This window comes from Cricetibacter osteomyelitidis, assembly GCF_004340985.1.
GTDB lineage: Bacteria > Pseudomonadota > Gammaproteobacteria > Enterobacterales > Pasteurellaceae > Cricetibacter > Cricetibacter osteomyelitidis.
Genome location: NZ_SLYB01000001.1, coordinates 1 through 57,671, shown reverse-complemented (window position 1 = coordinate 57,671; position 57,671 = coordinate 1). Strand labels below are relative to the sequence as shown.

The 57,671-nt window shown below is 41.5% G+C and carries 43 protein-coding genes and 1 pseudogene (1 of these 44 running past the window's edge); 25 read left to right on the top strand and 19 right to left on the bottom strand.

Going from position 1 to position 57,671, the window contains the following annotated elements:
* The 3 genes and pseudogenes from prlC to EDC44_RS00210 all read left to right on the top strand — a co-directional run.
* Positions 1–1,927, top strand: the 3' portion of a protein-coding gene (gene prlC, locus EDC44_RS00220) for an oligopeptidase A (protein WP_131974177.1). It extends 113 nt beyond the left edge of the window; only the last 1,927 of its 2,040 coding nucleotides appear in the window; its start codon lies off the left edge, out of view; it ends in the stop codon at positions 1,925–1,927.
* A gap of 349 nt (positions 1,928–2,276) precedes the next feature.
* Positions 2,277–2,705 (top strand): annotated as a pseudogene (locus EDC44_RS00215) (hemerythrin domain-containing protein); the annotation flags it as partial.
* Positions 2,706–2,791: 86 nt separating this feature from the next.
* Complete coding sequence (locus EDC44_RS00210) at positions 2,792–3,562, top strand: Nif3-like dinuclear metal center hexameric protein (protein ID WP_131974173.1); 771 nt, start codon at positions 2,792–2,794, stop codon at positions 3,560–3,562.
* A gap of 52 nt (positions 3,563–3,614) precedes the next feature.
* On the opposite strand, the gene EDC44_RS00205 is transcribed toward EDC44_RS00210, so the two are convergent.
* Entirely contained in the window at positions 3,615–4,235 is a 621-nt protein-coding gene (locus tag EDC44_RS00205) for a tellurite resistance TerB family protein (protein ID WP_131974171.1), read from the bottom strand.
* 88 nt (positions 4,236–4,323) lie between these two features.
* Positions 4,324–5,319 (bottom strand): 16S rRNA (guanine(1207)-N(2))-methyltransferase RsmC, encoded by a 996-nt coding sequence (gene rsmC, locus EDC44_RS00200; protein WP_131974169.1) that lies wholly within the window; start codon positions 5,317–5,319, stop codon positions 4,324–4,326.
* A 252-nt stretch (positions 5,320–5,571) separates the two neighbouring features.
* Between rsmC and EDC44_RS00195 the strand changes: the two genes are divergently transcribed.
* Positions 5,572–5,997, top strand: a complete 426-nt coding sequence (locus EDC44_RS00195) for a DNA polymerase III subunit psi (protein ID WP_131974167.1) — start codon at positions 5,572–5,574, stop codon at positions 5,995–5,997.
* A 2-nt stretch (positions 5,998–5,999) separates the two neighbouring features.
* The gene (gene rimI, locus EDC44_RS00190) at positions 6,000–6,464 is read left to right on the top strand and encodes a ribosomal protein S18-alanine N-acetyltransferase (protein ID WP_131974165.1); all 465 of its coding nucleotides are present in this window, start codon (positions 6,000–6,002) and stop codon (positions 6,462–6,464) included.
* 25 nt (positions 6,465–6,489) lie between these two features.
* Here the strand turns inward: rimI and birA are convergent, their stop codons facing one another.
* Positions 6,490–7,254, bottom strand: a complete 765-nt coding sequence (birA, locus tag EDC44_RS00185; RefSeq protein WP_165870203.1) for a bifunctional biotin--[acetyl-CoA-carboxylase] ligase/biotin operon repressor BirA — start codon at positions 7,252–7,254, stop codon at positions 6,490–6,492.
* Between the two features lie 131 nt (positions 7,255–7,385).
* Between birA and guaB the strand changes: the two genes are divergently transcribed.
* The 5 genes from guaB (at position 7,386) to EDC44_RS00160 (ending at position 13,115) form a co-directional block, all read left to right on the top strand.
* Positions 7,386–8,852 carry an IMP dehydrogenase gene (gene guaB / locus EDC44_RS00180; RefSeq protein ID WP_131974161.1) on the top strand — a complete coding sequence of 489 codons (1,467 nt, stop codon included), beginning with the start codon at positions 7,386–7,388 and terminating at the stop codon, positions 8,850–8,852.
* 61 nt (positions 8,853–8,913) lie between these two features.
* Positions 8,914–9,573: an HAD family hydrolase gene (locus tag EDC44_RS00175; protein ID WP_131974159.1), complete on the top strand. Its 660-nt coding sequence runs from the start codon at positions 8,914–8,916 to the stop codon at positions 9,571–9,573.
* A gap of 172 nt (positions 9,574–9,745) precedes the next feature.
* Entirely contained in the window at positions 9,746–10,450 is a 705-nt protein-coding gene (gene pepE / locus EDC44_RS00170) for a dipeptidase PepE (RefSeq protein WP_131974157.1), read from the top strand.
* An 11-nt stretch (positions 10,451–10,461) separates the two neighbouring features.
* The gene (dcuC, locus tag EDC44_RS00165) at positions 10,462–11,754 is read left to right on the top strand and encodes a C4-dicarboxylate transporter DcuC (RefSeq protein ID WP_131974155.1); all 1,293 of its coding nucleotides are present in this window, start codon (positions 10,462–10,464) and stop codon (positions 11,752–11,754) included.
* 92 nt (positions 11,755–11,846) lie between these two features.
* A complete protein-coding gene (locus tag EDC44_RS00160) occupies positions 11,847–13,115 on the top strand; it encodes a M20 family metallo-hydrolase (protein ID WP_131974518.1) in 1,269 nt (422 codons plus the stop codon).
* Between the two features lie 93 nt (positions 13,116–13,208).
* Here the strand turns inward: EDC44_RS00160 and EDC44_RS00155 are convergent, their stop codons facing one another.
* A complete protein-coding gene (locus EDC44_RS00155) occupies positions 13,209–14,447 on the bottom strand; it encodes a Zn-dependent hydrolase (RefSeq protein ID WP_131974516.1) in 1,239 nt (412 codons plus the stop codon).
* A gap of 393 nt (positions 14,448–14,840) precedes the next feature.
* Between EDC44_RS00155 and EDC44_RS00150 the strand changes: the two genes are divergently transcribed.
* On the top strand, positions 14,841–17,447 hold the full coding sequence (locus EDC44_RS00150) for a TonB-dependent receptor domain-containing protein (protein ID WP_131974153.1): 2,607 nt from the start codon (positions 14,841–14,843) through the stop codon (positions 17,445–17,447).
* Positions 17,448–17,573: 126 nt separating this feature from the next.
* On the opposite strand, the gene putP is transcribed toward EDC44_RS00150, so the two are convergent.
* Positions 17,574–19,091 (bottom strand): sodium/proline symporter PutP, encoded by a 1,518-nt coding sequence (gene putP / locus EDC44_RS00145; RefSeq protein WP_131974151.1) that lies wholly within the window; start codon positions 19,089–19,091, stop codon positions 17,574–17,576.
* Positions 19,092–19,228: 137 nt separating this feature from the next.
* Here putP and rng point away from each other — a divergent pair, with 137 nt between their 5' ends.
* From rng to rpsO, 5 genes are all read left to right on the top strand, one after another.
* Positions 19,229–20,704, top strand: a complete 1,476-nt coding sequence (gene rng, locus EDC44_RS00140) for a ribonuclease G (protein ID WP_131974149.1) — start codon at positions 19,229–19,231, stop codon at positions 20,702–20,704.
* A 144-nt stretch (positions 20,705–20,848) separates the two neighbouring features.
* Complete coding sequence (gene tldD / locus EDC44_RS00135) at positions 20,849–22,297, top strand: metalloprotease TldD (protein ID WP_131974147.1); 1,449 nt, start codon at positions 20,849–20,851, stop codon at positions 22,295–22,297.
* A 173-nt stretch (positions 22,298–22,470) separates the two neighbouring features.
* The gene (locus tag EDC44_RS00130) at positions 22,471–23,667 is read left to right on the top strand and encodes an aspartate aminotransferase family protein (RefSeq protein WP_131974145.1); all 1,197 of its coding nucleotides are present in this window, start codon (positions 22,471–22,473) and stop codon (positions 23,665–23,667) included.
* Positions 23,668–23,799: 132 nt separating this feature from the next.
* A complete protein-coding gene (locus EDC44_RS00125) occupies positions 23,800–25,221 on the top strand; it encodes a sucrose-specific PTS transporter subunit IIBC (RefSeq protein WP_131974143.1) in 1,422 nt (473 codons plus the stop codon).
* Between the two features lie 189 nt (positions 25,222–25,410).
* Complete coding sequence (rpsO, locus tag EDC44_RS00120; RefSeq protein ID WP_131974141.1) at positions 25,411–25,680, top strand: 30S ribosomal protein S15; 270 nt, start codon at positions 25,411–25,413, stop codon at positions 25,678–25,680.
* Between the two features lie 85 nt (positions 25,681–25,765).
* On the opposite strand, the gene sstT is transcribed toward rpsO, so the two are convergent.
* From sstT to EDC44_RS00080, 8 genes are all read right to left on the bottom strand, one after another.
* The gene (gene sstT, locus EDC44_RS00115) at positions 25,766–27,022 is read right to left on the bottom strand and encodes a serine/threonine transporter SstT (RefSeq protein WP_131974139.1); all 1,257 of its coding nucleotides are present in this window, start codon (positions 27,020–27,022) and stop codon (positions 25,766–25,768) included.
* Positions 27,023–27,298: 276 nt separating this feature from the next.
* Positions 27,299–29,125 (bottom strand): excinuclease ABC subunit UvrC, encoded by a 1,827-nt coding sequence (gene uvrC, locus EDC44_RS00110; protein ID WP_131974514.1) that lies wholly within the window; start codon positions 29,123–29,125, stop codon positions 27,299–27,301.
* A 2-nt stretch (positions 29,126–29,127) separates the two neighbouring features.
* Positions 29,128–29,787, bottom strand: a complete 660-nt coding sequence (locus tag EDC44_RS00105) for a YidB family protein (RefSeq protein ID WP_131974137.1) — start codon at positions 29,785–29,787, stop codon at positions 29,128–29,130.
* A gap of 24 nt (positions 29,788–29,811) precedes the next feature.
* A complete protein-coding gene (gene kdsB, locus EDC44_RS00100; RefSeq protein ID WP_131974135.1) occupies positions 29,812–30,570 on the bottom strand; it encodes a 3-deoxy-manno-octulosonate cytidylyltransferase in 759 nt (252 codons plus the stop codon).
* 1 nt (position 30,571) lies between these two features.
* A complete protein-coding gene (locus tag EDC44_RS00095) occupies positions 30,572–30,748 on the bottom strand; it encodes a Trm112 family protein (RefSeq protein ID WP_131974512.1) in 177 nt (58 codons plus the stop codon).
* A 20-nt stretch (positions 30,749–30,768) separates the two neighbouring features.
* Complete coding sequence (lpxK, locus tag EDC44_RS00090) at positions 30,769–31,749, bottom strand: tetraacyldisaccharide 4'-kinase (RefSeq protein ID WP_131974134.1); 981 nt, start codon at positions 31,747–31,749, stop codon at positions 30,769–30,771.
* An 18-nt stretch (positions 31,750–31,767) separates the two neighbouring features.
* A complete protein-coding gene (msbA, locus tag EDC44_RS00085; protein WP_165870207.1) occupies positions 31,768–33,522 on the bottom strand; it encodes a lipid A ABC transporter ATP-binding protein/permease MsbA in 1,755 nt (584 codons plus the stop codon).
* A 96-nt stretch (positions 33,523–33,618) separates the two neighbouring features.
* A complete protein-coding gene (locus EDC44_RS00080) occupies positions 33,619–35,907 on the bottom strand; it encodes a DNA internalization-related competence protein ComEC/Rec2 (RefSeq protein ID WP_131974131.1) in 2,289 nt (762 codons plus the stop codon).
* Between the two features lie 293 nt (positions 35,908–36,200).
* On the opposite strand from EDC44_RS00080, the gene dksA reads away from it, so the two are divergent.
* The 4 genes from dksA to gyrA all read left to right on the top strand — a co-directional run bounded on the left by dksA (position 36,201) and on the right by gyrA (position 41,493).
* Complete coding sequence (gene dksA, locus EDC44_RS00075; protein ID WP_131974129.1) at positions 36,201–36,650, top strand: RNA polymerase-binding protein DksA; 450 nt, start codon at positions 36,201–36,203, stop codon at positions 36,648–36,650.
* A 65-nt stretch (positions 36,651–36,715) separates the two neighbouring features.
* The gene (gene pcnB, locus EDC44_RS00070) at positions 36,716–38,221 is read left to right on the top strand and encodes a polynucleotide adenylyltransferase PcnB (protein WP_424275888.1); all 1,506 of its coding nucleotides are present in this window, start codon (positions 36,716–36,718) and stop codon (positions 38,219–38,221) included.
* Positions 38,221–38,700, top strand: a complete 480-nt coding sequence (gene folK, locus EDC44_RS00065; protein WP_131974127.1) for a 2-amino-4-hydroxy-6-hydroxymethyldihydropteridine diphosphokinase — start codon at positions 38,221–38,223, stop codon at positions 38,698–38,700. Before pcnB ends, folK begins: the two co-directional genes overlap by 1 nt.
* A gap of 117 nt (positions 38,701–38,817) precedes the next feature.
* On the top strand, positions 38,818–41,493 hold the full coding sequence (gyrA, locus tag EDC44_RS00060; protein ID WP_131974125.1) for a DNA topoisomerase (ATP-hydrolyzing) subunit A: 2,676 nt from the start codon (positions 38,818–38,820) through the stop codon (positions 41,491–41,493).
* Positions 41,494–41,555: 62 nt separating this feature from the next.
* Here gyrA and EDC44_RS00055 read toward each other — a convergent pair whose 3' ends face one another.
* Positions 41,556–43,430: a UDP-glucose:protein N-beta-glucosyltransferase gene (locus tag EDC44_RS00055; RefSeq protein WP_131974123.1), complete on the bottom strand. Its 1,875-nt coding sequence runs from the start codon at positions 43,428–43,430 to the stop codon at positions 41,556–41,558.
* Between the two features lie 239 nt (positions 43,431–43,669).
* On the opposite strand from EDC44_RS00055, the gene EDC44_RS00050 reads away from it, so the two are divergent.
* Positions 43,670–44,134, top strand: a complete 465-nt coding sequence (locus tag EDC44_RS00050; RefSeq protein WP_131974121.1) for a LexA family protein — start codon at positions 43,670–43,672, stop codon at positions 44,132–44,134.
* Between the two features lie 45 nt (positions 44,135–44,179).
* Here EDC44_RS00050 and dnaE read toward each other — a convergent pair whose 3' ends face one another.
* From dnaE to hldE, 4 genes are all read right to left on the bottom strand, one after another.
* Positions 44,180–47,659, bottom strand: a complete 3,480-nt coding sequence (dnaE, locus tag EDC44_RS00045; RefSeq protein WP_131974119.1) for a DNA polymerase III subunit alpha — start codon at positions 47,657–47,659, stop codon at positions 44,180–44,182.
* A 179-nt stretch (positions 47,660–47,838) separates the two neighbouring features.
* Entirely contained in the window at positions 47,839–50,790 is a 2,952-nt protein-coding gene (rne, locus tag EDC44_RS00040) for a ribonuclease E (RefSeq protein WP_131974117.1), read from the bottom strand.
* Positions 50,791–51,264: 474 nt separating this feature from the next.
* Positions 51,265–51,633, bottom strand: a complete 369-nt coding sequence (locus tag EDC44_RS00035) for a hypothetical protein (RefSeq protein ID WP_131974115.1) — start codon at positions 51,631–51,633, stop codon at positions 51,265–51,267.
* 78 nt (positions 51,634–51,711) lie between these two features.
* A complete protein-coding gene (hldE, locus tag EDC44_RS00030) occupies positions 51,712–53,139 on the bottom strand; it encodes a bifunctional D-glycero-beta-D-manno-heptose-7-phosphate kinase/D-glycero-beta-D-manno-heptose 1-phosphate adenylyltransferase HldE (protein ID WP_131974113.1) in 1,428 nt (475 codons plus the stop codon).
* Between the two features lie 127 nt (positions 53,140–53,266).
* On the opposite strand from hldE, the gene EDC44_RS00025 reads away from it, so the two are divergent.
* Positions 53,267–54,202, top strand: coding sequence for a Kdo(2)-lipid IV(A) acyltransferase (locus EDC44_RS00025; protein WP_131974111.1), 936 nt, complete (start codon positions 53,267–53,269; stop codon positions 54,200–54,202).
* A gap of 61 nt (positions 54,203–54,263) precedes the next feature.
* Here EDC44_RS00025 and EDC44_RS00020 read toward each other — a convergent pair whose 3' ends face one another.
* Positions 54,264–55,055 carry a hypothetical protein gene (locus tag EDC44_RS00020; RefSeq protein ID WP_131974109.1) on the bottom strand — a complete coding sequence of 264 codons (792 nt, stop codon included), beginning with the start codon at positions 55,053–55,055 and terminating at the stop codon, positions 54,264–54,266.
* Positions 55,056–55,137: 82 nt separating this feature from the next.
* Here EDC44_RS00020 and gloA point away from each other — a divergent pair, with 82 nt between their 5' ends.
* The 3 genes from gloA to EDC44_RS00005 all read left to right on the top strand — a co-directional run bounded on the left by gloA (position 55,138) and on the right by EDC44_RS00005 (position 57,505).
* Complete coding sequence (gene gloA / locus EDC44_RS00015; protein WP_131974107.1) at positions 55,138–55,545, top strand: lactoylglutathione lyase; 408 nt, start codon at positions 55,138–55,140, stop codon at positions 55,543–55,545.
* 52 nt (positions 55,546–55,597) lie between these two features.
* Positions 55,598–56,263 carry a ribonuclease T gene (rnt, locus tag EDC44_RS00010; protein ID WP_131974105.1) on the top strand — a complete coding sequence of 222 codons (666 nt, stop codon included), beginning with the start codon at positions 55,598–55,600 and terminating at the stop codon, positions 56,261–56,263.
* A gap of 81 nt (positions 56,264–56,344) precedes the next feature.
* Entirely contained in the window at positions 56,345–57,505 is a 1,161-nt protein-coding gene (locus EDC44_RS00005; RefSeq protein WP_131974103.1) for a chorismate mutase, read from the top strand.
* Positions 57,506–57,671: the final 166 nt, after the last annotated feature.

The window sequence follows — 57,671 nt, the reverse complement described above, 5'->3', positions numbered from 1 at the left end:
AAATCTGTTAAAACAACCGCACTTTACTTGGGAAAATTTATGCCAACCATTGTCGGAAGTAAATGATCGTTTAAGCCGTGCCTGGTCGCCGATAGGACATTTAAATTCCGTGAAAAACAGTACGGAATTGCGGGATGCCTATCAAGCCTGTTTGCCGTTATTATCTGAATACGGCACTTGGGCGGGGCAACATCAAGGATTATACAATGCTTATTTGCAGCTGAAAAACAGCCCGGAATTTGAAACCTTAAGTATCGCACAGAAAAAAGCCATTGATAACAGCCTACGTGATTTCCAATTATCCGGTATTTCATTGCCCGCAGAACAGCAAAAACGCTATGGCGAAATTGTAGCCCGTTTATCTGAACTCAACTCACAATTCAGCAATAACGTGTTGGATGCCACAATGGGTTGGGAAAAAATCATTGAAAATGAAAGCGAATTAAAGGGTCTACCGGAATCTGCTTTAGCAGCGGCAAGACAATCGGCGGAAAGCAAAGGCTCGAAAGGCTACCGCTTTACGCTGGAATTTCCAAGCTATTTGCCGGTGATGACTTATTGCGAAAACCGCGAATTACGGGCGGAAATGTACCAAGCCTTTGCAACCCGAGCTTCCGATCAAGGCCCGAACGCAGGCAAATGGGATAATTCGGCGATTATGGAAGAAATTCTGGCATTACGAGTGGAATTGGCAGAATTGCTAGGCTTTAAAACCTACACCGAACTTTCTTTAGCCACCAAAATGGCGGAAAACCCACAGCAAGTTTTAGATTTCCTTGAGAATCTTGCCGTTCGCAGCAAACCGCAAGGGGAAAAAGAATTAGCGGAATTAGAAGCATTTTGCAAAACACACGAAAATGTCACCGCACTTGAGCCTTGGGATATAACCTTTTACAGTGAAAAACAAAAACAGGCATTGTACGCCATCAATGACGAAGAGCTTCGCCCGTATTTCCCCGAAGATCGTGTTATTTCCGGTTTGTTTGAACTGATTAAACGCATTTTCAATATTCGTGCGGTAGAACGCTTTGATGCGGATACTTATCACCCTGATGTGCGTTTCTTTGATTTAATTGATGAAACCGACGAAATCCGCGGAAGTTTCTATTTAGACTTATATGCCCGCGAACACAAACGCGGCGGGGCATGGATGGATGATTGCGTAGGTCGCAAACGTAAAATCGATGGTACATTGCAAAAACCGGTAGCTTATTTAACCTGTAATTTCAATAAACCGGTAGGCGACAAACCGGCATTATTTACTCACGATGAAGTAACTACGCTATTTCACGAATTTGGCCACGGCATTCACCATATGCTGACCCGAATTGATGTGGGCGATGTGTCCGGTATCAATGGCGTGCCTTGGGATGCGGTGGAATTGCCGAGTCAATTCTTAGAAAACTGGTGTTGGGAAGAAGAAGCCTTAGCGTTTATTTCCGGTCATTACGAAACCGGTGAACCGCTGCCGAAAGAAAAACTCAGCCAATTATTGAAAGCGAAAAATTTCCAAGCGGCGATGTTCGTGCTTCGCCAACTGGAATTCGGCTTATTTGATTTCCGCCTGCACCACAATTATCAATCAGGCAAAAGCAATCAGATTTTAGACACTTTAAATGCCGTGAAAAAACAGATTGCCGTAATTAAAGGCGTAGAATGGGCAAGAACACCGCACAGCTTCAGCCATATTTTCGCCGGCGGTTATGCCGCGGGCTATTACAGCTATTTATGGGCAGAAGTGCTATCGGCAGATGCATTTTCTCGTTTTGAAGAAGAAGGCATTTTCAATCAGGTCACAGGCAAATCCTTCTTAGACGAAATCCTGACCCGTGGCGGTTCGGAAGAACCGATGGTGTTATTTGAACGTTTCCGCGGCCGTAAACCAACTTTAGATGCCTTATTAAGACACAAAGGCATTACCAATTAAGCGAAACTGCGGTAGGTTTTACCGCAGTTTTTTATTTCTTAGCTGCACCACCTATTGAGATTTTTGCTTTCGGACATAATAAAGCGGGATACCGTATTGTGACCGATCACACCACACCGTAACATCGTATTGTGCCGAGAGCTACAAAGGTTCAGAAGACATAGTTACCTATCTTTAGGTATTTTTAGAGATTTATTCAAAAATTCCTTTATAAAACCCTGAAAATACCCTACTATTTTACTCAAATAATAACTCTACTCTACAAACTTATTTAGGAGATACTTTTATGGTATTTTTAAGCGATAATGAGCTGAATAGCCTGCCTTATAACCAAATTATCGAAAGTTATATTTTACCGCGTTTTCATCAACGCCACCGCGAACAATTAGCGGAACTCATCGTGCTAGCGGAAAAAGTGGAACGCGTACACGCTGATCGCCCTGATGCACCAATCGGATTACACGCGGAATTACAAAACATACTAGCGGATTTAACCAGCCATATGATGAAAGAAGAACAGATTTTGTTCCCAATGATCAATGCCGGTCAATATCAAATGGCTGCAATGCCGATTCGGGTGATGAATATGGAACACGAAGAGCATGCCGATCATATTGAAGTATTAAAATCTCTCACCAACAATATGACACCGCCGGCTGATGCTTGCGGTTCTTGGCAGGCACTCTACAACGGTGTAGCTGAATTTATAAATGATTTAAACAATCATATTCATACGGAAGACGATATTTTATTCCAACGCGTATTAAAAGAAACTTAATATCTGTTTCAACTGAAGCCTGTTTGTGTAAACGGGCTTTTTTATTTATAATTTCCGGCAAAATTCACTCAAAACAGACCGCATTTATGAACAATTTACAACTCGAACAAACCATTAACGACAAACTCAACAGTCACGCCATTCAAGATTATGCCCCGAACGGCTTACAAGTGGAAGGCAAAGCGGAAATCCGTAAAATCATTACCGGTGTCACCGCCACACAAGCCTTAATTGACTATGCTGTCAGCCGACAGGCCGATGCGGTTTTGGTACACCATGGTTATTTTTGGAAAAGCGAAAACCCTTGCATTCGCGGTATGAAAGGCAAACGCATTAAAACCCTGTTAGTAAATGATATCAATCTATACGGCTACCATTTGCCTTTAGACATCCATCCGAAATTAGGCAATAACGCTGAATTATCCCGTTTGTTGGGTATCGAAAATTTGCAAGGTTTGGAAGCCGGAACGAACAGTATTCCTGTTTACGGCACATTAATCGCTCCTATCAACGTGCAAGAGCTGGCACAACGTATTGCAACACAATTAAATCGCCAACCGTTGGTATGCGATGCGTCAGAATTTAACCCAAACGCACCGCACTTAATCCGAAAAATCGGTATTTGCACCGGTGGCGGTCAGGGATATATTGATTTAGCCGCAGCTCAAGGTTGTGATGCCTTTATCAGCGGCGAAGTGTCCGAACAAACCATTCACTCCGCCCGCGAGCAAGGCATTCATTTCTTTGCCGCCGGTCATCACGCCACCGAACGTTACGGTATTAAAGCCTTAGGCGAATGGCTGGCAAAAGAATACGGATTAGATGTAGAGTTTAAAGATATTGATAATCCTGCATAATCCGAACATAAAAAATGGCAGAAATCTCTGCCATTTTTTCATTAAGTTTAAATCAGAAGCCCGCTTGTTTTTCAAGTTGCTCTACTAACTGCTCATTTAATTTCAACGCATCGGCTAATTGAGCTAAGAACACGATTTCTTTACGGGATAATTCCGCACCGCATACCAAACGTACCGCTAAATAAACTTGAACCGCCAAAGCTTGATCGCCTGCAACTTGTTGTGCTATCGATGCCGGTTTTTGTGTTTCTTGCACCAACCATTGTTGCAATTCAGAATCGTTACCCGCTTCATTTAAAATAGCTTGTTTTTCTTGCTCATCCAATTCACCGTCGGATAATGCTGCCGCGATCATTGCACGTAAAATTACTGTACCGCTTTCCACAGTTTGTGCTGCCGAAGCAAATTGTTCTTGCGGCAATTCTTGTTTCTGAGCAACACTTGCTTGGTTTTGTTGATATTTTTGATAAGCTTGATAAGCAAGGTTACCCAATACTGCAATAGAACCCATTTTCGCTAAGCTGGAACCGCCGTTACGACCCAAGATCATTGATAAAACTCCAATTACCACTGCACCGCCGCCAGCTTTAGTGATTTTACCGGCAGTATCGTTTTTGCCCATAGTATCTTTTACTGAGTCTAAAACCTGATTTAAAATGCTACTGAAATCCATATTAGTTTCCTTTGTTGCTAAACTTTAATAAAAATAATGAGTTGAAAAATTGCAGAAAATTAGACCGCACTTTGCCTACCAAGTTCAGTTAATTTCGTACCGAATACACCTTAAATTTTCCGGTTTTCGCAATCACATCATGATAGCCGAAATACTTATCCAATAAATCCGGATAAGGCAGAAAAGCATTGGCAACAATACGCAGTTCACCGCCGCTGTTAAGGTGCCATTTGGCTTGTTCGATCAATTCTCGCACCGCACGATAAGCAGTATCAATACCATCGTGGAAAGGCGGATTGGAAATAATCAAATCAAATTTACCTTGAATATGAGAGAACACATCACTGGCTTGCACATCGGCTTCCAGCTGATTTTCTCTCAGCGTACGTTTTGCCGATTCAATGGCCATTGCGTGAATGTCGCTCATTAAAACCGTTGCTTTCGGATTTTTTTGTTTGATAAATGCCCCAATCACGCCCGCACCACAGCCTAAATCCAACACATTGCCGCGGCGAATACGCTGATCAATGGTCGAAAGCAATAAATCCGTTCCCACATCCAATTCCTGACTACTGAACACACCCGGCAGACTATGGATTTTCAAGCCGCCTAATTTGGGGTTTTCATAGGTCTTCCAATAGGTTGATAATTCAAAGTGCGGTTGTTTTTGCAACGAAAAATGATACAAACCGCAACGACGGGCAGAATCGATCTTGGCAATCTCGCCGTAAGGTGCCAGCATTTTTTCCACCGAACGTACACCGCAGCGGTTCTCACCGATAATCAATACGGATTGTTGCAATGGTGCATTAGCTAATAACTGCATTAATTGAAATTGCACTTCTTGTTTGTGTTTCGTCCAATAAAAAACAATTAAATCCGCTTGTTTATCACAAACAACAGAAAAATCCACCGCACTTTTGCTTTTGGCATAATCAAAATAACAAGACCATATCGCAACAGAATGGGCGATTGATTGTAATTGAGCAGGAAAATCATCGTTGATCCCACCGGCTAATAAAACAGATTTATGGTTAAAAAAATCCAGATGACGTTGTAATACTTCGCTTTCCAGTGAAATCACGCTGTAGTCCTATATTGATGATATGGATAAAAGAAAACCTGTGATGTACACAGGTTTTATAGTCGGTTCCATTCTATCCTTATCTCCAAAAAAAATCAAATAAACGGTTATAACAGCAGAACCTGTGCAATTAGCGTTATTTTTATGGACATTGATTAAATTTATCAACAGCAAACCAAAGAGTTAGTAAAATAACATTTAACAAATAAAGCGATATTGTTTAAAATATCACTTCATTTTTGGGAAAAAATAATGACGAAACGCGATTTACTGCTACAACAAATGGGCATCACCCAATGGCAACTGCATCGGCCGGAAGCATTGAAAGGTGTGGTACAAGTATTTTTATCGGAAAATACCGCCTTGGTGATTATTGCAGATCAGCCTGTTGATAAAAGTGCGGTGCTATTTAAAGATATTTTCACTGCATTAAATCTCTCTGAAAGCAATGGTTTATGTTTGGATTTTGAACAAGTTCAGCATTTGAATATCAATAAATCGGTGATTTGCTGGTTTTTAACGGATAATTCGGAAAAAATCGACCGCACTTTATCCCAATTAAAAAACACATCAACGGTGTGGAAATCCCCTGCTGTTGCCAATTTTTGCCACAATACACAAGCCAAACGCCGGCTTTGGCAACAAATGCAGCATTATCTCTCTCAACAAACCAATTAACTATGTCGAATACTTCTCAACCGACTGTCAGCCCAGTGGAAGCCCAAGATTTTGAACGATTATTTGAAATCGAACAAGCGGCACATTTAGTACCTTGGTCAATGGGAACCTTAAAAAACAACCAAGGCGAACGCTATTTGAATTTGAAATTAACACAGCCACCGCAGCACCGTATCGTTGGTTTTGCCATCTGCCAGTTTGTACTGGATGAAGCGACATTGTTTAATATCGCCATCGATCCCGCTTTTCAGGGCAAAGGATTCGGCATATCATTACTAAATGCCTTAATCAGCAAATTAAAAACCAAAGGAATCCAAACCTTATGGCTCGAAGTTCGTCAATCAAATCTCACCGCAATGAAACTCTATGAAAAACTAGGCTTTAACGAAGTGGATATCCGCAAGAATTACTATCCGTTGCCGGATGGCAAACGGGAAAATGCGGTAGTGATGGCGCTATATCTATAATTTTCATGATTTTACTTTCAAAATTCTACCTTTTCCGTAACGACACTTCCCCACCATTAAATTTCAACAATCCACCGGAAGTTTCAATTAACACATAGCCTTTTTCGTCTATTCCCCGCTCAATGCCTGAAACGGTTTGTTGTGCCGAGATGATATTAACCGGTTGATTTAAATAATAATCTGACATAAACCATTGTTGACGTAGATTTTCTGAGATGCCCTGCTGTTCAAATTCGATTAAATAACGGTGTAAATTTTTGGTGATATTCACAATAAGTTGATTGCGATTTAAATTCGGCAACACTTCTTTAAGTTCCGCCCAGGCTTGATCAATAGGGGGATTTTCACCAAGGGATAAATTAATGCCGATACCAATCACTGCATTGAGTAAACCGTTTTTATGGTTACTGATTTCCACTAAGATGCCCGCTAACTTACGCCCGTTTAATAAAATATCATTCGGCCATTTCACTGCAACGCCCGTTGCTCCCGCTTGTTTTAAGCTGTCGGTAATCGCCAAACCTATCACGGAGCTCATTCCTTCAATGGATTTTCCGGGATCGAATGTCCAATATAAACTCATAATAATTTGTCCGCCGAAAGGTGATTTCCATGCTCGTCCACGCCGTCCGCGCCCTGCGGTTTGTTCTTCCGCCAAACACAGTGAACCTTTCGGTAAATCTGCTAAATGAGTCAATAAATATTCATTGGTTGAATCAATGCTGTTAAACACAATTACCGGATTAGGCAAAAGTGCGATAGATAAAAATTGAGAATCAAGTGGTTGCATACAAACGCTAAATTTTTGAAAAAACGACCGCACTATCATATCAAAAAAACAAAAAAATTCTATTGCTAAACGGGTTTGATACGTGTACAATCCGTCCGCAATATTTTTTAACTTACACGAGAGATATTGCAATGCTTAGAATCATCAAAGAAGCACTCACTTTTGACGACGTTTTGCTCGTCCCTGCTCACTCAACCGTTCTGCCAAATACAGCAACCCTGTCAACACAATTAACCAAAGAAATTCGTTTAAATATTCCTATGCTTTCCGCGGCAATGGATACCGTAACCGAGGCAAGATTGGCTATATCATTGGCTCAAGAAGGCGGTATCGGTTTTATCCATAAAAATATGTCTATCGAACGCCAAGCCGATCGCGTACGTCGTGTGAAAAAATTTGAAAGCGGTATCGTATCCGAACCGGTAACCGTTCGTCCGAATTTAACGTTAGCCGAATTAGCTGAAATCACGAAGAAAAACGGTTTTGCCGGTTATCCTGTGACGGAAGAAAACGGTGAATTAGTAGGTATTATCACCGGTCGTGATACGCGTTTCGTTTCCGATTTATCTAAAACCGTTGAACAAGTTATGACACCTAAAGCACGTTTAGTAACCGTTAAACCGGAGGCTTCCCGCCAAGAAATTTTCCATTTAATGCACGAACATCGCATTGAAAAAGTATTAGTGGTTGATGACGGCTTTAAATTGAAAGGCATGATTACTCTGAAAGACTATCAAAAAGCGGAACAAAAACCGAATGCCTGTAAAGACGAATTCGGCCGTTTACGCGTAGGTGCGGCAGTGGGAGCCGGTGCGGGCAATGAAGAGCGTATCGAAGCATTAGTGCAAGCAGGTGTTGATGTATTATTGATTGATTCATCACACGGTCATTCCGAAGGAGTATTACAACGTGTGCGTGAAACTCGTGCGAAATATCCAAATCTACCGATTATCGCAGGTAATGTTGCAACTGCCGACGGTGCAATTGCGCTTGCGGATGCCGGTGCAAGTGCGGTGAAAATCGGTATCGGTCCGGGTTCTATTTGTACCACCCGTATTGTTACCGGTGTTGGTGTACCGCAAATCACCGCAATTTCTGATGCGGCAGCGGCATTAAAAGAACGGGGCATTCCGGTGATTGCCGACGGTGGTATTCGTTATTCCGGCGATATTGCCAAAGCTATTGCAGCCGGTGCATCCTGCGTGATGGTGGGGTCAATGTTTGCGGGTACAGAGGAAGCACCGGGTGAAATCGAATTATACCAAGGCCGTGCTTTCAAAGCCTATCGCGGTATGGGGTCTTTAGGAGCAATGAGCAAAGGCTCAAGCGACCGTTATTTCCAATCCGATAACGCCGCAGATAAATTAGTGCCGGAAGGTATTGAAGGTCGTATTCCTTATAAAGGTTTCCTAAAAGACATCATCCACCAACAAATGGGCGGCTTGCGTTCTTGTATGGGATTAACGGGCTGTGCCACTATCGAAGAATTACGCACCAAAGCACAATTTGTACGTATTAGCGGTGCGGGTATCAAAGAAAGTCACGTACACGATGTAACCATCACCAAAGAAGCACCGAATTATCAGGTGGGAAATTAATTTAATATAACGATAAAACCGAACTGTATCCTTGCAGTTCGGTTTTTTATAAGGAATATTTATGCTACAAGCCATTATTTTCGATATGGATGGTGTAATCGTTGATACGGAATATGTTGAATTTGCATTACAAAAAGATTTTATTCGTGGCATTCAAGAGCACAATAATCCGATTACACACAAAGAATATTCCGAAGTGGCAGGAAAATCGTTGAAAGATATTCCGGAAATTATAAAACGCTTGAGCGGTTCATCTTTGCCTTTGGATGAAATTCGTGCTCGCTATCAGGTTTTCTTTCATAATATTTTCGATAATATTGATTATCAAACCATTTTTCGTAAAGATATCAAACAGATCATCCAATATGCCAAGGCGAATAATATTAAAATTGCCGTGGCATCATCGTCCGCCTTTGAACATATTCGCAATATTTTGACTGCTTGCGGGATTTTTGATGAGTTTGATTATATTGTCAGCGGCGAACAATTTGCTCAAAGTAAACCCCATCCTGAAATCTATTTGCATACTTTAGAAACATTAGGCGTTTCAGCAGAAAATGCCGTGGCTGTTGAAGATTCCTATTATGGCATTATTGCCGCCAAAAAAGCCAATATTAACGTCATCGCCTACGAAGAAACCCGAATGGACATTGATCAATCTTTAGCGGATTATAAAGGCAAAGACATGCTTGAAATTTTAGCCATTATCAAAACCCTCTAAACCGCAAAAGTGCGGTGAAATCTACCGCACTTTTCCCCACATCGTTGCGATATTTCCGTCTATTCGAAAATTATTTTTGTGACCATTGTCACGGAATGGCATTTTCATCAGAATTAACTCTTTGATCTTATAATATAATACACGTAATTAAATAACGACAATGGAGAATAAAATGAAAAAAATGTTATTGATGAGCGGCTCGAAATATAAAGATACCGGTTATTTAGTCCATACAATTCCTTGGCTACAACAATTTTTAGCCGATTATCAAGGCAAAAGAATGGCATTTATTCCTTATGCGGGTGTACGCCGATCTTATGACGAATATGAGAAAAACGTACAAGAAGCACTTTCTTGCTTGAATATGGAAATTATTTCTGTCCATCACGGCAAGCGGCATTGGGATATTATCGAACAAGCGGATGTGATTGCAGTAGGCGGCGGCAATACCTTTTGTCTATTAAAGCAGCTATATGAACATCAATTATTAGAACCTATTCAAGAGAAAGTCAATGCGGGAACACCGTACTTTGGTTGGAGTGCCGGTGCAAATATTGCGGGTAGCAGCATAATGACCACCAATGATATGCCTATTACTTATCCTCCTTCTTTTAATGCGTTAAACCTATTCCCTCACCAAATTAATCCGCATTTTATTTCCGGCAAAATGCAAGGACATAATGGCGAAAGTCGGGAAGAACGTTTAACCGAATTTTTAATTGTAAATCCGACCGCACTTGTCTATGCCTTGCCCGAAGGTACCGCATTACATATTATAGGCGAGCAGGCGACAATATTAGGCGAACAAGATATTTTACGTTTTAGCGAAAACATGCAATTAACCACTATTACAACTAATTCAACATTTATATACTAAGGCTGGTTACCATGACTGAATTAAAATCTATCGTAGCAATTTTAGGGATTATTGTTACTATCTATTTATTAATCAAGAAATACGAAACCCGTACCGTGCTGATTGGTATCGGTTTAATTATGTCCCTGATTACGCTAAATCCAATGGGTGCTTTAGATGCCTTTGCTAAAAGTATGACATCCGGCGGATTAATTATGGCTATCTGCTCCAGTATGGGTTTTGCTTATGTAATGAAATATACTCAATGCGACACTCACTTGGTGCATTTACTCACTAAACCGCTCAGTGGTTTGAAATTTTTACTTATTCCTATTGCCACCATTATCACCTTCTTTATTAATATCGCTATTCCTTCCGCAGCAGGCTGTGCGGCTGCCGTCGGTGCCACATTAATTCCGGTATTAATGGGAGCGGGAGTTCGCCCGGCAATGGCAGGGGCTGCTATTCTTGCGGGCACATTCGGTTCCATGATGAGTCCGGGCTCATCACATTCTGCAATGATCAGTGAAATGTCCGGTTTAACCATCACCGAAGTTAATCTTTCACACGCACCTTATACTATGATTGCCGGCGCTATCGGTGCGGCAGTGCTGACAATCTTAGCGATTTTATTAAAAGACTACGGCGAACAATTCCGTCAAGCTTATCGCGAAAAAAATAAAGAAGCTGAAGCTCAAGTGAAAAAAGTAAATATTTTTTATGCCTTAGCGCCATTAGTGCCTTTAATTATCTTAGTTATCGGCGGTACATCATTACAACAAATTCCGGGACTTGAATGGACTAAAATGGGCGTGCCGCAAGCCATGTTAATCGGTGCGATTTACGGCATTGCCGTCACCCGTATTTCTCCGGTAAAAATCACACAAGAATTTTTTGACGGAATGGGCAATGCCTATGCTAATGTATTAGGGATCATCATTGCCGCCAGCGTATTCGTAGCCGGATTAAAATCTACCGGAGCCGTGGATTCCGCCATTGAGTTTTTGAAACATTCAAACGAATTTGTACGCTGGGGAGCCACCATTGGTCCATTCTTAATGGGATTAATTACCGGTTCCGGTGATGCAGCGGCTATCGCCTTTAATACTGCGGTAACACCACATGCGGTTGAATTAGGTTATACCCACGTCAATCTTGGCATGGGTGCAGCCATTGCCGGTGCTATCGGACGTACTGCTTCACCAATTGCCGGTGTAACTATCGTATGCGCGGGGCTTGCCATGGTAAGCCCGGTAGAAATGGTGAAACGTACCGCCCCGGGAATGATTTTGGCCACGCTATTCCTTACATTATTTATGCTGTAAAAAAACCATAAAAATAACCGCACTTTGGGTTAAATTCCAATAAAGTGCGGTGCATTTTCAACAAGTTTTCTATTTATTTGAGGAAATTGATGATGAATACTGAATTAGCACAATTAATTGAATGGCGAAGAGAATTTCACCGCTTTCCCGAAATAGGTTGGACAGAATTTTGGACAACAAGCCGCATTGCCGATTATTTAGATGAAATGGGATTTGAAATTCTACTTGGTAAGCAAATTATTAATCCGGATTTTGTGCGGGGACGTAAAATCGCAGAAGTGGAAAAAGGTTATGCCAATGCCATTGCTTACGGTGCCAATAGCAAGTGGCTGGAAAAAATGGACGGCTACACCGGCTGTGTGGCTGTTTTTGATTCCGGTAAACCGGGCAAAACTGTTGCATTGCGTTTTGATATTGATTGCGTTAACGTTACGGAAACAGATGATCCGCAACACAAACCCAATCAATTAGGCTTTGCTTCTCTCAATAAAGGCTTTATGCACGCCTGCGGACACGATGCCCATATCACTATCGGATTAGCGACCGCACGTTGGATCTCACAAAACAAAGATAAACTTTGCGGAAAAGTCAAAATCGTATTTCAGCCTGCAGAAGAAGGCGTTCGAGGTGCCTCTGCTATTGCAGCCAGCGGCATTATTGATGATGCGGATTATTTTGCAGCTTCCCATATCAGTTTCTGTGCAGATAGCGGTACAGTGATTCCGAATCCTAAAAACTTTCTTTCTACCACCAAAATTGATATTCGTTACACTGGAAAACCGGCACACGCCGGCGCAGCGCCACATTTAGGTCGCCATGCGTTACTTGCCGCAGCTCATGCGGTAACTCAATTTCATGCTATAGCACGACACGGAGAAGGTATGAGTCGAATTAATGTCGGTGTATTAAAAGCCGGTGAAGGTCGTAATGTGATCCCGGTTAATGCAGAAATTCAATTGGAAGTTCGCGGCGAAAACAAAGTCATTAATGAATATATGGTCGAACAAGTCATGCAAATGGCAAAAGGCATTGCCATAAGTTTTAACCTGGGCTATGAAACGGAAATCATGGGCGAAGCGGTAGATATGAACAATGACACAGAACTCGTTCAATTAGTTGAAGAAATCGCATTAGAACAACCACAAGTACATAATAGTCACGCGGATTATATGTTTAATGCGAGCGAAGATGCCACCATCTTGGGACGACGTGTACAAGAACATGGCGGAAAAGCCATTTATTTCATTATTGGTGCGGATCGTACTGCGGGACATCATCAAGCCGAATTTGATTTCGATGAAAACCAATTATTAACTGGTGTGAATATTTATACGGAATTAGTAAAACGGTTATTGCATTAAACGGAAGCAAAAGTGCGGTAAATTCTACCGCACTTTTCATTTAGGTGTATGGGATTTTTGTCCATTACGCCGGATTTATTGCTTATTCAAAGATTAATCTACTACCTCCGCCTGCTCCAATACGACTTTTTGCAATACCTTAATGCCCGCTTCAATATCTTTCCAATCGGTAAATTCTAAAGGATTATGGCTAATCCCGCGATGAGAAGGTACAAAAATCATGCCTGTCGGGCAAAGTGTTGCCATATGCATGGCATCGTGCCCTGCTCCGCTCGGCATAATTTCATAGGAGTAATCTAATTCCCGTGCAGCCTGACTAATTTGTTCTACCATTTCCTGCGATAATACAACAGGCTGATCGTTGGAAATCACTTGTAGCTCAATAACAACCTGACGTTTTGCTGCAATCTTTTCGATATTCTCTTGTAGCCGAATAAAGACGGACTCTCTTGCTTCCGAATGCGTACCACGAATATCCACTAATAGTTCGCAATCACCGGGAACCACATTCATCACGCCCGGTTTAACCGACATATTCCCAACCGTCGCCACCGTAGCATGTCCAGCATCAATAGCTGCCTGCTCAATGATTAATGCCAATTCCGCACCGGCCAATAAAGCATCGTGTCGATAATGCATTGCCGTTGCACCGGAATGATCCGCTTGCCCCTTAATTTTAACAATGCAACGTATCGGTGCGGCAATACCGGTTACCACACCGATAGTCTTACCTTCATTTTCTAAACGCGGACCTTGTTCAATATGTAGTTCAAAGAAGCATTTAAAATCCTTTGCTTCACGTTTTGCCTGATTAACCCGGTTAAAATCCAGACCATATTCCGCTAATGCCTGATTTAATCCTTTACCTTGTTTATCTCGTAAAACGGATAACTTTTCTTGATTAGTAACGCCGCACATCACTTTGCTACCTAAAGTGGCATAATTAAAACGGCTGGATTCTTCACACATAAAAATGATCAATTCTACAGGATAATGCGTTTGAATCTGTTGTTCACATAGTTGAAATAAAATTTCCAGTCCACCGACCGAACCTAAAGGTCCATCTAATTTACCGGCATTGATGACTGTATCAATATGTGAACCAAAGGCGACAGCAGGCAAATCATTATTAATACCGGCTTTACGAATAAATAAATTCCCTATTTCATCAGTACGTATCGTTAAATCATATGGTTTACATAATTCAATAAGATAACGATGAGCTTCCGCATCTTGTGAACTGAATGCCAAGCGAGTTAACGCTGCTTTTTCCGCAGAAATACCTGCGAGATTTTCGATAATGGACTGCACACGAGATAAATTAATAGACATCATATTCCCCCTTAAATATTTTGTGAACTATGTCACGGAACCATACTTTCATCAGCATAACGCTTTAGATTCTAAGATACAATAATGTGTGATTCAATAAAACTTACCGCACTTTAGAGTCTCTTAATGTCTACAAGCCAAAAGTGCGGTCGATTTTATAAATATTTTAGGGTATGTTGATAATTGTTTAGATTAAATACCAACATGCCTATTCTAAACGTAAACACCCATTTTTATGATGCTTTATCGTTCAAACCAACGCTTCACATGTAATCTCATAAAATCATTTTCTTAACCTTATTTTAACTTATAACAAACAAATCTTTAAATTCCCCTTGCCTTATTAAAAATAAAAATTATAATCATTAATCTTTGAAAAAAGGAGACATTATTATGAAAAATATAAAAACAATACATTTCCCCCTGTTTACTGCATTGCTGTTCAATTCGGCAGCCTATGCAGAAGACACACAAACCTCACAGCTTGAACAGATTGATGTTGAAGACAAAATCACAGAAACATCAAATTATAAAATGTTTAAACAAGCTGCGGCATCAAGTAGTAAAGAACAGGTTTATAAATCTACCGCCTCCCTTGATGAAACCATAAGAAGCATGCCCGGTGCATTTACCCAGCAAGATAAAAGTTCGGGCACGCTGTCTTTAAATATTCGCGGCGATAGCGGATTCGGACGGGCTAATTCAATGATCGACGGTGTTGTACAAACGTTTTATGCCTCCGCAACGGATGGTAATAACCGTTCAGGCGGATCATCGCAATTCGGTGCGGTACTGGATGCCAATTTTATCGCCGGCGTTGATTTAACCAAAGGTACTTTTGACGGAAAGAATGGTTTAAACTCCCTTAACGGTTCGGCAAATTTTCGTACTTTAGGGGTAAATGATGTAGTAAAAGTCGGTGATAAATTCGGCATTTTGACAAAAGGTGCAATTGGAAATAATCAATCGAAATATGATTATATGGCAACCGCCGCTTACCGGCAGGAGCTTAATAACGGAGGATATTTGGGCATTCTTTATGGTATAAGTAAACGTGCTGTTTCACAAAATTATAAAATAGGCGGAGGGAGAAAAATCAGCTCGCTGGGAGTAGATATCTTAAATGCAATTAAACGTGACGATTTTCTTTTTTCCGGATTAAAAGAAACGCCTAACGGTTGGAGTACTCCGTCTGAGTTAGAAGAGTCCTGTTTAAAATCATACGGAGAGAGCTGTTTGTCATACTTTGAAAAAGTCTGGCAAGAAACCAGCAAACAGTATGATACAACGCCTTTTGATGCCGATGCACTACGTCAAAAATCACAAAGCCATTTAGCTAAAATTGAATACGCGGACAATTATAATATCCTGAATTTGCAGTATCGTGTGTTTAATAATCTGCTCGCAGGAAGAAAAATTGAAAACAAAACATACCAACTTAATTATAATTTTTCATTGGGTGATCTTACTGATTTAAATTTATTATATTCCCATAACAGCGCTAAACAGAAATATCCCAAAGGCAGTTTATTCTCCGGTAGAGAAGTAAAAGATTATTTACAGGCGAACAATATCTCCGACACCTTAGATATAAATAACCATTTTTCATTTTCCTTACCCAAGAATATAACCTATGACTTAACTTTGGGCGCCAATTTACTTATAAATGAATACAGTAAGAATCGCTTCCCTGAAGAGTTCGGATTGTTTTATGGTCTGAATGAAATAGGTGATAAAGCCATTTTACCGAGAACCTCCTCTATTTTTCAGCCATCAGGGAAACAAAAATTTACAACGTTTTATATAGATAATCACCTTGCAAAAGATATTTTCAATCTTAACTATAATGTCAATTTTGTAAATTATCGATTCAATGGAGAATACGCCAACTACTTCATCGATTACGAAGATTATGTGGGCCACTACTCTGAAAATGAAATTCTGAAAAACTTTTGTGATAAAGAACTCTCACTTGATGGTCAGACTTACTATTATTACTGTGCATTACATGAAGCAATTACGAAAAAAAGCGGTAAACGGAATAATATCAATCATTCACTCGTACTAAATGCTGATATTCATGAATTATTTAATCCTTTTATCAGTTATTCGAAAACGCATAGAATGCCGAATATTCAAGAAATGTTTTTTTCTCAAATTGGCACTATCGGCGTAAATACTAAATTAAAGCCCGAACAGGCACAAACCTATCAGATCGGCTTCAATAGTGCAAAAGAAGGGCTCTTTTCCGATAACGATAGATTTGGTCTGAAACTGGTCTTTTACCGTAGCAAAATTAAAGATTACATCCATAATGTGTATGGCTTCTGGGGAAGTGAGCCACCGGATTGGTCAAAAATAAACAGTTATCTGTATACTGTGCACTTTCAGAATTATCGTCGACCGGTAAGAAAGAAAGGTCTGGAATTAGAACTCAGTTATGATAATAGCCGATTCTTTGCTAACTTATCCTATGCTTATCAAAAAAGTAACCAGCCAACCAGTTTTGGTGATGCCGGTCCGGACAATATTGACGATGAATCTTTAGATCAAGTTTATGGCTTAAGTAAAATTTCAATGTTACCAAAAGATTACGGAAGATTGGAATTAGGTACCCGTTGGTTTGATCAAAAGCTAACGCTCGCCACTGTCGCTCGCTATTACGGAAAAAGTAAACGGGCAACAATAGAAGATGAGTATCTTTATGGGTCACATCAGTTCGATGATTATGATGCTAATTATTTAAGAACCCGAAAAACGGAAGAGATTAATAAACAACCAATAATTTTTGATTTTTATATTAGCTATGAACCGATAAAAGATCTCATTATCAAAGCTGAACTGATTAACGCATTTGATAAACGTTATATCGATCCTTTAGATAGCAATAATGATTCGGCAAGCCAACGTTATTATCAAATGGAAAGCGGTGATACTATTGTGCTGAATAACTTTGCCCGAGGGCGTACCGCAAGACTCAGTCTAAGCTATAAATTCTAATATTAAGAACTATATTCTTTCTTTTCATAAAACACCGTCCGCTTAAACCACATAGAAGGACGGTGTTTTTTTGAGCCCTGTGTAAAGTACGGCTCATTTCACCGTACTTTTCATTGATTAGACTAATTATTTGGCTGCCGTTTTATAAGCCCGCGTTGCCAAATCAAAAGTTTCTGCAACTTTATCTTCCGGTTTGCCCGCAAGCAATGAAACCACAATAATTGCCAAACTACCTAATAAGAAACCCGGGATCATTTCATATACGCCCGCTAATTCCGAACCTGCCGGTAACAGTTTTTTCCAAGCAAAAACCACTGTACTACCGGTCAGCATCCCGGCTAATGCACCGGCGGATGTCATTCGTTTCCAGAATAAAGACAATAACACAACCGGACCAAAGGCACTACCGAAGCCCGCCCAAGCAAATTCAACCAGTTTTAATACTTTATTATTTTCATCTTGTGCCAGAGCAATAGCAATTCCCGCAATCACTAACACCATTGAACGACCAAGCCAGACCAATTCTTTTTCACCGGCATTCGGGCGAATAAAGCCTTTATAGAAATCTTCTGTAATAGCACTGGCGGAAATTAATAATTGACCGCTCAAGGTACTCATTACCGCCGCTAAAATTGCAGAGAGCAATACACCGGCAATCCACGGATTAAATAATAATTTGGCCAATTCGATAAACACTTGTTCGTGCTCATTATTTACCACTTGTGCCACTTGCGGATTAGCATAAAAATAGGTGATTCCGAAGAAACCGATAGCTACAGCGCCTGTTAAACAGATAATCATCCAAACCATCCCGATACGGCGAGCCCGGTGTAAGGATTTCACCGAATAAGCCGCCATAAAACGGGCTAAAATATGCGGTTGTCCGAAATAACCTAACCCCCAAGCTGCCAAGCTGAGCAGACCTAAAGGTGTGGTGCCGGTAAATATATCAGTGAAATCTTTTTGTGCCGCCACTTCCGCCTGTACTAATACCGCTTGCATTTGTTCCATACCGCCAAGAGCCAATACCACAAATACCGGCGTTAAAATTAAAGCAAAAACCATTAATGTAGCTTGAATGGTATCCGTCCAACTTACCGCTAAAAATCCGCCGATAAACGTATAAATAATAGTCGCTAACGCACCATACCAAATTGCTGTGGAATATTCCACCTGCATTAAATTCTGGAATAACTTCGCTCCGGCAACTACACCGGAGGCACAATAAATCGTAAAGAAAACGAGGATAATCGTAGCAGAAATGATTTTTAAGGTTTTATGTTCCGTACCAAAACGGGCGTGAAAATATTCCGGCAGAGTCAATGCGTTATTATTAAATTCAGTGAATACTCGCAACCTGCCCGCTACAAACAGCCAGTTTAAATATGCTCCGACGGTTAAACCGATAGCAATCCAGCCTTCAACAAGACCTGCCGCATACACGGCGCCCGGCAGGCCCATTAACAACCAACCGGACATATCTGACGCACCGGCAGACATCGCCGTTACAAAACTGCCTAATTTACGACCGCCTAAAATATAATCGGACAAATTATTGGTGTAATAATACGCTAAAAACCCAATAGCAATCATACCGAGAATATACACGGTAAATGTCACCATTGTCGGATCAAATCCAAACATCTCAACCCCTTTATTCTATGATTTTTTAAACAAACCGGCATTTTACCCGAATTAGGGCTATTATTCCATTTTCCTTTTCGTTATATTAAGCAACAATTATAGAATATTTAAAAAATCAACTAAAATCAGGTGTCATAATGAACAGCGTAGAATTATTAATTAATGTTACGCCCAATGAGACCCGTGTCGCGTTGGTGGATACCGGCATATTAAAAGAAGTACATATTGAACGGGAAGCCAAACGTGGTATTGTGGGTAACATTTACAAGGGTAAAGTAATGCGGGTATTGCCCGGTATGCAGTCCGCTTTCGTCGATATCGGGCTGGAAAAAGCGGCATTTTTGCACGCATCCGATATTGTTTCTCACACGGAATGCGTAGATGAAAGCGAGAAAAAGCAATTTGTAGTGAAAGATATCGCCGAACTGGTGCGTGAAGGACAAGATATTGTGGTGCAGGTAGTTAAAGATCCCCTTGGTACAAAAGGTGCTCGTTTAACCACAGATATTACGCTGCCATCCCGTTATTTAGTCTTTATGCCGGAAAACAGCCATGTGGGCGTATCACAACGTATTGAAAGTGAAGAAGAACGTGCCAGATTAAAAGCATTAGTGGAGCCTTACTGCGATGAACTGGGCGGCTTTATTATTCGTACTGCCGCAGAAGGTGCGACCATTGAAGAATTACAGCAAGACGTGGCGTTTTTAAAACGCCTATGGCGAAAAGTGCTCGAACGCCGTAAAAAATACCCGACAAATTCAATGCTTTATGGCGAACCGAAACTGGCACAACGAATTTTACGGGATTTTATCGGGGCACAAATCAATTTAGTGCGTATCGACTCCAAACTTGCATTTAATGAAGTCACTGAATTTACGCAAGAATTTATGCCGGAATTGACCAACCGTTTATCACTTTATGCGGGAAATCAACCGCTCTTTGATGCCTATGGTGTAGAACGCGGGATCCAAGAAGCCTTAAATAAACGGGTTAATCTGAAATCCGGCGGTTATTTGATTATCGAGCAAACAGAAGCGATGACCACGATTGATATTAATACCGGTGCATTTGTCGGTCATCGCAACTTGGAAGAAACCATTTTCAACACTAATATTGAAGCCACAAAAACCATTGCCCAACAGCTTCAATTACGTAATCTTGGCGGAATTATCATTATTGATTTTATTGATATGCAAACCGATGATCACCGTCAACGGGTAATTCAGTCCTTGGAAGAAGCGCTATCCAAAGATCGGGTAAAAACCAACGTAAACGGCTTCACTCAGCTCGGTTTAGTGGAAATGACCCGCAAACGCACAAGAGAAAGTCTAGAGCATATTCTGTGCGAAGAATGTCCGGCTTGCAAAGGCACGGGATCATTAAAAACCGTGGAAACCGTGTGTTATGAAATTATGCGGGAAATTATTCGCGTACATCATTTATATTCCAGCGAACAATTTGTGGTTTACGCATCTCGTGCGGTGGCAGATTATTTAATCACCGAAGAATCTCACGGCTTAATTCCGGAATTGGAAGTGTTTATCGGCAAACAAGTTCAAATTAAAACCGAAGTCTTTTATAATCAAGATCAATTTGACGTGGTTGTAATGTAGCCGTAAAAACAAACCTTCTTCTGTTTACGGAAAAAAAGGGGAAAATTATTCTTGATATAAAATCTTAATTTCCCCCCTCTCTATCATTTCGAAACATCCCTCCCGTAAACAGGAGAGAATTTTATAAAAAATAACGAGAATAAAATGTTAAAACAAGTATCAGAAAGCCTATTAACACAAAGTAATTTATCCTTAAATCAACTCCTCACTATTTTCGATACGCTCTCTCACCGCAATATCGATTATGCGGATTTATATTTCCAACTCAGTCAAGATGAAAGCTGGATGCTGGAAGACGGTATTATCAAAGAAGGCGGATTTCATATTGATCGTGGCGTAGGCGTACGTGCAGTCAGCGGCGAAAAAACCGGCTTTGCTTATTCCGACCAAATTAATTACGCCAGCCTGCAACAATGTGCCAAAGCGATCAAAGGCATTGCTCAAACCAAGCAGGGAAACATAATCGTACCAAATAAATTCAATGAAACCCAAGCCATCTTGCGTTATGCCGGTATCAATCCATTGAACAGTTTAAGCAAAGAACAAAAAATCGAATTGCTCCATTTGGTGGATCGCACGGCTCGCACAATGGATAAACGGGTTACCCGTGTTTCCGCATCACTCAACTCTATGTATGAAGAGGTGCTGGTAGTGGCGACTGACGGCACACTTGCCACAGATATCCGCCCGCTTATCCGCCTATCTATTTCCGTATTGGTGGAACAAGACGGTAAACGCGAACGGGGCAACTCCGGTGCAGGCGGTCGTTTCGGTTTGGATTGGTTCTTAACCTCAGAAAACGGCGAAATTCGGGCAGTACATTTTGCCAAAGAAGCCGTACGCCAAGCACTCGTTAATCTGAGTGCGATTTCTGCCCCCGCCGGTATGATGCCTGTGGTATTAGGTGCCGGCTGGCCGGGTGTGTTATTGCACGAAGCAGTAGGTCACGGTTTGGAAGGGGATTTCAACCGTAAAGAAAGCTCGGTATTCAGCGGAAAATTAGGCGAATTAGTCACTTCTCCATTGTGCACCATTGTAGATAACGGCACATTGCAAGACCGCCGTGGTTCAATAACCATTGATGATGAAGGCGTGCCATCGCAATATAACGTACTCATTGAAAACGGCATTTTAAAAGGCTATATGCAGGATAAAATGAATGCCCGCTTAATGGAAATGAAACCCACAGGTAACGGCCGTCGCGAATCTTACGCTCATTTGCCAATGCCGAGAATGACAAATACCTATATGCTGGCAGGCGAAAGCAAATTCGATGATATTATCGCCTCCGTGGATCACGGCATTTACGCCCCTCATTTCGGTGGCGGCCAAGTGGATATCACATCCGGTAAATTCGTGTTCTCTACCACAGAAGCCTATTTAATTGAAAAAGGTAAAATAACTAAGCCGGTAAAAGGTGCAACCCTAATCGGCAGTGGAATCGAAGTGATGCAACAAATTTCAATGGTGGCAGATAATATGGAAATTGATCACGGCATCGGCGTATGCGGTAAAGAGGGTCAAAGCGTCCCGGTGGGTGTTGGGCAACCGGCATTGAAAATCGAAAAAATCACCGTGGGTGGAACGAGTTAACAAGAATTAACAAAAAGTGCGGTAATTTTAACCGCACTTTTTTATATCTCGATTAAATGAATTTATATTCATTTTTATTGATTAAATATTCATTAAGTTATAAGCTATTCACACCATGTACGGCATAATATGTCGTCTCTCCATATCGTATAACAATATAAAGGACAAATACAATGACATACTCCAGACAAGATTTTGATAAAGTCATGATTAAAAACTATAATCCTGCAAATTTTATTCCCGTGAAAGGTAAAGGCAGTCGGGTGTGGGATCAGGAAGGCAGGGAATATATTGATTTTACCAGCGGCATTGCGGTGAATGCATTAGGACATTGCCCTGATGAGTTGGTGGAAGTGCTGAAAGCCCAAGGGGAAAAACTATGGCATTCCAGCAACTGGTTTACCAGTGAGTCGACTATTGAACTCGGTTCCAAATTAGTAGCAAAAACCTTTGCAGATCGTGTGTTTTTTGCTAATTCCGGTGCGGAAGCTAATGAAGCGGCATTAAAATTAGCCCGTCGTTATGCAGTGGATCATTTTGGTTATCATAAAAGTAAAATTATTTCCTTTAAACAAAGTTTCCATGGTCGTACGCTGTTTACCGTAAGTGTGGGCGGTCAACCGAAATACTCCGACGGCTTCGGCCCGAAACCGGCAGATATTATCCACGTGCCGTTCAATGATTTAAACACAGTGCGGGCGATGATGGATGATCACACTTGTGCCATTATCGTCGAACCCATTCAAGGAGAAAGCGGTGTACAGCCGGCTACCAAGGCATTTTTGCAAGGTTTGCGTGATCTATGTGATGAATATCAAGCCCTACTGATTTTTGATGAAGTGCAAACCGGTGTAGGACGTACGGGATACTTCTATGCTTATCAACGCTATGGTGTGATACCGGATATTCTCACATCTGCGAAAGCCCTAGCAAACGGCTTCCCGATCAGTGCAATGCTCACAACCGAAGAAATTGCAAAAAGTTTGGGGGTAGGCGTACACGGTACAACATTTGGCGGTAATCCGTTAGCTTGTGCTATCGGTTCCAAAGTAGTGGATATTATCAGTGATGAAAAATTCTTAGACAATGTGAACCGCACTTCTGAATTATTTGTACAAGAATTAGAAAAAATCAATCAAGAATATCATTTATTTACTGAAATTCGGGCACAAGGGTTATTAATCGGTGCCGAGTTGATCGAACCATATCACGGCAAAGCCGCCGACTTTGTGAAACGCTGTGCGGATCAAGGCGTAATGATTTTGGTAGCGGGTCCGAATGTATTACGTTTTGCACCGGCATTAAATATTTCGGAACCGGAATTAAATGAAGGCTTGGCTCGTTTACGTATGGCATTGAAAAATCTTTGATAAAGATCACATTTTTAAAGATTTCAGCTAGCAGCACTAAACCGATTTAGTTAAAATTCAATGGTTATTTTTTATTAATTTAAAATTAATCAGTTTTATTCATAATCAATCTGTTAATCACTAGGAGAGCCTATGAATTACCCTGAGATAGCCAAGCAAACGATTGAAAAGCTCGGTGGCAAAGAAAATATCGCAACAGCAGCACACTGTGCAACCCGCTTACGTCTAGTGCTAAACGACGAAAACAAGGTCGACAAAGAAGGCATTGAAAATATCCAAGGTGTGAAAGGTCAATTTTCCGTAGCCGGTCAATATCAAATTATTTTTGGTTCCGGTACAGTCAATAAAGTACATGCTGAAATGACAAAACAGCTCGGTGGCGGAGATTCTGCGGATACCGGCAAAGAACAAGCAGCCAAAGCTGCAGCGGAAAAACAGGGAATAGTACAACGCTTAATCAAAGGATTAGCGGATATCTTCGTTCCTATTATCCCTGCGATCGTTGCAGGCGGTTTATTGATGGGTATTGGGAACATCTTTACCGCCAAAGATCTATTTGAACCCGGCAAAACTTTATTGGACAACTACCCGCACTTCCAAGATCTTGCCGCAATGATTAACACCTTTGCCAACGCACCGTTTGTTTTCCTACCGATACTGCTTGGTTTTACCGCAACAAAAAAATTCGGAGGAAACCCTTATTTAGGGGCAACTTTAGGGATGTTATTGGTACATACAGATTTAACTAGTGCCTATGAATATGCGGCAAAGCTGGCATCTGGCGAATTAAAACATTGGAATATCTTCGGTTTAGATATTGAAAGTGTAGGCTATCAAGGTACAGTAATTCCAGTACTCATTGCTTCTTGGGTGTTGTCAATGTTGGAAAAGGGATTCCGTAAAATCATTCCGTCTGTATTAGATAACTTAATTACACCATTATTCAGCCTGTTTATTACCGGTTTCCTGTCTTTCACTATTATCGGTCCGTTCGGACGCGAAGCCGGTGAGTTTTTAAGTCACGGCTTGACTTGGCTGTACGACACTGCCGGTTTTATCGGAGGAGGAATATTTGGGGCATTTTATGCACCTATTGTGATCACCGGTATGCATCAAACCTTCATTGCGGTTGAAACACAGTTATTAGCCAGTACGGCTGCAACTTTTATCTTTCCGATTGCCGCAATGTCGAATATTGCACAAGGTGCAGCCTGCTTGGCTGTTGCGGTATTAAATCGTGATGCAAAAACTCGCGGATTGGCTGTACCGTCAGGTATCAGTGCTGTCTTAGGTATTACCGAACCGGCTATGTTCGGGGTAAATCTGCGTTACCGCTACCCGTTCTATGCCGCAATGATCGGTTCCGGTTTGGCTGCCGCATTTATTTCATTATATAACGTTAAAGCCTCTGCTTTAGGTGCGGCCGGTTTAGTCGGCATTGCATCTATCCGCGCAGGTGATTGGTGGCCCTACGCAGTAGGAATGGCTATCTCATTTACTGCTGCTTTTACACTATCGCTTATTCTCGGCAAACGTGCTCAAGCGAAAGCGTAATTAATAAAATTATTATATGAGCAGGGGCGTATTTAATACGTCCCTGTTTTTAGCATAAAGTGCGGTCTTTTTTTGAGATTTTTCTTGCTTTTATCCCGCTTCCCCACTACAATTCAACTTCGCTGTCATCGCTGGAGTAGAGATCGGCGAATGATGTATCTCAACACTCAAATTTATTAGGAGTAACAAATGTCTCTAACAACCGAGCAAAAAGCAGCAATCGTTGCTGAATATGGTCGTGACGGTAAAGATACCGGTTCATCTGAAGTACAAATCGCTTTATTAACTGCACAAATCAACCACTTACAAAGTCACTTTGCAGTTCACAAAAAAGATCACCACGGTCGTCGCGGTTTATTACGCATGGTTTCTCGTCGTCGTAAACTTTTAGATTACTTAAAACGTACTAATTTAGAACTTTACACTACAACTATCGCACGTTTAGGTTTACGTCGCTAATTTGCGAAATATTCCAGAAGGAAAAGCTCCCGAATCGGGAGCTTTTTTGTTATGAAAAATCAGGTAAAAGCGGATTGTAGTCCGCTTATTCAATTAAAGATTTTTGCTCTCTGTTTTTTTCTGCGATACAAGCTGCCGCAGTAAATAGTACGTCCGTTGATGAATTCAACGCAGTTTCCGTAGAATCTTGTAATACACCGATAATAAAGCCTACCCCGATAACTTGTGCGGCAATTTCATTTGGGATACCGAATAAACTACAAGCAAGCGGAATTAATAACAGCGAACCGCCGGCGACACCGGAAGCACCGCAAGCACAAAGACTGGCAACGATACTTAATAAGATAGCTGTATCGAATGGTACATCTATGCCAAGAGTATGCACTGCAGCCAGAGTCAATACAGTAATCGTTATTGCCGCACCGGCCATATTAATCGTTGCCCCCAACGGAATAGACACGGAATAAACTTCTTCATCCAATTCCAAACGTTTTGCCAATTCCATATTTACCGGAATATTGGCGGCAGAGCTACGCGTAAAGAATGCGGTTAAACCGCTGGTACTCACACATTCCCACACTAATGGATACGGATTTCGACGGATTTTCCAATAAACAATGAGAGGATTCACCACAAACATAACGAATAACATTACCCCGATTAATACCTCTAATAATCGAATATAGTTGTCTAAGGCACTTAATCCTTTATCGGCAAGTGCTTCTGCCACTAATCCAAATACCCCGAACGGTGCAAAAGAAATCACGACATGTACGATTTTGGAAATTGCTTCGGAAAAATCATTCACCATATTTTTAGTCGTATCAGAAGCATAGCGTAATACAATTCCCAATCCCACAGCCCATGCTAAAATACCGATAAAGTTTGCATTAGCTAAAGCATTAAACGGATTGTCAATTGCATTAAACAATACTGTTTTTAATACTTCCGTCACGGCTGACGGCGGAGATAATTCGCCTTCAGGTACTACTAATGTAATCCTACTCGGAAAAACAAAGCTGGCGATAACAGCCACGAATGCTGCTAAAAATGTCCCCAGTAGATATAACACAATAATATCTTTCATATTACTTTTTGAACTGGCTTTTTTATTGGCTATTGCCGCAATAACCAGCATAAAAATTAAAATTGGTGCAACAGAACGCAATGCTCGGACAAAAATAGCCCCTAAAAATCCGGCTTTTTCAGCTAAATTAACATTTAATGTAGGCTCTAATGCAGGAGAGATTAAGGCTAAAATGATACCTAAGATCAAACCGATGGAAATTCGTTTAACCAAACTTCCATGGAAAAATAATGAAAAGAAACGTGATGTATTCATAGTTTTATGATGATGCGTTATGCAGACATTGGCTGCGGTTAATAATTCAAGTCATAACAAGTACGACTTCCCTGTTTTTCGTCATAAGATTAACTAAAAAATAATAAAAATTAAACAAAAAAAATAAAAAAACTCCTATCTGCAATAAAAAGATAAGAATTTTATTTAAATTTTGAAAAAAATCTAATTTTACATAGAAAAACACAAAACAAATCGAGCAATCATTAAACTCTCATTTAAAACAAGCAAATAACAAACGAAATTATTGTGTAAAAACTAAGATTTTAATGCCTCTACGATTTTTTCTGCTAACGATTTTGAAATTCCCGGCACAGAGGCTATTTCATCTATCGTGGCATTTTTCACCCCTTGCATACCGCCTAAATATTTCAATAATGCCTGACGGCGTTTTGCACCAATGCCTTCAATATTTTCCAAACCGCTGTGGGTAAAGGCTTTTGCCCGTTTTTTGCGATGTCCGCTGATAGCGTGATTATGAGATTCATCGCGGATATGCTGAATTAAATGCAAGGCTAAATCATCGTCGGGCAGGTGAATCTCACGGTCTTGTTTACTGATAATCAAGGTTTCCAATCCGGCTCGGCGATCGACACCTTTCGCTACGCCGATTAAGTGCGGTCGGTTTTTATCCCATTTTACATTGAGATTACGGAACACCTCTAAGGCTCGGTTTAGCTGCCCTTTACCGCCGTCAATAAAAATAACATCGGGAATTTTTTCTGGTTCTAAATCGCGATCATAACGTTTTTTCAAGGCTTGAGCCATAGCGGCGTAATCATCTCCGCCAGTAATGCCTTCGATGTTAAAACGGCGGTAATCGGATTTTAACGGACCGTTTTCGTTAAAGACTACACAAGAAGCTACGGTTTGTTCACCCATTGTATGGCTGATATCAAAACATTCCATACGTTTGATTGCCGTAATACCGAGCAGATTTTGCAATGCATGATAGCGTTCGGAAATCAACGATTTTTGTTTTAACTGCGTGGTCAGCGTGGTTTTGGCATTCATTTGTGCCAGTTGTAAATATTTGCTCTTATTACCTTTGGTACTGTCTTGAATTTGCACTTTTCTGCCCGCCTGTTCCCACAGCAAGGTTTCCAGCTCGTCTTTTTCCGCTAATTTGTGATCCACAATAATGCTGTTCGGAATAGTTCGGCCTTGATGAGCCTGCAAATAAAACTGCCCCACAAAAGTTGCCGTCAGCTCGGAAAGATCCGTATTGGCCGGCACTTTAGGAAAATAACTGCGATTACCCAACACTTTGCCTTGGCGGATAAACAGCACCTGCACACAAGCCAATCCATGCTGATAGGCAATCGCGATAATATCCATATCATCCAAGCGTTCATTGGAAACAAATTGTTTTTCTACTACCGCCCGCACCGCTTGGATCTGATCACGAAAACGCGCTGCACTTTCAAAATCCAAATTACGGCTGGCATTTTCCATTTTGCCGATAAGACTCTCTAACACCAATTGATCTTTACCTTGTAAAAACAAACGTGCGTAGTCCACTTGCTGATTATAGTCATCATCCGTCACATAACCTACGACACAAGGGGCCGTACAACGGCCGATTTGATATTGCAGACAAGGACGGGAACGGTTGTTATAAACGGAATTTTCGCATTGCCGCACCGGAAACAGTTTCTGCATTAAAGATAAGGTTTCCCGCACTGCTCCGGCGTGGGGATAAGGACCGAAATATTCACCTTGAATTTTTTTCGTACCGCGATAAGCGGTGATCCGCGGATGGCGTTCCTTGGTGAGTAAAATATAAGGATAGGATTTATCATCCCGTAGCAATACGTTATAACGGGGCTGATATTCTTTAATAAAATTATGCTCAAGCAGCAACGCTTCCGTTTCGGAGCTGGTCACCGTAGTGTCTATATGATGAATATTCGACACCAAGGCTTCGGTTTTCTTACTGCTTAAATTAGAACGAAAATAACTGCTTAAACGCTTTTTCAGATCCTTTGCTTTACCTACATAAATCACCGTGCCTTTATCGTCATACATCCGATAAACGCCCGGCTGATGGGCAACATTGGCAAGGAAAGACTTCGCATCAAACATCATTATTTATTTTTAAACATACCATTTAAAATTGAACCGATATCCTGTGCCAATTCATCGTTACTACTCGGTTCGGAAGTTTGGCTGGTAAGGGTCGGTTGATTAAAAATCTGCCCTAAAATATCACCAAACGGGTTATCGTTTACACGTTGTTGTGTTTGTGTAGGTTGAGCTTGCTCCTGCATCGCTCCCTCACCAAATAACCCGCCTAACACGCCGCCTAATAAATCATCCAAGCCGAAACCATCTTGGCTTTGTGCTTGTTGAGCCTGCCGTGCTAAACTATCGGTTCTTACACCGCCTTCACGACCGTTTGGTGTCAGCATATCAATAATTTGCGGTAACGCTTGAGAGAGAATATCTTGAGCTTGGGTTTTATCCACGCCTGCTTGTTGTGCTACTTCAGAAATAGTATCGTCACCAAACACATCATTCACTTGGTTGGATTGCATTGGTTTATTTTGACCCGTACCGATCCAGGATTCCAATAAATCACCCAAACCGCCTTGTTGTAATTTACCGAAAATGCCTTCCACACCACCTTGTGATTGAATAAGACCACCTAAAATACTGCCGATAGGTGATGAATTTGAATTCTCATTTGCGGTATTGCCACCACCCAATGCACTACTGATTGCCGAACCGATAATTTTATCTAACATACTACTTTCTCTATTTGGTTTAAATTATTTTGCTAAAATCGACCGCACTTTTTCCAAATCTTCCAACGTATCAACCCCAACGGCCGGCACTTCTTTGGCCAACTCCACATGAATTTTCTCACCGTTCCATAAAACACGCAATTGTTCCAGGGATTCAATTTTTTCCAACGCTGTAGGTTCCCATTGCACATATTGCTTGATAAAACCCGCACGATAAGCATAAATGCCGATATGACGCAAATAGTTTGCCATAAGCTGAACACGCTTCGGATCAGTGGTTTTGGCGAATTGATCGCGATCCCACGGAATCACCGCACGGGAAAAATACAGCACATAACCGTCTTTATCGGTCAGCACTTTGACGGCATTTGGGTTGAAAAGTTCTTCCGCCTCATGAATTTCCACCGCAAGGCTCGCCATATTCACTTGGTATTTCGCTAAGTTATCTGCCACTTGCTGTACAATAACCGGCGGAATTAACGGTTCATCCCCTTGAATATTCACAATAATTTCATCATCAGGAATAGCTAATTTTTCTACCACTTCCGCCAAACGTTCCGTGCCGGAATTATGTTTTTCCGATGTTAAACATACTTCTGCCAAATTTTCCACCGCACTTTTCACATCTAAATTATCGGTCGCCACAATCACACGGCGGGCTCCGGATAATCTGGCTTTTTCAACCACGTGAGCAATCATCGGTTTGCCCGCAATATCTGCCAACGGCTTGCCCGGCAAACGGCTTGATGCAAAGCGGGCGGGAATAATTACTGTAAAACTCATTTTATTTTTCCTGTTCGTAAATGGTTACGGCTCGCTCGGCTAATAACACCGGCACGCCTAGTTCAATAGGATAAGCCACATGGTCAAAATTGCAGATCAAACGGTCATTTTCTTTGTCGTATTTTAATCGTCCTTGGCATAGGGGACAGGCTACAATTTCTAACAACTTAGGATTTATTTGGGGCTCTGTTTGAGCAGTCATTTCGGCTCCTTATGCACAAGCTGTTGAATTTTTTCAATTAAGCGGTTCACATCAGGTCCGGAAAGTTCTGCTTCCACCGGCACAAACCACCAATCCGGTTGAGCAAATTCCCGGCATTTCACCGCATCTTTTTCCGTCATAAAGAGCGGTTGATTTTGCGGAAATTTTTGCAACGACTCAACATTAAAGGTTTGATGATCCGCAAAGGCCTGCGTATCGGATAGTTGAATATTCAAACACCGTAACATGGTAAAAAACCGTTGCGGATTACCAATCCCTGCCATCGCATTCACTTGGGAGAAATCTGTTAATAATCGCTTTTCACCGCTGACTAAATTCACAGCAAATTTCGGCACTAACGTCATCACGTTTTGAGTATATTCATTGGCTTTGCCGTTAGCCACTATAAAATCGACTGAATTTAACCGCACTTTTGGCTCACGCAAAGGACCTGCGGGCAACACAAAACCATTACCCAAACCACGTTCGGCATCCATAACCACAATTTCAAGATCTCGTTGCAGTTTATAATGTTGTAACCCGTCATCGGCGATAATCACATCAAGTTTATTCTTTTTCTGTAATAATTCAATGCTTTCCTGACGATTCGGAGAAATACACACCGGCACTCCGGTACGCTTTGCCATTAACACCGGTTCATCACCGGCTAATTTAGGATCGGAATCCGCTTGTACCAACAAAGGAAAAATGTTCGATTGACTGCCGTAACCGCGGGAAATAATCCCCGCTTTTAGACCGCACTTTTGCAACTGCTCTACTAGCCAAATCGTCATCGGCGTTTTACCGTTTCCACCCACGGACAAATTCCCTACAATAATGACAGGAATATCCGCTTTGTAGGATTTAAAAATTCCCAAGCGGTAACAAGCTCGACGAATTGCCGTGATCAATAAAAATAATAATGACAACGGCAATAACAACCAAGCTAACCAAGAGTGGGAATACCAAAAGTTCATTGTCTTTTATCTCGAAAATCAGTGACCAAACTGCATTTGATGTAATTGATGATAAATACCTTTTTGTGCTAATAAGGTGTTGTGATTGCCCCGTTCTTTTACTTCACCGTGTTCGATGACTAAAATTTCATCGGCTTTTTCGATAGTGGAGAGACGGTGTGCAATCACTAAAACCGTGCGATCTTTTTGCAATTCTTCCAATGCGGCTTGAATTGCACGTTCTGATTCCGTATCTAAGGCGGATGTGGCTTCATCTAAAATCAACACCGGGGAATTACGCAATAAGGCACGAGCAATAGCCAAACGCTGGCGTTGACCGCCGGATAAATTCGTACCGTTTTCGCCGATTACGGTATCTAAACCCAGGTCTAATTTTTCGATAAATTCCATAGCATGTGCCGCCGTCGCCGCTTTAATAATTTCTTCACGGCTGTATTTATCCGTGGCAGCATAAGCAATATTATTCGCTACCGTATCATTAAATAAATGCACCTGTTGCGATACCACCGCACAGTTTTCCCGCAAATTCGCCAAGGTATAATTTTGAATATTCACACCATCTAAGGTGATTTCGCCATGACCTTTTTCAATATCATAAAAACGTGTGACAAGGTTGGCAATGGTGGATTTGCCGGAACCGGAACGCCCCACTAATGCCACGGTTTTACCCGCAGGAATGGTAAAGGAAATATTATTTAGTGCCGGTTGATCTTTGCCTTGATAAGCAAAAGCGACATTATTAAACACTAAATTTCCCACCGCTCTTTCTGTTTTATAACTGCCCAGATCTTTTTCCGTTTCCAGATCTAAAATAGCAAATAAGGTTTGACAGGCTGCCATTCCCCGTTGAAATTGGGCGTTAACGTTAGTTAAAGATTTTAACGGACGCATCATTGCCAGCATAGATGAAAATACTACGGTAAAGGAACCGGCGGTAAGATTATCATCCATAATTTCCGGCAAGGTGGATAAATACAACACGGCAGCCAAGGCAAAAGAAGCAATAATCTGCACGATAGGATCGGAAATGGCATTGGCCATTGCCATTTTCATTCCTTTGCTACGCATATCGTTGCTCACTTCATTAAAACGTTTTTCTTCAATTTGCTGACCGCCAAAGGATAATACTACCTTATGTCCGTGCAACATTTGTTCCGCACTGGATGTCACTTCGCCCATGGAGTCCTGCATATTTTTGCTTAATCGGCGAAAGTGTTTGGATACTACACGAATCAGTGCCGCAATAATCGGTCCGATAACGAATAACACTAACGTCAACGCCCAGCTGGTGTAAAACATCACACCAAGCAATGACAGAATATAAGCCCCTTCACGCACAATCGTAATCAGTGCACCGGAAGAAGAATTAGCCACCTGTTCCGAATCATAAGTGATACGAGAAAGCAATTTACCTGTTGAATTCGTGTCAAAATAAGACACCGGCATATACATTAAATGACGGAATAAGCGGCGACGCAGCATCATGACCACCTTACCCGACACCCAAGCCAAACAATATTGAGAAGTAAAATTGGTAAGACCGCGTAAGATAATCAAGCCGACCACAACAAACGCCATCATTTTCAAAAAACCGGAATCGGCTTTACCAAAACCGTCATCTAACAAAGGTTTAAGCATTGAAATTAAGCTGGCATCTGCCGCCGCATTAAGAATTAAAGCGATTCCTGCCGCGACCAATCCCCATTTGAACGGTGCGATAATCGGCCATAAACGTTTGAAGGTTTGCCCGGTGCTAAGATCTTTATCTTGCATTTGATTTGACATAATTTCTTTTCTATCTGCATTAATATTGTGGGCATTGTACCTTGATTTATCTGTTTAGCCAATTATAGCTGATTAATTAATAAGCTATCGACTAAAATAGCCCGCATACCATGGCGACAAAGCAGTTCTCGCCGTTTCAATTTTAATTTCATTCCCACTTTCATTTACATAAAAATTCACATTCACTTGTCCTGAAACTGCGGAATTATAGACTGTGCTTTGATAACGATTAAGTCGTTCTGTCACGATATTATGAGGAAATCCCCAGGGATTCCAACGCCCGCTGGAAATTAATGCAATCTGCGGTTGGCCGTGTTTTAATAATTTTTCGCCCGTAGAAGTTTTACTGCCGTGATGCCCTACTTGCAATACATGGATTTTGCCCACTTGTTGAGCAATTTGATTTTCCGTTGCCATATCCGCATCCCCTGTAAGTAAAATTTTATATGTACCGTCACTGACTAACAGCACGCAAGAATCAGGATTTTTCGCTTCTGCAACAACGGACTTTGGAGATAAAACCTGAAAATCCAATCCTTGCCATTGCCACCGCTTTCCGCTCTTACAAAAAGTGCGGTGAGTTTCACCATAGTTTTTATAGGACGATGACAACAAAGACACTGTCGGATATTGCCGTAATACCCTCCTTGCTCCGCCGGAATGATCATTATCGTCGTGACTTAAAATCAATTGCTCCAAAATCAATCCCTGCCTTTGTATATAAGGTAGCACTTCAATTTCAGCCATACTTCCCCCCGACCAAGCGGCTCCCGTGTCATAAAGTATCGCTCGTTGATCTTTTACAAGTAACACCGCCAAACCCTGTCCCACATCAAGCATAACCAATTGCCAGTTTGGTTTATGAATATAATGATAAACGAGTGAAAGACTGGAAAATAAAAATAAACCTACCGCACTTATACCGTATTCTGACAACCAACGAGCTGATTTTCGATAAGCGATGTAAAAGATCAACATCGCTAAAAGTGCGGTAAAAATCAGCGTAGTTTGATGCGATACGGTAATCCATTGGTGTTGAAATAAAGTAAGAAACCCGGTGATCCAATGTGCCAAATGATCTGCATAAACCCACGAATTAAACGCTCCTTGCGTAAACACCGCAAACAAAACCAGCGGCACTAATCCTAAGCTGAACAAAGGCACCACAACCAGATTCGCAATAAAACCGCCGCCTGAAAAACCGCCGAATAACGCCCATTGAATAGGCGTAAACAGCAATAACAAGCCCAACTGCAAATGAAATAAGCCGAAAACATAGCGCATTTTGTACCATCTTGATTGTGTAGTCAGCCAATTTGATAAGGGAAAAAGCTGATACCACACAATCAAACAGCACACTGCACCTGCTGAAAGCCAAAAACTGGCGGATAAGATCATTATGGGATCAAATAACAGCAAAATCGCCACCGTTCGCAAAAAAAGCTGCCAAACAGTGCAATATCCTCGATAAAAACGTATCACCAATACCAAACTGATCGCCGTTATCGCCCGAAAAGTGGGAATGGCAAATCCTGCTAAATAACTATAAATCAGAGCGAGTAATAATCCGCTGATTAAAGGAAAATAAGGCGAGATCCAGCGGGTAGGCAGAAAAAACTGCACCGCTCGTGCCAGTGCAAATCCTAAACTCATTGCCAAACCGATATGCAAACCGGAAATGGCGATCAAATGAGCCGTATTGCTTTGCTGATAAATTTGCCATACATCATTAGGTAACCACGCCCGTTCACCAAAAGCCAATGCCATTAATAACCCTTGTTGTATTAACATTTTCGTTTGTTCTAAGGATTGTGATAACCGCTGATTTCGCCAATCGTTTTTTTCTGCTATTTTGACCGCACTTTTAATGGACGCATAAGCGGTAACAGCTTTCGAAAAATACCACTGCTGCCGGTCAAAACCGCCCAAATTCAAACGAGAAGAGATTGGTCGAAAACGTAATTTCCCTTTCCACCATTCACCTAACCGGGGTTTATCCGCAACTTTCCAATTCACATAAATTCTGTGCTGCGGATCTTTAGTTGTCACGATTAATGATGTATAACCTTGTTGCGTAATAATTTCCTCAATATAAAATTCTATCGTATCTTTTTGCTCAAGCAGATGAACCGAACCGGCTTTTTCCATTAAATTCAATGCAGTGTTATGAACATAGCCCACACAAAAAAATCCTATTACCATTAGCCAAAAAGTTGCTCGCATACGACCGCCGAATACGAACAGGATTAACCCTACAGTAATCCCGATAAAACACCACTGCCAAGACAATAATAAAAAATCCGGCAACCATAACAAAGTCAAACTACAAAGAATAATTAATCCGGCTACGTGATCTAATGTAAATTTTTTCATTTTTTACCGCACTTTTTGCATTTAGAAAGGTCTTTATAAAAGACTCATGGCAGATTCCGTTAGCAAAAGCCCAAAGTGAACGTTATTTTTGGAAGACAGATCACAAAACTGAAAAAAGATATGTAAAAAACCATAAATTTCTCACTTTCCATTTGCTAAATTCCGCAAGTTCTGCTATTTATAACGATTTTAAAATCACAATGGTTAACAACAATAGGAACTCGGGTCTTTTACATTGTCTGTGGATGTTTTTCATCCTAACAAGGGCGCATTTTCTTATTCAAGGAGTAAATATGGCTACTACAACCCAACAAAATTCATTAAGTCCTTTGGCTTTAGCTGGAGTAAAACCATATATCGAAAAAAACGGTGAAGAATATATGAATGAAGAACAATTACTTCATTTCAAGAAAATTCTGCAAGCCTGGCACGATCAAATCGTAAACGAAGCCAGCCGCACCGTAGAACATATGCGTGACGAGGCGGCAAACTTCCCGGATCCTGCCGACCGCGCGACACAAGAAGAGGAATTCAGTTTAGAATTACGCAACCGCGACCGCGAACGTAAACTATTGAAAAAAATCGAACGCACATTGAAAAAAATCGAGACGGAAGATTTCGGTTATTGCGAATCTTGCGGTATAGAAATCGGTATTCGCCGTTTGGAAGCCCGTCCGACCGCAGACTTATGTATCGATTGCAAAACCTTAGCGGAAATTCGTGAAAAACAAATGGTGGGTTAATTTAATTAATCTGTAACTTCAAGGGCGTATTGTTATACGCCCTTTAGCAATTTAATCAACCTAATTTGGAGTTTATTATCTTAGGTTATATCAAAAAACTGTTTCATAAAAAACAGCCGAATTCATCAACCCAACGCATTGATACACAACCGGCGGCTACAACGCCAAAAGTCTATCAAGAACCTATTCAGCCACGCAAATATAATGCTGCGGCACCAGGTCATCGTTACAACAAAAATATTCTGAAAGCCTCATTGCACGGCATTCAGCCGCGAATGATCAGCAAAAATGCATTGATAGTGGTAGAAAAACTCAATCGCAACGGTTATGAAGCCTATGTTGTGGGCGGTTGCTTGCGTGACTTGCTGTTAGGTAAAAAGCCAAAAGATTTCGATATTGCAACAAATGCCCGTCCGGAGCAGGTGCAAGCGTTATTTCAACGTCAATGCCGTTTGGTGGGGCGTCGCTTCCGCTTAGCTCATATTATGTTCGGTCGTGATGTGATTGAAGTGGCCACATTCCGTGCGAATCATCAGGAAAATCATAACGAAAAGCAATCCAAGCAAAGTGCCGAAGGTATGTTACTGCGGGATAATGTATACGGCACTTTAGAGCAAGATGCCGAACGCCGTGATTTTACCGTCAATGCTTTATATTACAGCCCGCAACACAATGAACTGCACGATTATTTCAATGGGTTGGACGATTTGAAAGCGGGCAAACTCCGTTTAATCGGTGATCCCACTACCCGCTACCAAGAAGATCCGGTGCGAATGCTACGTTCTATCCGCTTTATGGCTAAATTGGATATGTTTTTGGATCAACCAAGCGCCGCCCCCATCCGTCGTCTTGCGCCATTGCTAAAAAATATTCCTCCTGCCCGTTTATTTGACGAGTCTTTAAAATTATTGCAAAACGGTTTCGGGGTAAAAACCTATCAATTATTGCGTGAATATCATTTATTTGAGCAGCTATTTCCGGAATTAATACCTTATTTCACAGAAAAAGCCGATAGCTTTGCAGAACGAATGATTATTACGGCATTAACCTCTACCGATGAACGTGTTGCAGATAATTTACGCATTAATCCGGCTTTTTTATTTGCGGCATTTTTCTGGTATCCGCTACGGGAAAAAGTGGATGTATTGAAAAACGAAGGCGGTTTGAATAATCACGATGCCTATGCCTTGGCGAGCAACGATATTTTAGACCAAATGTGCCGCTCTCTTGCGGCACCGCGACGTCATACTACGGTTATCCGTGACATTTGGTTTTTGCAGCTGCAATTAATGAAACGTTCCGGATCGCATCCGGTGCGAGCAATGGAACATCCCAAATTCCGTGCAGGCTATGATTTATTGGCAATGCGGGCAGAGATTGAAGGCGGTGAAGCGGTGGAGCTGGCCATTTGGTGGCACGAATATCAATTCAGTAACGAACAGCAACGGGGCGAATTGATGCGCGAACAACAAAAACGCAATCCAAACTCTAAACCGTCAAAATCCAAACGCAGACGCCGCTATTACAAACCGCGAAGCAAAAAAGCCGGCAGTTCTCAAGGAAATGAATAATGGTTACGGCTTATATCGCATTAGGCAGTAATCTGAATACGCCGATTGAGCAACTTAAATCGGCGTTAACCGCAATTGCCCAATTACCGCAAACCGAACTAACGGCGGTGAGTTCTTTTTATCAAAGCAAACCCCTCGGCCCGCAGGATCAACCGGATTACACCAATGCGGTCGCCGGCATCCGCACCGAACTTGCCCCTTTGGATTTATTAGAAGCCTTGCAGCAGATCGAAAACCGGCAAGGTCGTGTGCGTTTACGCCGTTGGGGCGAACGCACCCTGGATTTGGATATTTTGCTGTATGCCAATGAAATCATTCAATCCGAACGCCTGACCGTTCCCCATTACGATATGCAAAATCGGGAATTTGTCATCGTACCGCTATATGAAATCGCACCGAATTTAGTGCTACCGAATGGCAAATCAATGGCAAATTTAATTCAGCGTTTTTTATCCCACCGGATGATTAAAATCAATTAAAAACTTTCTCAATTTCTACCGCACTTTTCCCTAATTATTCTTAGGGAAAATGTCCTTTTTATGCTATAATTCCCCAAATTTTCAGTCATATAAAATGAAACAAACTAGGAAGTCCGAATGAGTGAACTAGCCCAAGATATAACCCCTGTCAGTGTCGAAGAAGAACTGAAATCCTCTTATCTCGACTATGCCATGTCCGTGATTGTCGGCCGTGCATTGCCTGATGTGCGTGACGGTTTGAAACCGGTACACCGCCGCGTGTTATTTGCAATGCACGAAGGGGGTAATGCCTACAATAAACCTTATCGCAAATCTGCCCGTATTGTGGGGGATGTGATCGGTAAATATCATCCGCACGGCGACAGTGCTGTTTACGACACTATTGTGCGTATGGCTCAGCCCTTCTCATTACGTTATATGCTGGTGGACGGTCAAGGCAACTTCGGTTCGGTAGATGGCGACCCGGCAGCGGCAATGCGTTATACGGAAGCCCGTATGACCAAAATTGCTCACGAATTATTAGCGGATTTGGACAAAGAAACCGTGGATTTTGTGCCGAACTATGACGGTTCCGAACAAATTCCAGATGTACTGCCGACCAAAGTACCCGCATTGTTAGTGAACGGTTCATCCGGTATTGCCGTAGGTATGGCGACCAATATCCCGCCGCATAACTTAGGCGAAGTGCTGGACGGCTGTTTGGCTTATATGGACAATCACGATATTACTATTGATGAATTAATGACCCACATTCCCGGTCCGGATTTCCCGACCGCAGGTATTATCAACGGTCGCAAAGGTATCGAAGAAGCTTATAAAACCGGCCGCGGCAAAGTCTATGTACGTGCCAAAGCGGAAATCGAAACCGACGAACGCGGCAGAGAAACCATTATCATCAATGAAATTCCATACCAAGTAAATAAAGCGAAATTGCAAGAAAAAATCGCGGATTTGGTAAAAGAGAAAAAAATCGAAGGTATTTCAGCGATGCGTGATGAGTCCGATAAAGACGGGATGCGTATTGTGATTGAAGTGAAACGGGATGCTGTGGGCGAAGTGTTGTTAAATCAACTTTATGCACTCACCCAATTGCAAGTGACTTTCGGTATCAATATGGTAGCGCTCGATCACGGTCAGCCTAAGATTTTGAATTTAAAACAATTAATTGAAGCCTTCGTATTGCACCGCCGTGAAGTGGTAACTCGCCGTACGGTATATGAATTACGCAAAGCCCGCGAACGTGCACATATTTTAGAAGGTTTGGCTATCGCATTGGCGAATGTGGATCCGATTATCGAATTAATTCGTAATGCACCGAATCCGGAAGCGGCTCGTCAAGGTTTATTAAGCCGCGCCTGGGAATTAGGCAATGTGGCTGAAATGCTCGCAGCGGCCGGTGTGGATGTGGCTCGTCCGGAAGATCTTTCTGAAAAATACGGTTTCCGTGATGACATGTATTACTTAACGGAAGTACAGGCACAAGCTATTTTAGATTTACGTTTGCAAAAACTCACCAATTTGGGTAAAGATGAAATTCTTGATGAATACCATAAACTCATTGATGTGATTGGTGAATTATTGCGTATTTTACGCAGTCCGGAACGTTTGATGGAAGTGATCCGCGAAGAATTGGAACAGATTCGAGAACAATTTAATGATCCGCGTCGTACTGAAATTACTGCCGCTTCCGGCGATATCAATCTGGAAGATTTGATTGCCCAAGAAGATGTGGTCGTCACCCTTTCTCACGAAGGTTATGTGAAATATCAACCGCTTACCGATTACGAAGCACAGCGTCGTGGCGGTAAAGGCAAATCCGCAACCAAAATGAAAGAAGAAGACTTTATCGAGAAATTATTAGTGGCAAATACCCACGATACTATTCTCTGCTTCTCCAGCCGTGGCCGTTTGTATTGGTTGAAAGTGTATCAATTACCGCAAGCCAGCCGCGGTGCCCGTGGCCGTCCGATTGTCAATATCCTACCATTGGAAACCAACGAGCGTATCACTGCGATTTTACCGATTTCCGATTATGCGGAAGATAAATTTGTATTAATGGCAACCGCTGGCGGTATTGTGAAAAAAACCGCTCTCACGGAATTTAGTCGTCCGCGCGCCAACGGCATTATCGCCGTAAATTTACGCGATGAAGACGAGCTAATCGGCGTGGATATCACCGATGGTTCGAATGAAATTATGTTGTTCTCATCCCAAGGTCGCGTGGTTCGCTTCAGCGAACAGAGCGTGCGTGCAATGGGTCGTACCGCAACCGGCGTACGCGGAATCAAACTGGCGTTAACCAACGATCTGTCTGATGAAGAAAGTGCGGTAGAAATTGAAGAAATTTCCGATGATAACGCTGATGAAGCATTAGATTTGAACATTGATAAAGTGGTATCTTTGGTGATTCCGAAAAATGACGGGGCGATTTTAACCGCAACGCAAAACGGTTACGGTAAACGTACCAACTTAACGGAATACCCGACTAAATCTCGTAATACCAAAGGTGTGATCTCCATTAAAGTGAGCGAACGTAACGGTAAAGTAGTGGCTGCCGCCCAAGTGTTAGATACCGACCAAATTATGCTGATCACCGATGCCGGCACACTTGTGCGTACGCGTGTCAGCGAAGTCAGCATTGTAGGCCGCAACACCCAAGGTGTCCGCTTAATCCGCACGGCCGACGATGAACACGTTGTGAGTTTAGAACGTGTCGCCGAAGTGGATGATGAGGATGAAACAACGGATGTTGCCGACATTGCAGAAACAGAAAGCAATGAAGTAACGGAATAACAAAAATTCTACAAAAAACCACCGCACTTTACTCTACTAAAGTGCGGTATTTTTTAACTCGTTTACATACCTAAAGCCTTCACTTTTTCCAGTAAGACTTTACCCATTGGGCTGGGATCGCCGGTAAATAATGTTTGTAGCCCATTATTTTCAATAATATGACGACGTAATATTAAGCGTTCTTTATGATTTTCAGCTAAACGAATAGCACGCTCAATATATTCTTCTACACTACTTGCAATTAACCAATCCGGTAAACCTAAGCGTTTAAATAAACCTTCGTCAATGTGTTCGTGTACTTCCGGACCGGTTTTACATATTCCCACCAAACCTAATGTAACCATATCAATAATGCCGTTAGTATTACCAAAGGGAAATGGATTAATCAACATATCGCATTGATGCAGCACATCTAAATATTGTTGATAAGGTAAATGAGAATGTGCCGTGACATCGTTTCCTAAATACGATTTCAAAAAACGTTCGACATAAATATGAACAATCCCTTTGGAAGCGCCTAGTGCAAAATGAAAGTGGATTTTCACTTTTGCTTTATCACGAATCTGACGGCAGGCCTCCAAAAACTGAGGATTTAATTTCATAATATGACTGGCGATACCAATCCGTACCATTTCCGGCTCCTCTCTTAAACAATATTCAACTGTTTTCGGGGCATTGGCCGAAGGAATATAAGGTAACGCATCTTTCGGCAATCGAATTAACGATTCGCTAAAACATTGTTCCGAACCAACGTAGTCATCTTCAACAATAACATAATCAATAAACGGAGAGTGCGTAGTGGCCGGATGTCCTAGTGCTACCGCCTGTATTGGTGCCAAACGAGTGTTACTTAAAAAAACCGATGTTAAATCCATTCCTATACTCGGCATATAGAAAACCGCCGGTTTATATTGCTCACAAAAATGCCGAATTTGTTTTAACTTATTGTTTGGTAAAGGAATCGTGTCCAACGGATAAAAAATATCAAACACCGCCTTCCCTTGTTGATCCACTGTACTTCCGCCAAAACCGATTAAAAAAAACTGCTCCCATGCAGCACGTAAAGAGGTTGAATGAGTACGAAAAATAGAATGTGTAGCATGAAAATGCTCCAAATAAACCATCATAATCGGCTTTCCTTTGATATAACCAATAGGTGCGATATTACGATCCTGCCAGCCGTTTTCTAATAAATGACGACGAATTATGCCGTTAATTCCTTCCTTGATACGATGTTTTTCAGCTGCCGTATCATAACTGCAACGCATATAGACATCGTGTAAAATACGCTCGTTCAAGCCATTAAGGTTTTTAATCTTCGATAATTTGGTCGGTAACCACTTTAATAAAATATGACGTTTCCGAAATGCTGCCGTTGTACCGATAAAGCGATCCGATTGCAATGCAAAACAAAGTGAAATGCAAAGTTCGGGACTTAATTGCCATAACAATTCAAAATTTAACGGTATGTTAGATTCAGGAAAATACAGGATACAAAATTTTTGTAACAAGCCTTTTTTCACAGCAACTTGAGATTGATGGTCACTTAAATCAATATCAAAACTACGCAAAACATGATCCGCATTCAGAAAAGGCGAAGAAGCAAATACTTGAGCCAACCTGCGTTGATAAGTCAATAAATCAATAGCTCCCGCATCGGAAAATACCAGTTCCGGCATGCGGAAAAAATCTGATACCGCAACCGCCAGTCGAGTACAGAAATAACGCTCGTCTTCATGTGCCACTAAAGTCAGGCTTCTCGGAATATCCATTTCAATTTGTTGAATGCTTCCGCCATTGACTTCCAGCGATTGCAAAATAGCAACTAATTCTCGGCCGGCCACTTGACGATCCTGATTGGATACCGCCCGTTCAAAATTAATTAAACTGGCTGAATAATTTTGTTTAGGTTGCTTTTTTCCAATAGATATTTGCATCGTCTTTCCTTATAAAATTTTTTCTATTTTCACCGCACTTTACTGAATTTTAGCTCATACAGCCGGTCCAATATCCCATTACTAAACTATTGTATTTTATCATCAATACTATTCCTATCAGATATTTACAAAAAAAGATCAAAAATATCTGTTGACAAACTGTATGTAATACCAGTATATTTACCTGTATAAAAATCAGCATGAAAATTTAATCACTAATTAACCTTAAGGAAAATACGATGAACCGTTTAAATACCATACAAAATGCAGATTCTCACCATTATTTTTCTTATCATCCGCTACCTTTTTATGATGATCGTCACCAATACACAAGCAATAAAAATAAAAAAGGCGTAGCAAAATATAAACTTGATCTCAATTTATATTGTATAAAACGTCCGCAACAGACTTGTTTTATTCAAGTCAATAATCCGAATATGATCGCTTGGGGAATCGAACAAGGTGATATGTTGGTAATTGAAAAAAACGAACAGCTTAGTGTCGGTGATTTAGTCGTATTGGAAGAAAACGAACAATTTCAAATTTACGAGTTTTTTGCTCAACAAAACGGCGAATACGTTTTTATGGCACTGGATTATAAAGCGGCGAATATCAAAACCCGTAATTGGAAAATATTGCCGATTATCGGCACGGTGACAAGCATTATCCACCAAATGAAACCCAAAAGAGTCACCGTTCAGTAAAAGTGCGGTGAAAAACGGGGAAAATTTTTAATTTTCCCCTCTTCGCTATTCAAACTCTAATTCTACCGCACTTTCTCCCAGCTTATCGCTCAGTGCAGTTAATAATTCGTCCGTAGGTTTCACATACCATTGTACACCGAATTTAACCAATGCTCTGCCTTGCGGGCTTTGGTAGTAAATATGTAATGGCAAACTTCCCCCAATATAAGGCGTGATAATATCTTTAAAATCCGCAATAAATTTTTTATTAATTTGTTCTTGCGTTAAGCTGATTGCCAAGCTTTTTGCATAATGACTACGGGCTTCGTCTAATGTCATTAATTCACGCACCGACATTTTCAATCCTTGAGAAAAATCATCAAAACTCACTTGTCCCGTGGCAATGACAATGCTGTCCTTTTGCAGCTTCTCCCCGAATCGCTCCAATGCTTCCGAAAATAATGTTACATCCAATCTGCCGGAGCGATCATCCAGTGTCGCAATTCCTAAACGGCTGCCGCGTTTCGTCACTGCAAAACGCGATGCCACCACCAAACCACTGGCTGTACTTACTTGTCCGCGAAAATTAGGTGCTAATTCATTTAATCGAGTCGGGCTATAATGAGAAAGCTCTTTTAAATAACGGCTGATAGGATGGCTACTTAAATAGAGCCCCAGCGTTTCCCGCTCACCGTCTAAAATCACTTTTTCCGACCATTTCGGTGTATTGGCATAAGCAATTTCGACCTCTTCATGGGTCTCGGTGAGCACACCGAACATATCGGTTTGCCCCGCAGCTTCATCTTTAGCGTGTTGATCAGAGGCTTTCAATGCATCTTCTAAATTTTTTGATAATGCTGCACGATGCGGCCCCAACTTATCGAAAGCACCAGACATAATCAGGCTTTCAAAAGTACGCCGATTGATTTTCTTCAAGTCCACACGGGCACATAAATCAAATAAATCTTTGAAAATTCCGCCCTGTTCACGAGCTGCAATCAGGGCTTCAATCGGTCCTTCACCCACGCCTTTAATAGCGCCGATACCATAAACGATTTCACCTTGTTCGTTGACACTGAAATGATGTTTACCTTTGTTGATATCCGGCGGTGTGACTTTCAATCCCATCCGCAAACATTCATCGTACAAACCGACAATTTTATCCGTATTATCCATTTCTGAAGTCATTACCGCCGCCATAAATTCCGCAGGATAATGGGCTTTTAACCATAAGGTTTGATAAGATACCAAAGCATAAGCAGCCGAGTGGGATTTATTAAAACCGTAACCAGCAAACTTCTCTACCAAGTCAAAGATTTTCATCGCCAATTCGCCGTCAATACCGTTATCAATTGCACCTTGTTCAAACACCGAACGCTGTTTCGCCATTTCTTCCGGCTTTTTCTTACCCATGGCACGACGTAATAAGTCCGCCCCACCTAATGAATAACCCGCTAAAGCTTGTGCAATCTGCATGACCTGTTCTTGATAAACAATAACGCCATAGGTCGGTTCTAAAATCGGTTTTAAGGATTCATGCTGATACTGCGAATCCGGATAAGCCACTTCTTCCCGTCCGTGTTTACGGTCAATAAAGTTATCCACCATACCGGATTGCAAGGGTCCCGGACGGAACAACGCCACTAACGCGATAATATCTTCAAAACAGTCCGGTTTCAGGCGTTTGATAAGATCTTTCATACCGCGAGATTCCAGCTGGAATACTGCCGTCGTTTCAGAATTCAGCAACAATTCAAATGACGCGTCATCATCTAAAGGAATGGCACTGATATCTATATGCGGTTTGCCCTCGCGCTCCATACGTTCATTGATCATATCCAATGCCCATTTAATAATGGTGAGCGTTCTCAAGCCTAAAAAGTCAAACTTCACCAAGCCCGCATACTCCACGTCGTTTTTATCAAAATGAGTGACTGGATGCTGACCTTCGGAATCGCAATAAAGCGGTGAAAAATCCGTAATCAAGGTGGGTGATATCACAACACCACCCGCATGTTTACCCGCATTACGGGTAACACCTTCCAGCTTGCGAGCCATGTCGATCAAGGCTTTCACTTCTTCATCGGCGTCATAAATTACCTGCAACTGCGGTTCTTCTTCAAAGGCTTTGGCTAATGTCATTCCCGGTGTCGGCGGAATCAATTTGGAAATGCGATCCACAAAACCGTAAGGATGTCCTAATACTCGCCCCACATCACGAATCACGGCTTTCGCAGCCATAGTACCGAAAGTAATAATTTGCGATACCGCCCCGCGTCCATACATTTCCGCTACATGATCGATCACACGATCTCGCCCGTCCATACAGAAATCCACATCAAAGTCCGGCATGGACACCCGTTCAGGATTTAAAAAACGCTCGAATAGCAAATCAAATTCCAACGGATCCAAGTCGGTGATTTTTAATGCGTAGGCCACCAACGAACCTGCGCCGGAACCCCGTCCCGGACCAACCGGAATACCATTGTCTTTCGACCACTGAATAAACTCCATTACGATTAAGAAATAACCGGGGAACCCCATTTGGTTGATCACATCTAGTTCAACCTGCAAGCGTGCATCATATTCTCCGCGTTTTTCCGACCGTTCTTTTTCATCGGGAAATAGCACTTTCAGACGCTCTTCCAAACCTTCTTTGGATTTTTTAACCAAAAAGTCTTCCGTGCTTAAATCACCGGTGGGAAATTGCGGCAAAAAATATTCACCCAAACGGATAGTCACGTTACAACGTTGTGCAATTAACAGCGTATTTTCTAACGCCGACGGAATATCGGCAAACAGCTCACACATTTCTTGTTCGCTGCGGAAATATTGTTGACTGCTATATAATTTAGGGCGTTTCGGATCATCTAAAGTAAAACTGTCATGAATCGCAACGCGAATTTCGTGTGCTTCAAAATCATCTTCTTTTAAAAAACACACATCATTGGTTGCTACCAACGGCAAGTGATGTTTTTTTGCCAGTTCCAATGCCAAACCGATATAACGTTCTTCTTCGCTACGCCCCGTACGCGTAAGGGCGAGATAAAAATGATCCGGAAAATATTTTTGATAAAAACCGACCGCACTTTCCACTTCTGCAAGATGATCTTTCAACAATTTTTTGCCGATATCACCATTGCGACCGCCAGACAACACAATCACGCCTTCGGCATATTCGATCAACCATTCCTGATCAATAAAAGGCAGCTCTTCATAACCGCGTTGATAGGCTTTGGAAAGTAATAATGTGATATTTTTATAACCGATATTATCTTTTGCCAACAAGGTGAGTTCAAATAACTCATCACCGCAAAGTTTGCTTTTTACCAGCACATCCGCCCCGACAATCGGTTTCACGCCGGCAGATAATGCCTCGCCATAAAACCGCACCAAACCGCAAAAGTTAGTAAAATCCGTCAATGCCATTGCCACCATGTCATTGCCCGCACAGGCTTTCACCAACGGTTTCACTTTCGCAATACCATTAATCATTGAAAAGTCACTATGTACACGCAAATGCACAAAACGCGGTGCTGTTGACATTAGAATTCCTTGTTGTTTTTAGATAAATAAGCAAATAAAGTGCGGTATATTTTAGCGAAATTTTGATCTTTCTTAAAGAAAACTTTAGACATAAAAACATTTCAAATTATGACCGCACTTTCGTTGTTTCCATAAAAAACGCTTACTTTACAGTAAGCGTTTTTGAGAGGTTTGACCAATTACTCTGCTTTCGCCTGCGTCGGTTCGGCAAAAATATGGCTGATGGCACTGTGATGACCCGCTGCACCTTTACCGTGGAAGTAATAACGGGATTCTCTCCATTGTTCGATTGGAAAGGCTTCATTTACTTCATCGGCGGCTTTGGCTAAAGTCATTGCCACTTTAGTATGTTGTACCGCAGAGAATGTTCCTACGCGACCATTAAACTGATACTTGCTTTGATATGTTTCAATCGATTTAGTCACATCATCCTGAGCAATTTCAGCCACTACTTCGACCGGCTCAATTTCAGCAATCTGTTGCGTTGCAGCCTCAGCTACAGTATTCACAGGAGCGGCTATATCGGTTTGATTTAATTTCTGTAAAGACTCTTGAACTTTTTTCTCCACAGATTCATTAGCCGGTTGAGAAACAAACATACCTAACGGGCGTGAAGCATTATCCGGTTCCACGACTACTTCTGTTGCCGGTGTTGCGGCAACGACATCGATCTTATGACCTTGTTGCTCCAACATTTCATCCACCGACATAAAGTTATTTTCTTTTGTCGGTTGAGAATTATCTAAACTCACCCACACTTTACCGCTGGCCAATTCCGGTGAGGCGACTGCTGCAAATAACGGCATTGGCGATTTTGCACGACGGCGACGTTGATTATTGCTCACACGTAAATGACGCGGTAAACGGCGGGAATTGCGATTGTTATCCCGTAATTTTTCCGTCCCGGTTTCTTGTACGGCACTATCCGTATTTTCAGCAACCGCTTCGGTTACATTCGTTTCAGCAACAGTATCAATCGGTTTAGCCACAACATCTGCTTTTTCAACAGCTTCAAATTTTTCGCTGATTTCTACCGCACTTTCATCGTTTTCGTTTACATTCACACGTACTTTTTTGCGTAAATCACGACGAGGACGACGGACTTGTATCACTTCTTCCACAACACGAGTCACTGCGGTTTGCCCGCTCTCGCCTTGAACATCTGCAATATTTTCATCAACCAAATTCGCCGCTTTGCGATTATTACGTTTGCGATCCGCATTGCGTGAACGATTATTTTGTTGTTCCGCTTTGCTTTCTTTTGTTGAGGCTTGCTCATCACGTTCCGTATTATCGTTATTGCGCTCATTACGTGAACGGCGTTGATTGCGACGTTCCTGATTATTACGACGATTGCGATTACTTTGATTGTTTTTTGTTTTCGGTTTTTCTTCAACTTTAGGTTCGGAAGCAAAAATACCTTTAATCGCAGCAATGATACGTGCGATCAAAGACGGTTTATTTTCTTCCGCTTTTTTCTCTACCGGACTTGGTGCCGGAGTTGAAATATCCAAAGAAACCGCCGCACTTTCCATCACAGATTCCGTGCTTACCGCGGCTTGATCAATATTGCGGGAAACCAAAGATTCTTCCGCAACAAAACTATCTTCCTGCTCTTGGTGCAATTTTGCCAAGTTGTAACTTAAAATATTGCTGTCTTCTCCATCACGCATACGGAATACGCTGAAGTTCGGGGTTTCCATCGCTTCATTCGGCACAACGACAATATCCACATCGTGGCGTTTTTCAATACTGTAAATGGCCTTACGTTTTTCATTCAATAAGTAAGAGGCAATTTCCACCGGTACAATAGTATGTACTTTCTTGGTGTTTTCTTTAATCGCTTCTTCTTCCAATAAACGCAAAATAGATAAAGACAAGGACTCGTTATCGCGTACTTTACCCGTTCCCTGACAACGCGGGCAAATATGATGAGAACTTTCACCTAATGACGGGCTCAAACGCTGACGGGACATTTCCAATAAGCCGAAACGGGAAATACGGCTGATTTGGATGCGGGCACGGTCTTGGCGTACCGCATCCCGCATACGGTTTTCCACTTCGCGTTGATGGCGGATCGGTGTCATATCGATAAAGTCGATTACGATCAAACCGCCTAAGTCACGTAAACGCAATTGGCGGGCAATTTCATCCGCTGCTTCTAAGTTGGTGTTCAGTGCAGTTTCTTCAATATCACCGCCACGGGTTGAACGTGCAGAGTTGATATCGATAGCGGTTAACGCTTCGGTCACATCAATCACGATGGAACCGCCGGACGGTAAACGCACTTCGCGTTGGAAAGCGGATTCAATTTGCGATTCGATTTGATAATGACTGAAAAGCGGTACTTCGCCCTGATATAATTTCACACGATTGATGAAATCAGGGCGGATCAATTTAATATGATTTTTCGCTTTTTCATAAATTTTCGGACTGTCAATTAAGATCTCACCGATATCACGACGCAAGTAATCGCGGATCGCTCGCACGATCACGTCACTTTCCTGATGGATCAAAAACGGAGCGGGACGATTCTCAGAGGCTTGTTTAATTGCTTCCCAATGGTGTAATAGCACCTTTAAGTCCCATTGCAACTCTTCCGGTGATTTGCCTACCCCGGCAGTACGCACGATAAGACCTACACCATCCGGCACTTCAAGTGAACTTAGCGCTTCTTTTAATTCCAGACGTTCGTCCCCTTCGATACGGCGGGATATGCCGCCGGCACGCGGATTATTCGGCATGATTACCAAATAACTGCCGGCCAAAGAAATGAAAGTTGTTAACGCAGCACCTTTGTTACCACGCTCTTCTTTACTCACTTGAACAATAACTTCCTGACCTTCCTTAATGATGTCGCGAATGTTCGGACGGCCTTGAAATGCGTAACCTTCAGGAAAATATTCACGGGCAATTTCTTTTAAAGGCAAAAAGCCGTGACGTTCGGCACCATAATCTACAAATGCCGCTTCAAGACTTGGCTCGACACGGGTGATTTTTCCTTTGTAAATATTGGCTTTTTTCTGTTCGTGACCCGGACTTTCGATATCCAAATCAAATAAACGTTGTCCATCGACTAACGCAACACGCAACTCTTCTTTTTGAGTTGCATTGATTAACATTCTTTTCATTGTGTTTTTCTCAATTATTTTTATTAATTATCAATAATTTAAACAAATAGTTTGGGGCTTCGTTATCGACCTCGTGTCTGTCGCTAAAGTCAATCTCACGATTATCTCGTGCTGGGTGCATTGATAACGTTACTGAAATCGGCATTTGCCAATAAAATTTCAATAAAACAAAAATGATGGAATTCAAAAATTCTGCAAGCAACTGCTTTGCTTAAATCAAAAAATAAAGTTGATATTCAATGTCTTATGCCCAATGCCGCATTGCGAGTGATAAACTCATCAACCATGAGTATTTTTTCGTATCCAAATACTAAAAAATACTCGTTATTATCTCTTAAATGGAGTGACTTTGGCAAGGTGAAAAGACTGAATTTAACAAAAATTTGACAAAAGCGACCGCACTTTCTATAAAAAAAGGCGAGTGATAAAAATCAATCGCCTAAAACTACAATCGCATTTATGTTGAAAGGTCAATTAAGGTACTATTCTCCAATTATCGTAATGCCCGATTAAATTTTCATATTGTCCGCTCGGTTCAAAACCATTTTCCGGCGAACGTTGGTGCAGTTGATTTAACAAATCGGCATTTTTTTCAGTGGCATCAAAAAACTGTCGACAGTCTTGTACGTGCATTAAACTACCACCGATTCGTCCGTTATCGAAAAACCAAATCCCGGCTACTTCATGCGGTTCTCCCGGCGATACTTCACGTTCTTTAATTTTGCGTAAACGAGCTGCGGCAACCAAAAAAACGCCGTTATTTTCCGCATCTTTTACTTTCGCGTAAACGCGTTTAGACAACATAGGACAATATACAAGCCCAATTACATCAAATTGATTCATAATTTTTCCTTATAAACAAAAAGCCGTAATGAAATACGGCTTTATTGTGACAAAGAAATATGACAGTTTAATGACAATTTATTCCAGTGATTGAATTTTTTTAATCACATTACTGGTTGAGCAACCATTTTCAAAATTCAATACTTTAACATCGCCGCCGTTTGCCCACACTTCTTTACTGCCTGCGATATCTTCCGGTTTGTAATCTCCGCCTTTGACCAAAAGATCCGGCAATACTTCACCGATTAAACGTTGCGGAGTATCCTCTACAAACGGAACAACCCAGTCCACGGAGGCAAGACCGGCAAGCACTGCCATTCGAGCGTTCAAATCATTGATCGGACGACTTTTACCTTTCAGGCGTTTAACGGAATCATCACTGTTCACCGCAACAATTAAACGATCACCGAGTTTGCGGGCATTGGCTAAATAAGAAACATGTCCGGGATGCAGAATATCGAAACAACCGTTGGTCATCACAATTTTTTCACCGCGGGCTTTTGCTTGGGCGACCGCCGCTTTCAATTCTTTTTCTGCCATCACACCGAAACCAGTTTCGGTACGACCGTGAATAGCATGTTCCAATTCCACTGTTGAAACTGTTGACGTACCCAATTTGCCCACTACAATGCCTGCCGCCACATTTGCCAAATAACAGGCTTCTTCAAACGCTCTGCCATCGGCCAATGCCGTAGCCAATACGCTGATTACCGTATCGCCCGCACCGGTCACATCAAACACTTCTTTAGCAACCGTCGGTAAATGAAATGCGGTCTGATTCGGACGTAATAACGTCATACCATTTTCCGAACGGGTTACTAAAAGTGCGGTCAAATCGTAGTCGGAAATCAGCTTCAATCCTCTTGCGATTAAATCATCTTCCGATTGACATTTTCCTACAACCGCTTCAAATTCAGATAAATTTGGCGTTAATAACGTCGCTCCGCGATATTTTTCAAAATCCGTACCTTTCGGATCAATTAACACCGGCACATTCGCCGCTCGGGCAATTCGGATCATTTGTTGTACTTGATTCAACGTGCCTTTACCATAATCCGATAAAATCAATGCACCGTAATTTTTGACTACCGCCTGTAATTTCTGTAATAAATCGGAATTAACTACATTATTAAAGTCTTCTTCAAAATCAAGGCGTAATAATTGCTGATGGCGAGAAAGAATACGCAATTTCGTAATGGTGGGATGAGTCTCTAATTGCACAAAATTACAATCAATTTTTTGCTTTGCCAGTAATTGAGTTAATGCCGTTCCGGCTTCATCCTGACCGGTTAATCCGAGCAATTGTACCGGTACATTTAACGCGGCGATATTCATTGCCACGTTGGCCGCACCACCTGCACGTTCTTCATTTTGTTGAACTTTTACCACAGGAACCGGCGCTTCCGGAGAAATACGGTTAGTGGAACCGAACCAATAGCGGTCGAGCATCACATCACCTAACACTAATACTTTTGCTTGATTAAAATGTGCTGAATATTGAGCCATTGCTGTTTCCTTTATCGCAGACTAATTTATAATTTTGGGGGATTTTACCATAATTAAACATATTCAAAATGAAATTTATCTAAATTTCCGTTAAAATAACCCACACTTGATGATGGAAAATTAAATTATGACGAACGAAAAATTACCTAAATTTCAAAAATCATTTCTTGCTCCTAAATATTGGGGCTTTTGGCTTGCAGTGGGATTATGGCGCTTAATAGTATTATTACCTTATCCCGTTTTGTTGAAAATCGGTCACGGCTTGGGATTATTATTTACCAAACTTAAAGTGGGAAAACGCCGTGCTAAAATTGCTCGTCGTAATCTAGAATTAAGCTTTCCTGATTTGCCGCCGGAAAAAATCGACGCTATCTTGCAAGAAAATTTAAAAGCCGTCGGAATGGCCATCATCGAAACCGGTATGGCTTGGTTCTGGTCGGACGAACGGATGCGTAAATGGTACAAAGTGGAAGGTTTGGATAATCTGCTGAATCATCGACAGGAAGGTATCTTATTAGTGGGTGTGCATTTTCTTACCCTTGAATTAGGAGCAAGAATGGTCGGCCTTCAACATCAAGGTATCGGCGTTTACAGACCCAACGACAATCCTGTATTTGACTGGTTGCAAATACGCGGCAGAATGCGTTCTAATAAAGATATGATTGATCGCAAGGACTTACGGGCCATGATCAAGGCCTTACGCAAAGGCGATATGATTTGGTATGCTCCGGATCACGATTATGGTAGAAAAAATGCGGTATTCGTGCCGTTTTTTGCTGTTCCGGATGCCTGTACCACAACCGGTTCATATTATTTATTAAAATCTGTACCCAATTGCAAAGTGGTTCCTTTTTCGCCTTTGCGTAACCGCGATAATTCCGGTTATACCTTAAGTATCTCCGAGCCGGTAGATTTTTCGGATTTAGATAATGAAACCGATATTGCTATACGGATGAATCAAATAGTTGAAAAAGAGATCTTAAAAGGCGTGGAACAATATATGTGGATGCATCGACGCTTTAAGAATCAACCGGATGAAAATGCACCAAGTTTATATGATTAACTTCATATTAATGAAAAAACCTCTCCCGTTTACGGGAGAAAGTTTGAAACTGTCCGTTTAGTCAAGAAACTGAAATAAAAACGGGTAAACTCAACGCCACACATAAGGCAAACACTAACGGCGTATAGCTAAGTTTGGTTTGCCGTAAAATCGGTTGCATAAACACTGCGGATAAAATCAAATGTAACACAAAATAAACCGCCAGTCCGCTTTGTAATGTTGCGCCGCTGAAATGCATAACGCCAGCCCAAATCAAAATCACCACGGCATTAAGCAATAATACCGCAATAAAGGACATTGGCATCAATGCAATAAAACCTTGCAAACGATTGCGACTGATAATTAATGCCAGATAGGCTAATAAAATTGCAGTGAATATCTGACTGATCAAATTGTAACGCACGATATTGACATCAGATAAACCGAACAACATGACCAAATATAAAATCAAACCCGCACCACCGACAATAAATCCGCCAATCAAAAATGGCGTGCGAACAACTTCATTTTTGCGATGTACTGCACCGGATAAAGTTAATAAAGATCCACATACCACTAATAAATATAATAATAGGCTATGAGTTGCCAAGAGCCAATTTACGGCGAACAATCCGCCCCAAAAACCGAGCCAGCATAAATTTACAATGGCTAACCGTCCCCGTTGCCCCTGGCAAATTTCACCGTAAAAAAACGCAATTTGACATAATAATTGTGTCACTAAGACCGCAAAAGCAAAATGCGATCCTAAATTCCCCGCCTGCCCCATTAACCAATAATCCATAGAAAAAACCAACATTACCGGCAAAATGCTCAAAAGTGCGGTCAAGGGTACGGTATTTTTTTCGTCTGACATAACTTCCTTCATAAAGTAACTGATTTATTGCGGGAATTATGCCATAATTCCGATAGCTTTTCTCAATAAAAAGGAATACATTATGCGAATTTTACATACTATGTTGCGAGTGGGGGATTTACAACGTTCAATCGGCTTTTATCAAAATGTATTGGGTATGCGTTTATTGCGTACCAACGAAAACCCGGAATACAGATATTCTTTAGCATTTTTAGGTTATGATGACGAAGATAAAACCGCAGTGATTGAACTCACTTATAACTGGGGCGTAACGGAATATGAATTGGGTACGGCCTATGGTCACATTGCTATTGGCGTGGATAATATTTATGCCACTTGCGAAGCCGTTGCGAAAGCGGGCGGTAAAGTCACCCGTGAACCGGGGCCGGTAAAAGGTGGCAAAACCGTAATCGCCTTTGTAGAAGATCCTGACGGTTATAAAATCGAATTTATTGAAAATTCTCAAGCCAAAGATGCACTTGGCAATTAATCTTGTTAGTTAAAATGCCGGGTTATTGTGTTAACCCGACTTTCTTATAGTTATTCAAATTATGTCTGAACAATCGTCCGAACAAACAACACTTGATTATAATTTACTAAAAAACCGTTTTCGCGGCTACTTCCCGGTGATTATTGATGTGGAAACTGCCGGGTTAAATAGTAAAACTGATGCGTTATTGGAACTGGCCGCTATCACCACTAAAATGGATGAAAACGGTTTGTTGGTTCCCGATCAAAAATGTCATTTTCACATACACCCTTTTGAAGGTGCGAATATTAATCCCGATTCTATGAAATTTAACGGGATCGATATTGATAATCCGCTGCGTGGTGCAGTGTCGGAAAATATTGCGATTACCGAAATGTTTAAGATGATCCGCAAAGCACAAAAAGAGGCAAACTGCCAACGTTCTATTATGGTGGCTCACAATGCCGCTTTTGATCAGGGCTTTATTATGGCGGCGGCAGAACGAGTGAGAGCAAAACGGAATCCGTTTCACCCGTTTTCAACTTTTGATACCGCCACACTCAGCGGTTTTATGTTCGGTCAAACGGTGCTGGTGAAAGCCTGCCAAGCGGCAAAAATCGAATTTGACGGTAAACAGGCACATTCTGCTTTGTATGATACGGAACGTACTGCCGAATTATTTTGTTTTATGGTGAACAGACTAAAATCCTTAGGCGGATTTCCATTATCTGAAAAATAAGATAATTTCTTACCGCACTTGAGTATTTCGTCTGACTCCCCTACAATGTTCCCAATCTGTTTTTTATGATTGGGAACCCAAATGGCATTAGATCTCTCCGAAATCCGACAACAAATCACACAAATCGATCGCAGTTTACTGAAATTGCTTTCCGAACGTCATCGCTTAGCGTTTGATGTGGTACGCAGCAAAGAAATCACGCAAAAACCATTGCGTGATACGGAACGCGAACAACAACTTCTGCAAGAATTAGTACAATTTGCAGAAAACGAAAATTATCAGTTAGAATCGCAATACATCACCAATATTTTCCAAAAAATTATTGAAGATTCCGTATTGACTCAGCAAGTCTATTTACAAAAGAAACTTAACGAACAACGGGAACAAAATATCCACATCGCTTTCTTAGGTAAACGCGGTTCTTATTCTCATTTGGCAGCCCGCAGTTATGCTACCCGTTATCAAGAGCAAATGATCGAATTGAGTTGCGAATCTTTCAATCAAGTGTTTGACAAAGTAGTCAGTGGTGAAGCGGATTATGGTATTTTGCCTTTGGAAAATACGACATCAGGCTCCATCAACGAAGTGTATGACTTGTTGCAACACACCGAATTGGCATTAGTAGGCGAGCTGGCTTATCCAATCAAACATTGCATTTTAGTGTCCGAACAAGATGATTTAAGCAAAATCGATACTTTATACAGTCACCCGCAAGTGATTCAACAATGCAGCCGTTTTATTCAAACTTTAAATCGTGTGCATATTGAATACTGCGAAAGCAGTTCCCATGCAATGCAACTGGTTGCAAGTTTAAACAGACCGAATATCGCTGCACTTGGTAATGAAGACGGCGGTAACTTATATGGTTTGCATGTGCTAAAAACCGATATTGCCAATCAAGTCAATAATATTACGCGTTTTATTATAGTAGCGAAAAAAGCAGTTACCGTTTCTCCGCAAATTCCGACCAAAACCTTATTATTAATGAAAACCGGACAAAAAGCCGGTTCTTTGGTGGATGCATTATTGGTATTCAAAAAACACGAAATCAATATAACTAAATTGGAATCCCGCCCGATTTACGGCGAGCCTTGGCAAGAAATGTTCTATTTGGAAATTGAAGCCAATATCAATCACCCCGATACAAAACACGCCTTAGAAGAATTGCAAGAATATTGCCGTTATTTGAAAGTGTTGGGTTGCTACCCAAGTGAAATTGTACGACCGGTGGATTTAGATTAATCCACAGCCGGCTAAAATAAAAAAGTGCGGTAAAATCTACCGCACTTTTGCTTATTGACTTTGCCAATAATTGGTGTAATAGACAAAATAGTTGCTATAAAGTGGGTTAAAGCCTTATAGTATAAGGCTTTAACCCCTATTTTTGAAAATGAATAAAAAACTTGTC

What these genes read in the sequence shown, in the direction of transcription:
- EDC44_RS00210 (WP_131974173.1), top strand. Translation starts at nt 2,792, where the DNA reads ATGAACAATTTACAACTCGAACAAACCATTAACGACAAACTCAACAGT.
- EDC44_RS00205 (WP_131974171.1), bottom strand. Translation starts at nt 4,235, where the DNA reads ATGGATTTCAGTAGCATTTTAAATCAGGTTTTAGACTCAGTAAAAGAT.
- EDC44_RS00195 (WP_131974167.1), top strand. Translation starts at nt 5,572, where the DNA reads ATGACGAAACGCGATTTACTGCTACAACAAATGGGCATCACCCAATGG.
- rimI (WP_131974165.1), top strand. Translation starts at nt 6,000, where the DNA reads ATGTCGAATACTTCTCAACCGACTGTCAGCCCAGTGGAAGCCCAAGAT.
- birA (WP_165870203.1), bottom strand. Translation starts at nt 7,254, where the DNA reads ATGCAACCACTTGATTCTCAATTTTTATCTATCGCACTTTTGCCTAAT.
- guaB (WP_131974161.1), top strand. Translation starts at nt 7,386, where the DNA reads ATGCTTAGAATCATCAAAGAAGCACTCACTTTTGACGACGTTTTGCTC.
- EDC44_RS00175 (WP_131974159.1), top strand. Translation starts at nt 8,914, where the DNA reads ATGCTACAAGCCATTATTTTCGATATGGATGGTGTAATCGTTGATACG.
- pepE (WP_131974157.1), top strand. Translation starts at nt 9,746, where the DNA reads ATGAAAAAAATGTTATTGATGAGCGGCTCGAAATATAAAGATACCGGT.
- dcuC (WP_131974155.1), top strand. Translation starts at nt 10,462, where the DNA reads ATGACTGAATTAAAATCTATCGTAGCAATTTTAGGGATTATTGTTACT.
- EDC44_RS00160 (WP_131974518.1), top strand. Translation starts at nt 11,847, where the DNA reads ATGAATACTGAATTAGCACAATTAATTGAATGGCGAAGAGAATTTCAC.
- EDC44_RS00155 (WP_131974516.1), bottom strand. Translation starts at nt 14,447, where the DNA reads ATGTCTATTAATTTATCTCGTGTGCAGTCCATTATCGAAAATCTCGCA.
- EDC44_RS00150 (WP_131974153.1), top strand. Translation starts at nt 14,841, where the DNA reads ATGAAAAATATAAAAACAATACATTTCCCCCTGTTTACTGCATTGCTG.
- putP (WP_131974151.1), bottom strand. Translation starts at nt 19,091, where the DNA reads ATGTTTGGATTTGATCCGACAATGGTGACATTTACCGTGTATATTCTC.
- rng (WP_131974149.1), top strand. Translation starts at nt 19,229, where the DNA reads ATGAACAGCGTAGAATTATTAATTAATGTTACGCCCAATGAGACCCGT.
- tldD (WP_131974147.1), top strand. Translation starts at nt 20,849, where the DNA reads ATGTTAAAACAAGTATCAGAAAGCCTATTAACACAAAGTAATTTATCC.
- EDC44_RS00130 (WP_131974145.1), top strand. Translation starts at nt 22,471, where the DNA reads ATGACATACTCCAGACAAGATTTTGATAAAGTCATGATTAAAAACTAT.
- EDC44_RS00125 (WP_131974143.1), top strand. Translation starts at nt 23,800, where the DNA reads ATGAATTACCCTGAGATAGCCAAGCAAACGATTGAAAAGCTCGGTGGC.
- rpsO (WP_131974141.1), top strand. Translation starts at nt 25,411, where the DNA reads ATGTCTCTAACAACCGAGCAAAAAGCAGCAATCGTTGCTGAATATGGT.
- sstT (WP_131974139.1), bottom strand. Translation starts at nt 27,022, where the DNA reads ATGAATACATCACGTTTCTTTTCATTATTTTTCCATGGAAGTTTGGTT.
- uvrC (WP_131974514.1), bottom strand. Translation starts at nt 29,125, where the DNA reads ATGTTTGATGCGAAGTCTTTCCTTGCCAATGTTGCCCATCAGCCGGGC.
- EDC44_RS00105 (WP_131974137.1), bottom strand. Translation starts at nt 29,787, where the DNA reads ATGTTAGATAAAATTATCGGTTCGGCAATCAGTAGTGCATTGGGTGGT.
- kdsB (WP_131974135.1), bottom strand. Translation starts at nt 30,570, where the DNA reads ATGAGTTTTACAGTAATTATTCCCGCCCGCTTTGCATCAAGCCGTTTG.
- lpxK (WP_131974134.1), bottom strand. Translation starts at nt 31,749, where the DNA reads ATGAACTTTTGGTATTCCCACTCTTGGTTAGCTTGGTTGTTATTGCCG.
- msbA (WP_165870207.1), bottom strand. Translation starts at nt 33,522, where the DNA reads ATGCAAGATAAAGATCTTAGCACCGGGCAAACCTTCAAACGTTTATGG.
- EDC44_RS00080 (WP_131974131.1), bottom strand. Translation starts at nt 35,907, where the DNA reads ATGAAAAAATTTACATTAGATCACGTAGCCGGATTAATTATTCTTTGT.
- dksA (WP_131974129.1), top strand. Translation starts at nt 36,201, where the DNA reads ATGGCTACTACAACCCAACAAAATTCATTAAGTCCTTTGGCTTTAGCT.
- folK (WP_131974127.1), top strand. Translation starts at nt 38,221, where the DNA reads ATGGTTACGGCTTATATCGCATTAGGCAGTAATCTGAATACGCCGATT.
- gyrA (WP_131974125.1), top strand. Translation starts at nt 38,818, where the DNA reads ATGAGTGAACTAGCCCAAGATATAACCCCTGTCAGTGTCGAAGAAGAA.
- EDC44_RS00055 (WP_131974123.1), bottom strand. Translation starts at nt 43,430, where the DNA reads ATGCAAATATCTATTGGAAAAAAGCAACCTAAACAAAATTATTCAGCC.
- EDC44_RS00050 (WP_131974121.1), top strand. Translation starts at nt 43,670, where the DNA reads ATGAACCGTTTAAATACCATACAAAATGCAGATTCTCACCATTATTTT.
- dnaE (WP_131974119.1), bottom strand. Translation starts at nt 47,659, where the DNA reads ATGTCAACAGCACCGCGTTTTGTGCATTTGCGTGTACATAGTGACTTT.
- rne (WP_131974117.1), bottom strand. Translation starts at nt 50,790, where the DNA reads ATGAAAAGAATGTTAATCAATGCAACTCAAAAAGAAGAGTTGCGTGTT.
- EDC44_RS00035 (WP_131974115.1), bottom strand. Translation starts at nt 51,633, where the DNA reads ATGAATCAATTTGATGTAATTGGGCTTGTATATTGTCCTATGTTGTCT.
- hldE (WP_131974113.1), bottom strand. Translation starts at nt 53,139, where the DNA reads ATGGCTCAATATTCAGCACATTTTAATCAAGCAAAAGTATTAGTGTTA.
- EDC44_RS00025 (WP_131974111.1), top strand. Translation starts at nt 53,267, where the DNA reads ATGACGAACGAAAAATTACCTAAATTTCAAAAATCATTTCTTGCTCCT.
- EDC44_RS00020 (WP_131974109.1), bottom strand. Translation starts at nt 55,055, where the DNA reads ATGTCAGACGAAAAAAATACCGTACCCTTGACCGCACTTTTGAGCATT.
- gloA (WP_131974107.1), top strand. Translation starts at nt 55,138, where the DNA reads ATGCGAATTTTACATACTATGTTGCGAGTGGGGGATTTACAACGTTCA.
- EDC44_RS00005 (WP_131974103.1), top strand. Translation starts at nt 56,345, where the DNA reads ATGGCATTAGATCTCTCCGAAATCCGACAACAAATCACACAAATCGAT.